A 54,675-nucleotide genomic window follows, 5' to 3' on the forward strand; every position below is an offset into this window, starting at 1 on the left:
GTCGCCGCCGTTCAGCCCGTGCACGAGGCCCTGGTTGCCGAGGTAGCTGTAAGGCGCGATGGCCTGCGGCCCGTGGCTATCGATGATCGCCTTCCAGCGGGTGACGATGGTGTCGAGCGCTTCGTCCCAGGTGATGCGCTCGAACTCCTTTGAGTCCTTCGGCCCGACCCGCTTCATCGGGTAGAGTAGCCGGTCGGGATGGTAGTGGCGCTTCTCGTAATCCTTGAGCTTCACGCAGAGGCCACCGCGGGTCATCGGGTGGTCCGGGTTGCCGCGCACGCCCTGGAGCTGGCCGTCCTTGACGTCGAACAGCATCGAGCAGGTGTCGGGACAATCGTGCGGGCAGCCTCCGAAGAAGGTCTCCGTCAGGCTCTCGGCCTGGGCGACGATCAGCGAGTCCGGCTTGACGATCTCGTTCATGTTTCCTCCGCGCCCGAGCGTCGTGCCTTCTTAGGGAGGCATGGCAGCGGCTCGGTACACGCGGAACGTGCACTAAAAGTCGAATTAGTCCAAATCGACTGGCCGATTCAAACGGCTGGGGAAGTCGGGCAGAAAGTCGCGGTCGGTGAGCGCGGCGGCCAGCACGGCGAACAGGCCGAGATGCAGGCCCGCTGCTGCCAGGGCGACATTCTGAAAGACGAACAGGGCGAATGCTCCGCCCGCCATGGCCGGCGGCGCGGCGACATAGACGGCGACCCGCCAAGGGGTCGCGGGCCGGGCGAGGCGCCAGTAGCAGGCCGCGAATGCCGCGAGGGCGAAGACGCCCTTCATCGCCGCCATGAAGCGGAGCAGCCGCGCGAGGTCGGGATCGGCGATCGCGGCGGGAGCCCGCAGCGCCGCCGCGCCCGCGACCAGGAGCACGAGGATCGTCGCCAGGACGAGGATCGTCCGCGCCGGCCGGATCTCGGCGGACGGGATGGCTGCGGATGTGAGGGCGCGCATGGTCGCGTCTCCTGCGGCTGACCAGAGTCTCGCGCGAAACGCCCCGTCGCGCAATCGAGGCGTCAGCTTCCGCGATAGGTGGAATAGCTCCACGGCGTGACGACGAGGGGGACGTGATAGCGCGCCGCCGGGTCGGTGACGCCGAACCGCACGGGCACCACGTCGAGGAACGGCTGCTCCGGCCCCGCCCCCGTCCGGGCGAAATACGCGCCGACATGGAACAGCAGTTCGTAGGTGCCCGCTTGCAGGGACGCGCCTTCGAGGAGCGGCCCGTCCGTGCGGCCGTCCGCGTTGGTGACGGTGGACGCGACAGGCTCGCTCGACCCGTCGGCGCCGAGGCGGCGCAGTTCGATGGCGACCCCGGCGGCGGGACGGCCTGCGGTGGTGTCGAGGACGTGGGTGGACAGGTGGCCCATGGGAAAGGTCTCGCGGAGGATGCGCGAGACGAGCACGCGGCGCGGCGGCGGCGCAACCCGAAAACCGCCCTCCATCTTTCGAAGCGTTTTGAAAGACCTTACCCGCCGGACGGCTCGCCGCCGGCCCGGCTTCGGGGCACACCTCTTGCTGCGATCCCGCGCCGAGCCCGGCCGGCATCACCCGAGCGAGAGGGACCCGTCCCATGTATCCGATCCTGCACGAATGGGGCGGCTTCCTCATTCGCTGGACCCATGTCGTCGCGGCGATCGCCTGGATCGGCGCCTCGTTCTACTTCATGCACCTCGACGCAAGCCTGCGCGCGATCCCCGCGATCCCCGTCGGCAAGGGCGGCGAGGCCTGGGAGGTGCATGGCGGCGGCTTCTATCAGGTGCGCAAGTATCTCGTCGCGCCGGACCGGATGCCGGAGCACCTGATCTGGCACAAATGGCAATCCTACTCGACCTGGCTGTCGGGCTTCTTCCTGCTGTGCTGGGTCTATTACGGGCAGGCCGACCTCTACCTGATCGACCCGGCGGTACGGGTGATCTCGCCCTTGACCGGCGCGCTCATCGGCATCGGCGCCCTGGCGCTCGGCTGGCTGATCTACGACGGGCTGAACCGCTCGCCCCTGGCCAACCGGCCGCCGCTGCTGGCCACGGCGGTGTTCCTCACGGTGGTCGCCCTCGCCTTCGGCTTCCAGCAGGTCTTCTCCGGCCGGGCGGCGATGCTGCACACGGGCGCCGTGATCGCCACCTGGATGACTGGCAACGTGTTCTTCGTCATCATGCCGAACCAGCGCAAGGCCATCGCCGAGCTGGTCGCGGGCCGCGTGCCGAATCCCGCCTGGGGCAAGCAGGCGAAGAACCGCTCCTCGCACAACAACTACCTCACCCTGCCGGTGCTGTTCTTCATGCTGTCGGGCCACTACCCGCTGGCGTGGTCCTCGCCCTATAGCTGGATGATCGTCGGCCTCGTGGTGATCGCGGGGGGCGTGGTCCGCCACTTCTTCAACGTCCGCAACGCCGGGGGCGGCGACCGCTGGTGGACCTGGGGCGTGGCCACCGCCTGCGTCGCCATCGCGGCGGCGATCAGCATCGCCTCCTCCCCCGTCGCCCGCGAGCGGATCGGCTGGACCGCCTCCGCCGAGGCCGCCCCCGTGCAGCCGGTGAGCCTCGCCTCGGCCGCGCACCCGCCGGTGGACGAGAGCGTGATGAACGTCATCGGCACCCGCTGCGCCATGTGCCACGCCGCTGAGCCGCAATGGCCGGACATGGCGAGCCCGCCCAAGGGCGTGCTCCTCGACACCCCCGAGCATGTGGCGCGCTTCGCCTCGGCGATCCGCATGCAGGCGGTGCTGACCCACGCCATGCCGCCGAACAACATCACCGACATGCAGCCCGAGGAGCGGGCGGAACTCGCACGCTGGCTCGCCGCGCGCTAACTTTTCCGCCCCCTTCGCAGGATCCTCTCCCGTGACCGCTCCCCTCCCCGGCGACGACGCCCCCCGCGACTTCATCGGCTACGGCCCGACTCCGCCCAATCCCCGCTGGCCGAACGGCGCCCGCGTCGCGGTGCAGTTCGTGCTGAACTACGAGGAGGGCGGCGAGCGCTCTGTGCTCGACGGCGATCCCCATGCGGAGGTCTTCCTCTCGGAGATCGCGGGCGCCCTGCCCTTCCCCAACCGCCACATGAGCATGGAGAGCCTGTACGAGTACGGCGCCCGCGCGGGGGTGTGGCGGGTGCTGCGCCTGTTCCGGGAGCGGGGCGTGCCGCTCACGATCTTCGGCGTGGCGCAGGCCCTAGCCCGCAACCCGATGGTGGTGGAAGCCTTCCTGCGCGACGAGCACGAGATCGCCGGCCACGGCTGGCGCTGGCTGTCCTATCAGGACGTGCCGGAGGAGATCGAGCGCGAGCATCTGGCCCGCGCGGTGGAGACGATCCAGGGCCTGACCGGCCAGAAGCTGCTCGGCTGGTACACCGGCCGCGACAGCCCGAACACGCGGCGGCTCGTGGTGGACCAGGGCGGCTTCCTCTACGATTCGGACAGCTACGCGGACGATCTGCCCTACTGGGTGCGCGTCGGCGGGAAGCAGCACATCGTGGTGCCCTACACCCTCGACACCAACGACATGCGCTTCTCGGTGCCGGGGGGCTTCCCCACGGGCGAGCAGTTCTTCGCGCATCTGCGCGACGCCTTCGATTGCCTGTACGCGGAGGGGGCCACCGCGCCGAAGATGCTCTCCATCGGGCTGCATTGCCGCCTCGTCGGGCGCCCCGCGCGGCTGCCGTCCCTCGCCCGCTTCCTCGACCACGTGCTGAGCCATCCCGACGTGTGGGTGACCCGGCGGATCGACATCGCCCGCCACTGGGCCGAGCACCACCCCGCCGGGGCCTGAGAAGGACGCCACTCCGTGATCGCCATTGCCGCGCTGAACGACCTGCCGAAGAGCGAGTTCGTCGCCCGCCTCGCCGAGATCTACGAGCACTCGCCCTGGGTCGCGGAAGCCGCGTATGCGCATCGTCCCTTCGCCTCCCGCGCCGCCTTGCACGCGGCGATGGAGGCGGCGGTAGCGGGCGCCGACGAGGCGCGCCGCCTTGCCCTGCTGCGCGCCCACCCGGAACTGGCGAGCCGTGCCGCCCTCCGGGGCGAGCTGACCGCCCATTCGATGAGCGAGCAGGGCGGCAGCGGCCTGCTGGAGGCGCCTGCCCCCTCCGTCGAGCGGATGCAGGCGCTGAACGCGGCCTACTCCGAAAAATTCGGCTTCCCCTTCATCATCGCCGTGAAGGGCCTCGACCGCGACACGATCCTCGCCCGGCTCGAAGCGCGTCTCGGCAACACGCCGGAGGCCGAGCGGCAGGAGGCCCTGCGGCAGGTCGGCCGCATCGGGGCGCTGCGCCTCGAAGCCCTGATCGACGACTAGGCCACCCGCTTGCCGAGCAACGCGAGCCCCTCGCCGACATGGGCGCGCAGGGCCTCGTGGGCCATGTCCACGAAGGTCTTGGTCCGGGCCGACAGCATCTTTCGCGAGGGGTAGAGCAGGCCGAGCGTCGCCGTGGTCGGCGGCGTGTGTTCGAGAACGGGGACGAGGCGCCCCTCGGCGAGATAGGACGCCACCTCGAACAGCGGCTTCAGGACGATCCCCTCCCCAGAGAGCGCCCAGTCGGTGAGGGTGTCGCCATCATCGGAATCGATGTGGCCGGTGACGGGCAGAGTCACCGTTTCCTCGCCATCCACCAGCGTCCAGCGGAACTGCTCGGAACCGGGGAAACGCAGCAGCAGGCAATCGTGCGTCAGCAAGTCAGCCGGCTCGGCGGGCGCCGGATTGCGGTCGAGATAGGACGGCGCGGCGCAGAGCACCCGCTCGATCTCGGCCACCTTGCGCAGGGTGAAGGTGGAATCGCGCATCTGCGACAGGCGGACCGCCACGTCCACCGCCTCCTGCACGAGGTCGAGGAGGTGTTCCGACAGGCGCAGCCGCACGTCCGTTTCGCCGTGGCGGGCGCGGAAGTGCGGAACCAGGGGCGCGATCACCCGCCGCCCGAGTCCGATGGGTGCCGTGACCTTCAAGGCACCGCGCGGCGCCGCGCCCGCCTGCTCGACGCTCTTCTCGGCCTGCTCCACGGCGGCGGTGATGTCGAGGCAGCGATCATAGAACAGGCGCCCGGCTTCCGTCAGGCTCATGCGCCTCGTGGTGCGCGTGAGGAGGAGGCAGCCGAGATGCTCCTCCAGCGTCTGGATGCGATAGCTGATGACCGAGGGCGAGAGGCGCAGCGAGCGCCCCGCCGCCGAGAAGCTGCCGCTCTCCGCCGAGCGCATGAAGATGCGGATGCTCTCGAGCGAGATCATGCGAGGGGATCTTCAGAAGCCGTTTGAAACTGTCAACGAAATTTCCCCCGGGCTCTCCGGGAGCGAGGCGGCTAAGCTGCCACCGAGGGCGCCCCTCGTTCGGGGCGGCCGGAACCAGTGTCGGATCGGGCGATGACGCATTCCCCCTACAACCCACCGAGCGGCGGCCATCCCGGCCAGACCGCGCTGATGACCGGCCGCGCCGTCTTCACCGAAGCCTATGCGGTGATCCCGCACGGGGTGATGCGGGATATCGTGACGAGCGCCCTGCCCTTCTGGGACGGCACCCGCGCCTGGATCATCGCCCGCCCGCTCTCGGGCTTCGCCGAGACCTTCGCGCAATACCTGATGGAGGTCGCCCCCGGAGGCGGCAGCGATCAGCCCGAGCCGGATTCGCAGGCTCAGGGCGTGCTCTTCGTGGTCGAGGGCCAAGCCCGCCTCACCCTCGACGGCGGCACCCACGCCCTGCGGCCGGGCAGCTACGCCTATCTGGCCCCCGGCGCCGCGTGGTCGCTGCGCAACGAGGCGGGCGAGAGCGTGCGCTTCCATTGGGTGCGAAAGGCGTTCGAGCCGGTGGAGGGCCTTGACCGCCCGACCTCGTTCGTCACCCACGAATCCGCCGTCGAGCCCGCGAGCATGCCCGGCACCGACGGCGCCTGGGCGACGACGCGGTTCGTCTCCCCCGACGACCTGCGCCACGACATGCACGTGAACATCGTGACCCTTCGGCCGGGCGCCTCGATCCCGTTCGAGGAGACCCATGTGATGGAGCACGGCCTGTTCGTGCTCGAAGGCAAGGCGGTCTACCGGCTCAACCGCGACTGGGTCGAGGTCGAGGCTGGGGACTTCATGTGGCTTCGCGCCTTCTGCCCTCAGGCCTGCTACGCGGGCGGCCCGGGGCCGTTCCGCTATCTGCTCTACAAGGACGTGAACCGTCATCCGTCCCTCCGTGTCCTGGGAGGCCGCCGATGAGCGACCGCACCCTCGTCGCCCGGCCCCTGACGGCCGAGGCCTTCGCGCCGTTCGGGCAGGTCATCGACAAGTCGGTGACGCAGCCGCGCCCGATGAATGCCGGCAAGGCCCGGCGCTTCCACGACCTCGCGGATATCCTCGTCTCCGGCGAGGAATCCCGCGTGGTGGTCGGGCTCGTGGAGGCGCAGGCCTATCCGCTGCCGCTGGGGTTCCGCTTGGTGGAGCGTCACCCGTTCGGCGCCCAGGCCTTCATCCCGCTCACCAACGCGCCGTTCCTCGTCATCGTCTGTCCCGACGAGAACGGGACGCCGGGCCGCCCGCAGGCCTTCGTCACGGCCCCGTGGCAGGGCGTCTGCTACGCCCGGAACACGTGGCACGGCGTGCTCACCCCCTTCGGGCAGGCGCAGGACTTCGTGGTCGTGGACCGGGCCGGCGCCGGGGTGAACCTCGAAGAGTTCACCTTCGCGGAGCCGTGGACGGTCGCCCCGCCGGAGGCGACCGCCTGAGGCGTCTCACGCCTCGCCGTTCACCAGCGTGGCGGCGAGCGCGTTGTGGCGGGCGGCGAGAGCCCGCGTGTCGAGGGTCGTGAGCCGGCCCTCGCGCACCACGATCCGGCCGTTGATGATGCTCCACGCCACCTTCTGCGGCGCGCAGAAAGCAAGAGCCGCCACCGGATCGTGCAGGGCGCCGGCCATGTCGAGGCCGCGCAGGTCGAAGGCCACGATGTCGGCAGCCATACCGGGGGCGAGCGCGCCGATGTCGTCCCGGTTCAGCACCTTGGCGCCGCCCAGCGTGCCGATCTCCAGGGCCTCCCGGGCCGTCATCGCCGCTGGCCCGAAGCCGACGCGGGCGAGGAGCATGGCCTGACGCGCCTCGCCCAGCATGTGCGAGCCGTCGTTCGAGGCCGAGCCGTCGACGCCGAGCCCCACCGGCACGCCCTCGCAGCGCATCTGGCGGATCGGCGCGATGCCGGAGGCGAGGCGCATGTTCGAGCACGGGCAATGGGCGACGCCCGTGCCGGTGCGGCCGAACAGGGCGATGCCCGCCGCATCGAGCTTCACGCAGTGGGCGTGCCAGACGTCGGGGCCGGTCCAGCCGAGGTCGGCGGCGTATTCGGCCGGCGTCATCCCGAACTTTTCGAGGCTGTAGCTGACGTCGTTGTCGTTCTCGGCCAAGTGCGTGTGGAGCGAGACGCCGTAGCGCCGGGCGAGGTCGGCCGACTCACGCATCAGCCCCCGGCTCACCGAGAAGGGCGAGCACGGCGCCACCACGATCCGCCGCATGGCGAAGCGGGACGGGTCGTGCCAGCGCTCGATCAGGCGTTGCGTGTCCTTCAGGATCGCGGCCTCGTGCTCCACCACCGAGTCGGGCGGCAGGCCGCCGTCGCTCTCTCCGACGCTCATGGCGCCCCGGGCGGCGTGGAAGCGCATCCCGATCTCCTCGGCGCCCTCGATGGAATCGTCGAGGCGGCAGCCGTTCGGGTAGATGTAGAGGTGATCGCTCGACGTGGTGCAGCCGGACAGTATCAGTTCGGCCATGGCGGTCTGCGTCGAGACGCGGACCATCTCCGGCGTCAGCCGCGCCCAGATCGGGTAGAGCGCCTTCAGCCAGCCGAACAGCTCGGCATCCTGCGCGGCAGGCACCGCGCGGGTGAGCGACTGGTACATGTGGTGGTGGGTGTTCACGAGGCCGGGCATGACCACGTGGCCCGCCATGTCGAGCACCGTGTCGGCCTGGGCCGGTACCTCGGCTGCGGGACCCACCGCGACGATGCGGTTGTCCTCGACATAGACCGCGCCGCCGCGAATCTCGCGCCGGGCCTCGTCCATCGTCACGAGGATGTCGGCGTTCCTCAGGAGCAGGGACGTCATCGCTTCACTCTCCGGGCGCGCCGCATGGGGGAAGCGCCGTCGATGCAACGCGCGTTCCCCGCACGGCCAGATGCCGCCCCATGGCGACAGGAACACCGTGCCGGGCGCACCCTCTCGGGGCCGTCAGCGAGGCCGAGCATACGGGAGCATGCCCCAGCGGACCTTGGCGATTTTTCGCAAAGTGCTTCCGAAAATCGCGCGTAGCATTCCTTAGCCGTCATGCAACTTTTAGGGGCCAGCCATTTCGGCGGCGCATGCTCGGCCTCGCCCCTCCCCGGCGGGCCGCGATCCCGCACCGGACGACACGGACCCGCCAGAGGTCCGGCCCGGCGCGGCCCCCGGAGGTTACGCCCATGACCGACACCTTGAGGACGCCGCGCGAGGTCGACGCGGTCGATGCCATTCCGCCCCTCCCGAAGCTCCTCGCCTACGGGATGCAGCATGTTCTCGTGATGAGCGCGGGCGCCGTGGCGCCGCCGCTGATCCTCGGTGCGGCGATGAACCTGCCGGCCGAGACGGTCGCCTACCTCATCAATTGCGATCTGCTGGTGACGGGCCTCGCGATCCTCATCCAGTCGCTCGGCATCGGCATGTTCGGCGTGCGCCTGCCGGTCATCATGGGCGTCAGTTTCGCGGCGGTGGGCCCGATGGTGGCGATGGCGCAGGACCCGACCATCGGCCTGCCGGGCATCTTCGGCGCCACGATCGGCGCCGGGATCTTCGGGCTGCTGCTGCGGCCGTTCTTCGCGCGGCTTGCGAACTTCTTCCCGCCGCTGGTGACGGGCACGGTCATCCTCATCATCGGGGTGACGCTGCTGCCGGTCGGCATCAACTGGGCCGGCGGCGGCTTCGGCGCCCCCGATTTTGGCGCGCCGGTCCATCTCGGCGTCGCTGCCTTCGTGCTGGCGGTGATCCTCGTGGTCAGCCGTTTCGCCACCGGGTTCGTGGCCAACATCGCGGTGCTGATCGGCCTGATCGCCGGGCTGTGCCTCGCGTGGCCGCTGGGACTGTTCCGCCTCGACGGCCTCGGCGACCGCCCGCTCATCGCCCTCGTCACGCCGTTCCACTTCGGCTGGCCGACCTTCCACGTCACGGCGGTGGCCGCGATGTGCATCGTGATGATGGTCACGCTGGTCGAGTCGACCGGCATGTTCCTCGCGGTCGGGGACATCGTCGGCAAGCCGGTGGACAAGCGCACCCTGACGCGCGGCCTGATGGCGGATTCACTCTCGACCCTGATCGCGGGCTGCCTCAACACCTTCCCGCACACCTCGTTCTCGCAGAACGTCGGCCTCGTGAACATGACGCGGGTCCGCAGCCGCTACGTCACCGTCGCGGCCGGGTGCATCATCCTCGCCGTCAGCCTGCTGCCGAAGGTGGCCTTCGTGGTCGCCTCGATCCCGCCCGCCGTCCTCGGTGGCGCCGGCATCGTGATCTTCGGCATGGTGGCGGCGGCGGGCCTGAAGATCGTCGGCGGGGCCGACCTCGGCGACCGGCGCAACCAGATCGTCGTGGCCGTGAGCATCGGGCTGAGCCTCATTCCCATGGCCGCGCCCAAGCTCTTCGCCGCCACCGCGCCGGCCTGGGCCGGGCCGATCCTGCACAGCGGGATCACGCTGGGGGCCATCGGCGCCATCGTCCTCAACCTGCTGCTCAACTCGGATCGCCTCGGCGAGGGGGTCGAGCCCCATCCGGCCGACCGGGAACCCGCCTTCCCGCACGCCGCCCTCGACCGCGCCTGAGAGGGACATCCATGCCCGCTTCGCACTACGCCCCGCTCTCGCGGCGCAACTTCCTCAAGGCGGGGGCCGCGGCGGGCATCGCCGTGAAGGTCTCCTTCCTGGCGCCCCCCGCCAAGGCCCAGCTCCTGGAGGCCGGACCCTCGGACGGCCCGGCCTGGGCCGCCCCCGGCCGCCCTCGCTACCGGCTCGACGCCATCGCCAAGGTGACGGGCTCCAAGACCTTCTCGCGGGATTACCGGTCCCGTGATCTGGCGGGCTGGCCCGAGACCCAGGCCCACGCCTTCCTGATCGCCGCGACCCGCGCCGACCGCGCCTTCACCGGGCTCGACCTCTCCCGCCTGCCGCCGTCGCTGCAGCCCGACCGGATCGTCCGGCACGAGGATTTGGTGGCGGACAAGGTGGCGGTGCCCCATGCCGATTTCTTCGGCGACTGGTTCCTCGTGCCGGAGGGCGAAACCCCGCGCCTGCTCGGCCAGCCGGTGGCGATCCTGATCTATCACGACTTCCCGCGCTTCAGCGCCGCCAAGCGCCGCCTGCGCTTCGCCGACGATGTGGTGCAGTACGGCGCTGAGACCGGCACCAAGCCGCCCGCCCATTACGGCGCGTCGCGCTGGGTGCGGATCGAGGGCGACACGGCGGACGGTCCCGACCGCTTCTCGGCCTACGAGCATTCGCCGATCTTCGCGGGCTTTTCCGGCGATGAGCCCGCCTGGCCCAAACCCGGCCAGGACGGTGCCTTCGCTCAAGGCATGGCGGCGGCACAGACCATCGCCGCCGAGATCGACGCGGCGGGTGAGGACGCCCTCGTGCTGCGGCGGACCTATCTGTCGCAATCGACCGACGCCTCGGCCATGGAGGCCGACAACGGCAACGTCTGGTACGACCCGGCCTCCGGCGTCCTTCACCTGATGATGGCGACGCAATCGCCCTACGACGTGGCCGAAGCCGCCGCCTCCCTGGTCGCGACGTCCCGCTTTCCCCTGAAGGAGGTCGATCTCAAGGTCGGCTACACGGTCGGCTACGGGACGAAGGACCACCACATCTTCCCGTTCCTCTGCGTGGTGGCCGCGCTCTACGGCGATGGGCGCCCGGTGCGGCTGGCCAACGACCGGTTCGAGCAGTTCCAGAACGGGCTGAAGCGCCATGCCTTCCGCATCGACAACGCCCTGCTGGTGGATCGGGCGACGGGCCGCTTCCGCGCCATGACCGGGCGCTACGCCTGCGATGGCGGCGGGCGGCCGAACTACTCGGTGGCGGTGTCCTTCGTCGGCGCCACCGCCGCGCAATCGATCTACTACCTGCCGAAGAGCGACTTCCAAGCCATCGCCCACGCCTCGCGCGCCGTCGAGGCCGGCTCGACGCGGGGCTTCGGCACCCTGCAAACGATGTCCGCCACCGAGATGATGGTGGACGAGGCGGCCGCGCTCCTCGGGCTGGACGCCATCGATCTGCGCCTGCGCAACGTCCTCCGCACCGGCCAGCGCAACAGCCAGGGCGCCGTGCCGGCCGGCGCATTGCGCAACGAGGAGATCCTGCACAAGGCCGCCGCGCATCCCCTGTGGCGGGAGCGTCAGGCGCGCAAGGCTTCCTACGAGGCCGCCCATCCCGGCCAACGCTACGGCGTCGGCTTCGCCCAGGTCCATAAGGATTACGGCACGGGTGCGGAGGCGGCCGTGTGCTCCCTCGAACTCGATTCGCAGGGCGCCTTGTCCCTGCGCCACGTCGCGCACGAGATGGGGCCGGGCGTCACCACCTCGCAGGCGGCGATGGTGGGCGACATCCTCGGCCGCGTCCCCACGCGGACGGAGTTCGGCGTGGTCCGCTGGCCGGAGATGCCGCTCCACACCACCGATCAGCCCTACACCACGCCCCAGGCCGAGGAAGACAAGCGGGCGCAGGACCCTCGCTGGGTGCCCCGTTTCACCTCGCCGATGAGCGCGACGAACTCGGCCTATTATCTCGGCCATGCCACCCGCACGGCGGCGCGCTTCCTGGCCGATCACGCGATCTGGCCCGCCGCGCGCTCCCTCTGGGCGCGGGGCGGCAAGGGCGGAGCGCTCGCTTCGTACAACGAGCTGACCCGCGACTCGCTGCGCCTCTCCGACGGCAAGGTGCTCGGCGGCGGCCTGCCGGCGCTGTCGCTGGCCGAGGTGGCGGCCGAGGCGCACCGGCTCGGCCTGCCGGTCGGCGTGACGCTGCACACGTTCAACCGCTGGCAATGGGCCGAGGCCGAGTTCGACCTGCCGGGTACGACGGGCCGCACGCGGTTGCCCATCGACGCCCTCTCGCTCCGCTACGGCGCAGGCGCGCCGCCCGAGCGCAAGGCTCTGATGAGCACCGCCGGCTGGCACTTTCTGCCCCGCGCGGCGGTCTTCTACCCGCCGACCCAGCGCAACAACGTCGGCACCACCTATTACTCGCCCATGGCGACGCTGGCGGAGGTCGCAGTCGATACCGGCAGCGGCGAGGTCTCGATCCTCTCGCACCATTCGATCCTCGAATGCGGCCGGCAGATCGTGCCCGAACTGGTCTCGGGGCAGGTGCAGGGCGGGCTCGCCATGGGCATCGGCCACGCCCTGAAGGAGGTCCTGCCCCTCTACGAGGACGGCCCCGGCGACGGCACCTGGAACTGGAACCGCTACGAGCTGCCCCGCGCCCACGACGTGGCCCTGTGGAACCAGACGGTGGAGATCCTGCCCCCGCTCTCGGAGACGGACCCGCCGAAGGGCATCGCCGAGGTGGTGATGATCGCCGTCGTCCCGGCGCTGGCCAACGCCGTGGCCCACGCCATCGGCCACCGCTTCCACGAACTCCCCATCCGGCCCGAGCGCATCCGCGAGGCACTGGCATGAGCGCCGCAATCGAGACCCGCGACCTGACGCTCCGCGTGAACGGCGAGACGGTCGGCCCCCTCCCCGTCCCCGTGGGGACGAGCCTCCTCGACTTCCTGCACGAATGGCTCGGCCTCACCGGCAGCCGCATGGGCTGCGGCCAGGGCATCTGCCACGCCTGCACGGTGATGGTGGAGGAAGAGGCCGGCCCGCGCGAGATGCGCTCCTGCATCACCGGGGCGCATTGGTTCGAGGGCCGCAGCGTCCGCACCGTCGAGGGCCATGCTCACACGGCGCCGGACGGGTCCCTCGTGCTGTCGCCGGTCCAGACGGCGTTCATCGAGAACTTCGCCTTCCAGTGCGGCTACTGCACGCCGGGCTTCGTCACCGGGGCGAGCGTGCTGGTCGAGCGGCTGAAGCGGACACCCGTCCGCCGGGATGAGGTCGAGCGCGTCGTCACCGAAGCCCTGGACCCGCACATCTGCCGCTGCACCGGCTACGTCCGCTACCACCAGGCCGTGCGCGACCTCGTGCTGGCGACCCCCGGCCTCACGACGGCCTGAGCATCGCCATGCCGACGCTCCCTCGCTCCCTCCCCGCCAAGCGCCTCGGCGGCGCCCTCGTGGCGAGCGCCCTCGTTGGGGCCGCCCTCGTCGCTTCGGGCGTGCTCGAACGCAGCGCCGTCTCGCGCGAGGTCGAGGCGCCGCTCACCCAGGAGGCGATGCGCGCCCTCGCCCCGCGCGGGGCGAAGGTCGCCGCCGCCGCCGATTGCTTCGCCTGCCACACGGCGCGCGGCGGCGCCCCCTATGCCGGGGGCCTGCCGCTGGAGACGCCGTTCGGGACGATCTACGCCACCAACATCACCCCGAGCGCGGAGGGCATCGGCGGCTACAGCCGGGCCGACTTCCACCGGGCGCTGCGCGACGGCATCGCGCCGGGCGGGCGCCACCTCTACCCAGCCATGCCCTACACCTCGTACCGGGGCCTCTCGCCCGACGATGTGGACGCCCTCTACGCTTACATGATGAGCCGCCCGCCGGTCGCGGTGGCGAACAGGGCGAACACCCTTACTTTCCCCTTCGACCAGCGCTGGACGCTGGCCGGCTGGAACATCCTGAACCTGCCCGCGCAGGTCGTGACGCCGGACCCGAAGCAGTCGGACCTCTGGAATCGGGGGCAATACGTCGCCGACGCCCTCGGCCATTGCGGCGAGTGCCACACGCCGCGCAACGCGCTCCAGGCGATGCGCTCCGATGCGGCCCTCCAAGGGGCGGTGATCGAGGGGGTCGAGGCGCCGGACATCACCCCCGCCGGCCTGCGCCGGATGGGCTTCGACCCGCACAGCCTGACGCGGTTCATGGCCAAGGGGCTATCGGCCCAGGGCGGCGCCACGCACCAGATGTTCGACGTCGTGCACTACTCGACGCAGCACATGGACGAGGCGGACCTCACCGCCCTCTCGGCCTATCTCTTCGACCGCGACGCCCTCCCCGCCGAGCCGGAGCGCCCCGCCGCCCCCGCCCCCGTGGCTGTGCCTCAGGCGGTCGCGATGCGGGCGAGCGCCAGCTACGATGGGCTCTGCGCCGGGTGTCACGGCCATGCCGGCGAGGGCATTCCCCACGTCTCGGTGCCCCTGCGCAGCAACGCGCTGATGCGGGTCTCGGGCGCCAGCGGCCTGATCCGGGCGACGCTGCACGGGCTGCCGGCGCAGCGCTTCCCCGACAACGAGCGGATGGAGGCGATGCCGGGCTTCGCGACGCTCCTCGACGATGCGGCGCTCGCCGACCTCGCCACGTGGATGCGGGCGCAATGGGGCGGGCAGGACAAGGCCGTCACGCCGGACGAGGTGGCGCGGCTGCGCGCGGGACACAGGGCCGACGCTTCGAACTGAAGGCGGCCGGATCGGGATTGGGGGCGGACATGAAGACACTCGGTCGGGTCGCGGTTGCTCTGCTGCCGTTCGGGATGGCGTGCGGGGCGCAGGCCGCCGACATCGCCACGGTGAAGACGGAGGCGGCGCCGGTGGAGGCACCGTTCTTCCTCTTTGCCGACACGCAGGTCGGCTACCGCTACCAGTTCCCGACGGTCTCCCCCGGCGTGCAGATCCAGCGCGCCGACGGCAGCTTCGTCTCCCGCGAGGCCCCGAAGCAGATCCTCAACATCTCCCACGCCGACGCCTGGGCCTACGGCACCAACTTCTTCTCCCTCGACATCCTGAAGTCGGGCTCGCAGCTCCCCGCCGGCACCACCAACCCGCCCGGTTCCATCGGCAGCCCGTTCTTCGCCGATTACGGAAACACCGAAGCCTACGGCCTCTACCGCGGCACGCTCAGCCTTAACGCCCTTACCAACACGAAGGCTTTCACCATCCCCGGCCTCGTCAAGGACGTGTCGCTGGCCTTCGGCTTCGACGCCAACTCGCAGAACGACGCCTTCGGCTCGAAGAAGCGCGACGTGGTCGGCGGTCTGAACTTCGCCTTCGACGTGCCGGCCGGGTTCCTCAACCTGTCGGTCCACGCCTACAAGGAGTGGAACCGCAACGGCTTCAACGTGCAGCCGGATCGCGACCAGAGCTTCGACGTCGTCCCCGAGTTCGAGCTCGTCTACAACTTCCCGCTGACGTTCACCGGGTTGCCGCTGAGCGTGACGGGGTTCAACAACATCGTCCTGCCCAAGGGCCGGGGGGTGCAGAACGTGGCGGACTTCGCCTTCAACCCGAAGCGGGGGCTGGAATTCCTGTCGCGTACGAACCTCGTTCTCGACCTCGGCAAGCTGGTCTATGACCAGCCGAACAAGGTCGATGTGTTCATCGGCTTCCAGTACTGGCTGAACAAGTTCGGCAATGTCGAGACGGCGACGTTCAAGGGTACGGAAGAGAAGAGCTTCCTGGCGGGCTTCGCCTTCCACGTGTTCTAAAAGAGCATCCCCTCTCCCCGCGAGCGGAAAGAGAGGAAAGGGCGTCCTGTCTTAGAACTCCACCTCGATCGCCAAGCCCTTCGCCACGGCGAGGTCCACAGCCGCCGAGGCGACGGCGAGGTCCTGAAGGCCGACGCCTGTGCCGTCGAACAGGGTGATCTCCGCGTCCGAGGTGCGGCCGGGATGGTCGCCGTTGATCACCGCGCCGATCTCCACGATGGAGTCCGGCGCGATCAATCCCTTCGCCACCGCGTGCTGCGCCTCGCCGATGCCGGTCGATTGCGCGACCTCGTCGGTGAACACCGTCGCGGCGGCGAGGAGTTCGGCCTCGACCTCCTGCTTGCCCTTCGTGTCGGTGCCCATGCACGCCACATGGGTGCCCGGCTTCACCTGCGACGCCTTCAAGATCGGTGCGAAGGAGGAGGTGATCGTCACGATCACGTCCGCCTCGGCGCCGAGTCGGTCGAGCTCCACCGCCTCGAACGGCACGCCGTGCTCCTTCGCCACCGCCTCCATCCGCCCGAACATGCCGGGGTGGAGGTTCCAGGCCAGCACTCGTTCGAACGGGCGCTGAGCCAGGGCGGCGCGGAGCTGGAACGCCGATTGGTGGCCGGCGCCGATCATGCCGAGCACCCGCGCGTCCTTGCGCGCCAGATGGCGGATCGAGATCGCGGAGGCCGCCGCCGTGCGGAGCGCGGTGAGGAGGTTGCCCCCCACCACCGCCCGGCAGCGGCCGGTATCCGCGTCGAACAGGAACACCGTCGATTGGTGGTTCGTGAGCCCCTTCGCGGCGTTGCCCGGCCAGAAGCCGCCGGCCTTGAGGCCGAGCGCCAAGCTCTCCCGGTCGAAGCCGGACTTGAAGCCGTAGAGCGCATCGGCATGGCCGATGGCCTCGCGCACCACCGGGAAGTTGGAGGCCGTACGCCGGGCCATCGACGCAAAGACTTTCTCCACCGCGTCGAAGCACTCCACTTCGGTGAGAAGGCCGTCGATCCGGTTCTCGGGGACGATGATCATCGCTGCCTCACCCGCCTCAATAGGCCTTGCCGCGCGCCGAGACCGGCCACAGCGTCTCGACCTTGCCATTGCGCACGCCGACATACCAATCGTGGACGTTGCAGGTCGGGTCGCAATGGCCCGGCACGAGGCGCAGCTTGTCGTTGACCTTCAGCTTGCCCTGCGCATCCTCGATCACCCCGTGCTCGTCGGAGCACTTGATGTATTTCACGTCGTCGCGCCCGTAGATGAAGGGCAGGCCGGAATCGACCGATTGCGCCTTCAGGCCGGCATCACAGATCGCCTTGTCGGCCTTGGCGTGGCTCATCACGCTGGTGAGAATGAACAGGGCGTTCTTCCACTCGCCGGCATCGATGCGCTTGCCGTCCTCATCGAGGATGCGGCCATAATCCGCGTCCATGAAGGCGTAGCTGCCGCATTGCAGCTCGTTGTAGACGCCCGATCCGCTTTCGAACTGGTAGCTGCCGGTGCCGCCGCCGCTCACGAGTTCGGGCTCCAGCCCCTCGCGCTTCAGCCCCTCGACGGCGTCCTTCACCTGGGCGATGGCGGCATCGAGCTTGGCGCGGCGGTCCGCGAACCCGTCGATGTGCTGCATGGCGCCCTGATAGGCCTGGATGCCGGCGAAGCGCAGGTTCGGCGCGGCGGCGACCGCCTTGGCGATGGCCACCACCTCCGTCGTCGTCTTCACCCCGCAGCGGCCCGCGCCGCAATCGATCTCAACGAAGCAGTCGAGCTGCGTGCCGTGCTTCTGCGCGGCGGCCGAGAGGTCGGCGACGTTGGCGACATCATCGAGGCAGACGATGATCCGCGCGCCGAAGCGCGGCAGGCGGGCGAGCCGGTCGATCTTGGCCGGATCGCGCACCTGGTTCGAGACCAAGATGTCCTTGATGCCGGCGCGGGCGAAGACTTCGGCCTCCGAGACCTTCTGGCAGCAGACGCCGCAGGCGCCGCCTAGGTCCTGCTGAAGCTTCAGCACATCCACCGACTTGTGCATCTTGCCGTGGGCGCGGTGGCGCATGCCGTGCGCCTTGGCGTAATCGCCCATCTTGCGGATGTTGGATTCGAGGGCGTCGAGATCGAGGATCAGGCACGGGGTCTGGATCTCGTCCTCGCGCATGCCGGGCAGCGCGGGCACGTCGTAGCCGACTTCGAGCTCATCGATACGGGTGTGGGCGTTCATGGCGTCTTCCCCCTTATTGCCAAGGCAGCTTGTCGAGATCGACGTTGCCGCCGGTAATGATCACGCCGACGCGCTTGCCGGCGAAGACAGGTCGGTTCTTGAGCACAGCCGCCAGCGCCACCGCGCTCGACGGCTCCATGACGATTTTCAGCCGCTTCCAGATCAGCTGCATGGCCGCGACGATCTCGGCCTCCGACACGGTGAGGATATCCTCGACGTGGTTGCGCACGAAGTGCCACGTCAGGTCCTTGAGCGGCACCTTCAGCCCGTCCGCCACCGTCACGGGGGCGTCGTCGGCGATGATATGGCCCGCCTTCAGGCTGCGATGGGCGTCGTCGGCCTGCTCCGGCTCGGCGGCGTAGACCGCGATGTGCGGCGCGAGGCCCGCCAGCGTCAGGCAGGTGCCCGACACCATCCCGCCGCCGCCGATGGGGGCGATGACCGCATCGAGATCCTCGACCTGCTCGATCAGCTCCCGCGCGCAGGTCGCCTGCCCCGCGATGACGCGCGGGTCGTTGTAGGGATGGACGAACTCGGCGCCGGTCTGCGCGACGACCTCGGCGAACACCGCCTCGCGGGAGGAGGTGGAGGGCTCACATTCGACCACGCGCCCGCCATAGCCACGCACGGCGTCCTTCTTCGCCTGCGGGGCGGTGCGGGGCATCACCACGGTACAGGGGATGCCGCGTCGGCTCGCGGCGTAGGACAGGCAGGTGCCGTGGTTGCCGGAGGAATGGGTCGCCACGCCCTTCGCCGCCTGCGCCTCGGTGAGGCTGAACACGGCGTTGGAGGCACCCCGCGCCTTGAAGGCCCCGGCCTTCTGCAAGTTCTCGCACTTGAAGAACAGCGAAGCGCCGGCCGCCTCGTCGATGATCCGCGAAGTCAGGACCGGGGTGAGGTGAATGTACGGCCGGATTCGCTCATGCGCGGCGAGCACATCGTCGAGGGAGGGAGTGACCATCCTGCCCGCCTCCCTCACGCCGCCGCCCGCAGGGAGGCCGAAGCCTCGCCGCGATAGACCGCCTGCGCCGCCGCCACGCCGGAGCCGAGTTCGATGCGAAGGCCGCAATCGGCCATCGCCATCTCGGCGGCGGCGATGCCCGACAGCGCCATCACGTCCGTGAGGCTGCCGAGATGGCCGATGCGGAACACCTTGCCCGCCACCTCCCCGAGGCCGACGCCGAAGGCGACGTCGTACTTCTTGGCGGCGTGCGTGACGATCTGCGTGGCGTCGAAGCCCTCCGGCGTGCGGATGGCGCTCACCGTGTCGGAATAGAGATCCGGGTGGGCGGCGCAGAGGGGCATCCCCCAGGCTGCGACGGCCGCGCGGATGCCGTCCGCGATGCGGCGGTGGCGGGCGAAGACGTTCTCAAGACCCTCGGCGAGCAGCAACTCGGTGGAGAGCTTCAGCCCGTTCAGCAGGCCGACGGCCGGGGTGTAGGGATAGGCGTTGTTCGCGTAGCCCTTCGCCATGTCGCGGATGTCGAAATAGGTCCGGGGCAGGTCGGCGCGGGTCACGGCGTCCATCGCCTTCGGCGAGAAGCCGACGATGGCGAGGCCTGCGGGGAGCATGAAGCCCTTCTGCGACCCGGTGACGGCGACGTCGACGCCCCACTCGTCCATGCGGAAATCCATGGAGGCGATGGAGCTGACACCGTCCACGAGCAGCAGCGCCGGATGGCCGGTGGCGTCGAGGGCCCGGCGCACGGCGGCGACATCCGACTTCACCCCCGTCGCGGTCTCGTTGTGGGTGACGAGCACCGCCTTGATCGCATGCTCCTTGTCGGCGGCGAGGGCTTCCGCGAAGCGGTCGGCCGGCAGGCCCTCGCCCCACGGCGCCTCGATCACGCGGACATCGAGCCTGTGGCGGCGGGCCATGTCGATCCAGCGATGGCTGAACATGCCGTAGCGGGCGGCGAGCACCGCGTCGCCTTCGCTGAGGGTGTTCGCCAGCGCCGTCTCCCAGCCGCCGGTCGCCGTGGAGGGAAACACGAAGACCTGCGCGTCGGCGGTCTTCAGCACTGCCTTCACCCCGGCGAGCGCCGGTTGAAGGATCTCCCCGAACAGGGACGAGCGGTGATCGAGCGTCGGCATGTCCGCCGCCCGGCGGAGCACTTCCGGCATGTTGGTGGGGCCGGGGATGAAGACAGGGTTCTGCGCAAACATGGTCGGGCGATCTCCTCCGTTGCCGAAGAAGCTAGCACCGCAGCTCCCCATTTGATATTTTTTTGAAAAAGTTTTTCATTTAGGCTGCCGGGGACGAAAGCCGCGTGTCACCAGCAACTTATCATTTTCCGTTGATTGAAAAATTTTTCCACCCTAAGCCTTCGCGCGGCGAAGGGGTGGGAGGCGCGCATGGAGGCGGGGAATCGTCGGCGCGGACGGCCGAAAGGGTTCGGCGGGGCGAAGCCGGCGGGCACGATCCAAGCCCTCGACCGCGCCCTCGACGTGCTCGAAGTGCTCGCGGACGGGGACGGGCTCACGCTCTCGGAACTGTCGGGCAAGCTCGGGCAGTCGGTGGCGACGATGCACCGGGTGTTGGCGACCCTGGAACGCCGCGCCTTCGTGGAGATCAGCGCCGACAAGCAGGAATGGCACGTCGGCGCGGAGGCCTATCGCCTGGGCGCGGCCTTCCTGCGTCGCGGCAACGTGGTGGAGCGCAGCCGCTCGGCCATGTGGACGCTGATGCAGGAGACCGGCGAAACGTCCAATCTCGGCGTCGAGAAGGACGGGAGCGTGCTGTTCGTCAGCCAGGTCGAGACGCACGAGACGATCCGCGCGTTCTTCCCGCCGGGCTCGCTCTCGCCGCTGCATGCGTCGGGGATCGGGAAGGCCCTGCTCAGCACCTTCGATCCAAAACGGATCGAGCGCCTGTTCCGGGGCCGGGAGTTCGAGCGCTTCACGACCAAGACGATCGGATCGCTGGCTGCCCTCAGCGAAAACATCGAGGCCACCCGCGCGCGGGGCTACGCCATCGATGACGAGGAGCGCACGATGGGGATGCGCTGCGTGGCCGCGCCGATCCTCAACGTCCACGGTGAGGCGGTGGCGGGCATTTCGGTCTCCGGTCCCACGCACCGGCTGTCCGACGACAGGGTGCGCGAGATCGGTGAACACGTCCGCCGGGGAGCCGCAACGGTCTCGCGGCTCCTCGGTGCGACGAAGGCTTAGCGCAGACGGTAAGCGCCGTAGGGCGCCGCGTGGTGATGGATCGAGCCGGTGGTCGCCACGTCGTCCTCGTCGCCGAACAGCACGCCGGCCCGGCCGACATTGCGCCCGTCATAGAGGTTCGGGCCGGCGGCGCGGCCTTCGAGACCGCCGGGGGCGGTGACGGCCGGGGTGCCGGCGGGGGCGGTGTAGCTCTGCGCGAAAGCGGTGGACGAGACGAGGACGCCGAGGGCGGCCCCAACGAGAAGACGGACGGACATGGCGGGCATCCCGAGGTAGGTTCCGGCGCCGCCGCATGGCGGACGCTCATTGTGATCCTCAAGTGGGCAGCGCTGCCTCTTTCGCCAACAGCGAGCGCCTATTTCCCGTGCGGATTCGCACGCTTACGCCGTCCCAAGGACTGTGCCGACCGCGCTTCCGTTTTGCCCGGCGGGCGCCTAACGAGAGGCTAGACAAGGGAGGACAGAATGAGTCCGACGACGCCCCAGGGTTCGAAAGTCGCCACGGTCCTGCGCGTGACCAGCGGCAACTTTCTCGAAATGTTCGATTTCTTTCTGTTCGGTTTCTACGCGACCTACATTTCGAAGACGTTCTTCCCGGTCGGCAACGAGTTCGCCTCGCTGATGCTGACCTTCATGACCTTCGGCGCCGGCTTCCTCATGCGGCCCCTCGGCGCCGTGCTGCTCGGCGCCTATGTCGACAGCATCGGCCGGCGGAAGGGCCTCATCGTCACCCTCGGCATCATGGCGACGGGCACGATCCTGATCGCCTTCGTGCCGGGCTACGCGTCCATCGGCCTGCTCGCCCCCTTCCTCGTCCTCGTCGGGCGGCTGCTGCAGGGGTTCTCGGCGGGCGTCGAACTCGGCGGCGTGTCGGTCTACCTCGCGGAGATGGCGACGCCCGGCAACAAGGGCTTCTACGTCTCGTGGCAATCGGGCAGCCAGCAGGTCGCGATCATGGTCGCGGCGCTGATCGGCTTCGCCCTCAACAGCGTGCTGACCCCGGCCGACATGAACGCGTGGGGCTGGCGCATCCCGTTCTTCATCGGCTGCGCCATCGTCCCGTTCCTGTTCTACATCCGGCGCTCGCTGGAGGAGACGGAAGAGTTCCTGAAGCGCAAGCACCGGCCGAACATGAAAGAGGTCTTTGGCTCGCTGACGCAGAACTGGTCCATCGTCCTGCTCGGCATGCTGCTCGTCGGCATGACGACGATCTCGTTCTACACGATCACCGTCTACACCCCGACCTTCGGCAAGAGCGTCCTGAAGCTCTCCGACCGGGACAGCCTGCTCGTCACGTTCTGCACGGCCCTGTCGAACCTGTTCTGGCTGCCGGTGATGGGCGCCCTGTCCGACCGGGTCGGACGCCGGCCGATCCTGCTCATCTTCTCCGCTTTGACGGTGCTGACCGCCTATCCGGCGCTGGCGTGGCTCGTGGTGAATGCGAGCTTCGGCAACATGCTCGCCGTGCTGCTGTGGCTGTCGTTCCTCTACGGCAGCTACAACGGCGCGATGGTGGTCGCGCTGACGGAGATCGTGCCCGCGAACGTGCGCACGTCGGGCTTCTCCCTGGCCTATTCGCTGGCGACCGCGCTGCTCGGCGGCTTCACGCCCCTGGTCTCGACCTGGCTGATCGAGACCACCGGCAACAAGGCGGCGCCGGGCATGTGGATGGCCTTCGGCGGACTCTGCGGCCTCGGCGCGACGCTGGCGATCTACCGGCGCGGCCGGCAGACGCCCCTGCCCGCCGGGCGCACTCAGACCTGAATGACCCGGATGTTGTTGGTATTGCCCGTGGTGTGAAACGGGATGCCGGCGGCGGTGACGATGATGTCGTGGGGCTTGGCGAAGCCCTCGTCCCGCGCGTGCCGGCAGGCGGCGGTGGTCATCTCCTCGTAGGAATCGACATCGTCCGTCCGCACGCTGTGGGCGCCCCAAAGCAGGCTCAGGCGGCGCGACGTGTTGAGATCGGGCGTCAGCGCCAGGATCGGCACGGCGGGCCGCTTGCGCGCCACGCGGGCGGCGGTGGTGCCGCTCGACGTGAAGGCGACGATGGCGGCGGCGTGGACGGCCTCGGCGAGGGTCGCGGTGGCGGTGGCCACGGCGTGGGGCGGGGTCTCCTCCTCCCCCGGCTCCGAGGCGGCGATGATTGAGTGGTAGAGCTTGTGCCGCTCCACGGAGCGGATGATGCGGTCCATCATCCCCACGGCCTCGACAGGATAGCGCCCCGTCGCGGATTCCGCCGAGAGCATCACCGCGTCGGCGCCGTCATAGATCGCAGTGGCGACGTCGGAGGCCTCCGCGCGGGTCGGTGCCGGGGCGTTGACCATCGAATCGAGCATCTGCGTCGCCACGACGACCGGCTTCACCTGAAGCCGGCAGGCGCGGATCAACTCCTTCTGGCGGCCGGGCACGTCCTCGTGCGGGATCTCGACGCCGAGATCGCCGCGCGCCACCATCACGGCATCCGACAGGCGGATGATGTCGTCGATCCGCTCCAGGGCCTGGGGCTTCTCGACCTTGGTCATCAGCCCGGCGCGCTCGCCGATGAGGCCACGCGCCTCGATTACGTCCGAGGGCTTCTGCACGAAGGACAGCGCCACCCAATCGACGCCGAGTTCCAGGCCGAAGGCGAGGTCGGCGCGGTCCTTGGCCGTGAGCGGCGAGACATCGAGCAGCGTGCCCGGCAGGTTCACGCCCTTGCGGTTGGAGATCACCCCCGCCGTGATCACCTCGGCCTCGATGCTGTCGGACTCGAGCCCGACCACGCGCACCCGCACGCGGCCGTCATCGATGAGAAGGTCCTGCCCCGGCACCACGGCGGCGAAGATCTCCGGATGGTGCAGGGGAATCGCGTCCTTGCCACCCTCGGCCCCGTCGAGGACGAAGCGCACGCGCTCCCCGGCCGCGAGGTCGAGGCGCCCGTCCCGCACGGTGCCGACGCGGATCTTCGGCCCCTGCAAATCCTGCAGGATGCCGATGGGCCGCCCGACCTCCTCCTCCAGCGCGCGAATCGCGGCGTGGACCTTGGCGTGGTCGTCCTGCGTGCCGTGGCTGAAGTTCAGCCGGAACGTGTCGACACCCGCCAGGAACAGGGCCTTCAGCATCTCCGGCGAATGGCTCGCCGGCCCGACGGTGGCGACGATCTTGGCGTAGCGGTGTCGGCGCATGGCAACCTCGACAGGAGGGATCGGATCGCGCGGAGAATCGCTCGTCTGTGCGGATGTTCCGCCGGGCGATGATGCCACCGCCCGGCGCCGCAGGGAAACCGTCGAGGCCGCCCCTACTCGTTGTCGCCCTGGATCGCGGCGATCACCGCATCCGTCACCTGACGGGTCGTCGCCTTGCCGCCGAGGTCCGGCGTGTGCAGGCTCGGATCGGCGGTGACGCGCTCCACCGCGCGCATCAGCCGGTCGGCGGCGGGTGTCTCGCCGAGGTGTTCCAGCATCTGGCAGGCGGTCCAGAAGGTGGCCACCGGGTTGGCGATGCCCTTGCCGGCGATGTCGAAGGCCGAGCCGTGGATCGGCTCGAACATCGAGGGATAGGTCCGCTCCGGGTTGATGTTGGCGGTCGGCGCGATGCCCAGCGAGCCGGCGAGCGCCGCCGCGAGGTCCGACAGGATGTCCGCGTGCAGGTTCGTGGCGACGATGGTGTCGAGCGTCTGCGGCTTCATCGTCATGCGCATGGTCATCGCATCGACCAGCATCTTGTCCCAGGTCACGTCGGGGAAGCCGGCGGCGACCTCGGCGGCGATCTCGTCCCACATCACCATGGCGTGGCGCTGGGCGTTCGACTTGGTGACGACGGTGAGGAGCTTGCGGGGGCGCGAGCGCGCCAACTCGAACGCGTAGCGGATGATCCGCTCGACGCCGGAGCGGGTCATCATCGAGACGTCGGTGGCGACCTCGTTCGGGTGGCCCTGGTGCACCCGCCCGCCGACGCCGGCATACTCGCCCTCGGAATTCTCGCGCACGATCACCCAATCGAGTTCAGGCCCCGAAACGTGGCGCAGCGGGCTGGTGATACCGGGCAGGATCCGCGTCGGCCGGACGTTCGCGTATTGGTCGAAGGGCTGGCAGATCGCGAGGCGCAGGCCCCACAGGCTGATGTGGTCCGGCACGTCCGGCGCGCCGACGGCGCCGAAGAAGATCGCATCGTGGTGGCGGATCTGGTCTCGCCCGTCGGCGGGCATCATCACGCCGTGCTTCTTGTAGTAGTCCGAGCCCCAATCGAAGTGATCGAACTGGAAACCGAAGCTGCCGGTCTTCTCCGCGAGGCTGTTCAGCACCTCGATCCCGGCGGCGATGACTTCGATGCCGATGCCGTCGGCGGGGATGGCGGCGATCCTATAGGTCTTCATGGTGTCTCTCCGAATGGATTGAGAAGAATCAGCGGGCGCCGGCGCCGGCCGGTTCGGGGCGCCGCCCGACCCGGGCGACGACGAGGCTCAGCACCGCCGACAGGACGAGGAGCGCGGCGACGAAGACGAGCCCGCCGGCGAAGCTGCCGGTGCTGTCCTTGATCCAGCCGATCACCCAGGGCCCGACGAAGCCGCCGAGATTGCCGATGGCGTTGATGGTGGCGATGCCGACGGCGGCGGCCGAGCCCGACAGGAACATCGTCGGCATGGCCCAGAGCGGGGGCTTGGCCGCGCTGATCCCGATGTTGACGAGACTGAGCGCGGCGATCACCGCGACGACGGAGGAGGCCGCCCCGGCGAGCATCAGCCCCGCCGCCGCGACGAGGCAGGCGATGACCACGTGCCATGTGCGCTCGCCCGTCCGGTCGGAATGGCGGGCCCACAGGATCATCGCCACCACCGCGATGGTCGGCGGGATGGCATTGAGGAATCCGACTTCCATGGGCGAGAGGCCGAAGCCACGGATGATCTGCGGCGCCCAGATGCCGAGGGTGTAGAGCCCCGCCGAGGTCCCGAAATACACCAGCGCCAGGGCCAGCACGCGCGGGTCCGCCATGCCGGCGAGGATGCCGTGCTTGGCGACGCTCCCCCGCGCGGCACGCTCGGCCTCCATCTCAGCGACGAGCCAGTCGCGCTGGTCGGGGGCGAGCCACGCCGCCTTCTCCGGCCGGTCGGTCAGGTAGAACAGCACGACGATGCCGAGCAGCACGGCGGGCACCGCCTCCACGAGGAACATCCATTGCCAGCCGTGCAGGCCCATCACGCCCTCCATCCCGAGGAGCGCGCCGGAGAGCGGCGAACCCAGCACCACCGAGATGGGCGCCGCCGCCATGAACAGCGAGACGACCCCCGCCCGGTACCGCGCCGGAAACCAGAAGCTGAGATAGAGGATGATGCCGGGGAAGAACCCCGCCTCGGCGGCGCCGAGCAGGAAGCGCAAGGCGTAGAAGCTGTACTCGCCCTTGATGAAGGCGAAGGCCGCCGAGATCAGCCCCCAGGTGATCATCACCCGCGCGATCCAGATCCGCGCGCCGACCTTGTCGAGGATGATGTTCGACGGCACTTCGAATAGGAAGTAGCCGAAGAAGAAGACGCCTGCTCCGAAGCCGAACACGGCCGAGGAGAAGCCGAGATCCTTGTTCATCGTCAACGCCGCGAAGCCGATGTTCACGCGGTCGATGAAGGCGATGAAGTACAGAAGGCATATGAAAGGGATCAGGCGCCACGCGACCCTGCGCATGGTCGCCCGCTCGAGCGGGTGATCCATCGTTTCCTCCGAGAGCCCGATGCGCCGGTCTTTGTGCGCCAGCTTGCATGCAAGATGGCGTTTTCTCGCCCGCCACGGGACACTCTGTCAATCCTGCATTGCACCTTGCATGGAAGTTGGTACGACATCTCGTTCCGTCGGGGGATGAGATGGCGACGAAGCGCAGAACCGCGAAAGCGGTGCCGGTGCAAGAGGTTGATCGCCGTCCTTCGATGGTAGACGACGCCTATGCGGCGATGAAGCGGGCGATCCAGGATTCGAGCTTCGCGCCTGGCTACCAGGCGTCCGAGCAGGAGATCGCCGACCGCCTCGGCATGAGCCGCACCCCCGTCCACGAGGCGGTGATTCGCTTGCAGGAGGAGGGTCTGGTCCGGGTGCTATCCCGGAAGGGCGTGCTGATCTGCGCCCTCGCGCCGGCTGACATGCGTGAGATCTACGACGTGATCGTCGCCATCGAGGGCCGTGCCGCCGAGCTGCTGGCCACCCTCCCCGCTGCCGAGCGCGATGCCGTGGCGGGCGACCTCGCCGCGCACACGGACACGATGGATGCGGCGTGGCACGCGGGGAACCTCCCCGCCTGGGGGCAGGCCGACGCGCTGTTCCACCGGACGCTGGTGGAGCGCGCAGGCAATGGCCGGATGACCCGGATCATCCAGACCATCAACGACCAATCGCACCGGGCGCGGATGCTAACGCTGAAGTTGCGTCGCGAACTCGGGGCCTCGGTCGCCGAGCACCACGCCCTCACCGACGCGATCCACCGGGGCGACCCGGCGGCGGCCCATGACCGCCTGCACGATCACCGGCTCAGGGCGCGGGACGAGTTGCTGCCGTTGCTGGAGAGCTTCGGCCTGAAGCATCTGTAGCGACGCTCAGATGCACCGCTCAAGAGCAGTGAAGCTCTTGCGGTCATCGGCGGAAGGTTGGAAAGAAGTATGTTGGCGCGCCAGTCTGAACAAAAATGCGAACACTTATGTTATTGAGGTCGCTCGATAATTTACGAGGCCCGTCTGCTACCCGGCATGCTGCTATCAGCGGTGGGCCTCTCCGAGCCGCAGCGCATCCTCACAAATCGGACGTTCGGCTTGGCGCCCAAGGCGGTCGTTTATACGGCCTACAGCCGCTTTCGAAAGCGGACATCGACCGGACGATTTACGACTGCCGGTCGCAACTGAGTAGCGTCGTTCAAGGACGGCCGATTTCTAGCAATCCTTCCAGTTTTTTATGGATACGAGGAGATCGGGTCGCGGTCAGCGCGGCCTGATCGGGCGTGAGAAAGCTGGGTTTTAAGGAAATTCGTCGATTTTTAAAGGTGATATCGGCAGTTTAATTCGAGCTTCAGGCGACTGTTTCACATTCTAACTTTAACTTTCATCTTGTGTTCGCCATCCGACACTCTCCTCGATCATCTTGATTATGTCGGAGGTTTCCTGAAATCGAAAAAGGATCAGAAGCGGCCCACTGGCGGCCTCGGATTTGGCCGGACCTACGCGCGCCAACTTTTATCGGCGCAAATATAATTGATTTGCGACATTTTGTTTTTCGGCTCACTAATTTTTCCGCTTCGAGCCGACATCAATAGTTCCTGCCACGGGATCGTAAGATGAAGCTTCTAATTATAGCTGCCGGCTTTTCAATTTGCGCGTTTGCTGCGCAATCTTCTAATATTCCGGAGGCTTTGGTTCAGAAATCAATCGTTCTGAAGTGGAGCGAGAGCCAAGAGATTAAACGCCAGGATGAGCAGGGGTGGCAAGAACATCAGGTAGAGCGCGGGACCGAAATCTATTTCAGTTCTGCCGGACGGATCTTCAAGCGTGAGCGGGCGCTCTCTTATCGGACCCGAAGGGGCCACAACGGGCGGGCCAACACGGGTGAGTCGGACGCGATCCTCAACGACGCGAATTTTCTGGGCACGACCCTGATGGTGCATATGCCGCTGGGGCAAGGCGCGGGGATGCGCCAGCTCTCGGTTTCATTCTCCCCCTCGTTCGACAATTGCGAAGCGGTGGTCGTGACCGGCAAGGCGGACGGGGCGGAAAGCTTCGCCCATAAGGGCATGCTCGCCCAGAGGATGGTCGAGTTCCGCAAGGTCAAGGCTGGTCCAGTCAACTGCGCAGTGGAAGGCCGAAACGTCTTCGAGCGGTGAGATTTTTCTAGCCCCACGCCGCCCGTGATAGAGGCTCTCCGACCTTGCGCATCCTGATCTTAATCGCCGCGTGTAACTGCCTAAGCTCTGGGGTGGGGGCGGCCGAAGCCATCCTGCCTCTCGACGGGGCGAGCGCATTTCACGAGTCGTTCGCCGAGACAGGTCCCGCCCCAGCCAGAGCCGCGACAGTGGGCGCCACCCTCGTCGGAGCTCGGATCGAGGGGGTGCCGCAGCAGTTCCTCGCAACCCGACCCGAGGTCGCGCTCGGCGGCACCGATCGACGAGATATTCTCTGCGTCCGCGTCCTGTCGCGGGATGGCCGCTACGCGGCACAGGCCCGTTACCGGATCGTGGCGGCCACCGATCCAAAGGCTGCGATCGACTATAGAACGGACTACCGCACGGAGCTTTCGGCCTACGCGTCGAGCGACATGGCGGTGATTGCCCGGGTGGGCCGATCCTGCGAGAGCGCCAAGGACCTGAGCATCGTACCGGTTTCCTTCGGAGGCTCTGGTGGCAAGGAGGTAGTCCTGCAGGTCAGCGCGGGCGATGCGCGGGTTCGCGCCCAGTTTGGCTTGAACAATCAGCCCCTGGGGGAGGCGGTCCTATGCGCGCCGCCCGCACGCGGCCCGGCGATCGGCTTCACCGCCGAGTGCCGCCTGCCGATTCCCAGCGCATCCCACGACGACCGTTACCAACTCAGCATCGGCGAGACGGGGTCGGGTGGGGGGATCGCGGTGCGGACCTACGCGATCATCCTTCCCGCGGCCGCGAAGCCTTGAGCATGAGCGCATGGCGAGTCGGGCTCCTCTTGCGCTTCGTCGCTGTGGTGGCGGCCCTGATCGTGGCCCTGATTGCCATCACACTCCTCCCCTCGGCACCCTCATTCTCGATCGTGCAGGCGACGTCGGAGGCGGTTTTTTTCGACGTCGCCGTTCCCGAGATGGCGCAGATCCGCCTCGATGGCTTCGCGACCTACGCCGAGACGGCAACAGGCAGTCTCGGCTTCGGGACCTCAGATGGCACCGCGCGCAAGCCTCTCTGTCTCACAGGCGTGCTCGTGCCCGCGTCTGGCACTCGCGTCACCTACAAACGCTTCCACGACGGCCCGGTGAGCGTCGTCTTGGAGCGGCGCGACGGCATGCCTGCGGGGAACCTCGATCTCGGCGAAGCGGCCACGCCGGAGGCCGTCAAGCGGGCATCATGGCTCCGGCTCGAAGCTGTAACCACAAAGGGCGACGATGCGCCCAAATCACTCTGCCCCGGCGATCCGTTCCTCCGGCTGCCGGTTTACGGCGTGGCGGAGATCGGCTCCGAGTTGCGGCCCCTGGGGCGCGGGCGTGAGCCGAGCGCGGGTGTCCTGCTCGACGGCACCGTGACCATCTTCGTTCGCACCCTGGAGTTCGGCGGCCTAGTCCCGAAGACGCGGATCTATCCTTCGAGCATCTCGGACATCACCCTGCCCCCCGGGTCCAAGGTGCTCGAGGATTCCGCCGACGGTGAGGTACGCCGACCCTGGACGGGCTTCGTGCAGGCCGATGCCGACGACGCCCTCGGCGTCAAGCTGATCACAGAAGCCAAGCGCTTGGCGATCCTGCGGCCGGGCATCGGGCTGACCCCGGAGATCCTGTCCTTCAGTTTCTTCAGCCAGTTGATGAATGACCCGACCCTTCAATCGGTCCAGATCATCGGCGCCTTCCTGTTCTCGGTTCTCTACTCCCTCGGCACGGCCCTCTCGTGGTACGACGGTCGCCACCCGCTTCCCGCTACTCGCAATAAGTCCGAGCATTGAAGAAGAAGCATCCCGGCTTATCCGGGACGTAATGCTGGTAGACGGCGGCGTGGATCCGCGTCCTGTCAGAGCGCTGCGCCGCTCGGTGCCGCCGGGAGGACGAGCGCGATGCCGATACCGCGCACGATCCGTCCGGGTAGATATGCATCGTTAGGGCTTGGCTGCCTTCGGGCGCGACGAGGGCGAGTGGGATCAGACAGAGGGCGACCTCCGCATCCGACGCCGCGGCGGGCGGCGGCAGGACGGATAGTAGCCAGACGGCGAGGAGCCCAGCGGCCAGTCCAGGAGGAGTGATCACTCGCAGAACGAGCGGCCGTTGAAGGAGAAACACTTTCCGTGTCCCGTGGCGTGCCTGGGTTCCGGTTCTGAGACGCGGTGCGACGCCGAAGCCGAGGCGATGACTGGGGCGGCCTCGCGTCTCGGGGGCCGGGAGGGGGCGGGGGCGTGAACCACGGCGAGCCGATGCTTGGGCTGCTGCGGCAGCGACCGATTGCGCACAGTGTGAGCAGTGCAATCACCTGCCATGTCGAGAATTTCGCCCGGCCCGCAGGATCTCCTCACGCAGTGCCCGCCCTGCTCCGTCTCCAGCGGCGAACATACGAGAGGACAGATGCGGTCGGGCCGAGCCCTAAGAGCTTCGAGATAGGCGGCAGTCGGCCCGGCCGGGACGGAGAGGGACGCATACCGTGCGAGTGTGGCGAGGCCCTTCTTCGTGGCAGTCGAGTCCCAGATCTCGTCGAGGGCGCCCTGATAGCAGCCGAGGCGCTGCAACTCGACCTTGATGCCCCGCGCCAAGATGCCGGCGATTAGGCCGTTCCCGGCCCCTGCGGCGGCCAGGTTGGACGTTTCCAGGCTTGCAAGATGCTGCGCTCCGGTACCGTCTCGGCCCGGGACCGTAACGGTCGTCGGGATCGCAACTGCAGGCTCGGCGCGAACTTTCGCGCTACCTTCCTCGGAAGGCATAGAGGCCGCTGCCTTCGAGGGAAGTTCGGCTGCGCCGGCCGGTTCATTCCGCAGCCCGGTGATCGGACCGAGGGACGTGGGCTCTTCCAAAGATGACGTCGGCGCCATCAGAGCCGCCACATCGGGGCCTGCATGTTCGAGCAGCTTCAAGCGTAACCGCGCGTCGGGGGCGTAGAAGCTTGTCGGGAATCTCTCGACGAAGCTCCGCACGTCCGCGACATTGGTCGAGGCGCGCACCCGCGCCCAGGCGGTCTGGTCCGTCTCCGAGGTGTTAAGAGCATAATCCGAGAGGAGGGAGATCGAGAGTTCCGGGACTTGGCGTCCCTTGGTGGCGGTGTAGACCTTGCTGGCGACCCGGCGGAACAGGACGCCGATCTCCAGGCCAGGCACCTTTAATTCGTCGAGGAGCGCGGTGGTGAACGGGCTGTTTCGGCCTCCCCCATCCTGGGCGGTGTCGTTGGCCTGCGTCGCGTAGGCGACGACCATGCCGCGCATCTGCTCGGGTCGGGTAAAGCCGCGGACGGCAGCGACGTCCCGCGACCCGACGCTGATCGACCGGATGAGCCGCTCGGCCAGCGGGTTGTTGCGGCAGGCATCGAGGATCAGGATCTTGACGCCACTCGCCCGCTCGATGGCCGCCCGCACGTCGTCGATCGCGATCATCTGGTAGCGGAGGCTGACCTCGTCCTCCAACTGCGCATCGACGGGCATGATATAGTTGCGCCCCTCGAATTGCATCCCGTGGCCAGCATAGAAGAACAGCGCTGCCTCGGCGTCCTTGGACAGGCGGGCGAACTGCTCGATCGATTGGTCCATCGACGCCTTGGTCGCGTCGGCGCCGTAGATGACCTCGAAGCCCAGGCTCCGCAGTTCCGCGGCGATGTCGGCCGAATCGTTGGCCGGGTTGGTCAGCCGGGCCGTGTTGATATAGTTCGAGTTCCCGATGACGAGGGCGACCCGGCGCGCCGCCTCGGCCCCCGTGGCGACCATGGCCACGGTGATCGCGAGCAGCACCAGACAGGATATGCGCGACCTCGACATATCAATGACGATACTTTGAAGGCTGTGCGAATCAAACCGGAATTTGAACGTTCGTTGCGGTCTCCCTCCTGTCTCCTGAAAGCTTCGGATACTGGACAGCGATCCGTCCTTTGGGCACAAGCGCTGCAGGCAAGCCATTGAGGATCGCGCTTCCGTGGCGGACAAAATCGAAGAAGACCGGCAACTGCTCGCGATTTTGGTCGCGGACATAGTCGGATATAGTAAACTCATGCGGCTCGACGAGCGAAAGACGTTCGCAAATCTTCGCGTGCTGCGTGAAGCCGTCATCGAACCGGTGATCCATACTTCCGGCGGCTCCATTGAGAAATGGACCGGTGACGGCTTCATCGGAAGCTTCCCTAGTACAAGCGACGCGGTGAGGGCAGCCGCCCGCATCCAAGCCGGTGTGATCGCCCGGCTCGCCCCCACCATTGTTCTGCGGATCGGCATCAACAGCGGCGACGTGATCCTCACTCGGGACGATGTATTCGGCGATACGGTGAACGTCGCCGCCCGGTTGCAAAGCTGCGCCGAGCCTGGCGGCATTCTGGTCTCGCGGGGGGTGCGCGATGCCGTGCGTGATGGGCCGGACCTAACCTTCGAGGCCGCCGGCACACCTATGTTCAAAAATATCGTTGATCCCATTGAGACTTATCGGGTGCGGTTCGACCCGGCGGCATTCCGCGAGGTGGTTGTACCAAGCGGTTCGCGGGGCTGGCGTGACGGTCCCCCATTCGTTTGGGCAGCGGGGGCCGGTCTCGCCGCGATCGCCCTCGTGGGCGTGGGCTACGAAGGCTGGACGCGCAACGGCGCGGCCGGCGGCGGTAGCGACCTCGAGGTTGCGACCGCGAAAGGCGGGGGTACGGGTTCGCCCCGTGCCGTCGCTCTCACCACCGCCATGGGCCAACCCGTCCGCGTGGCTCGCGCGTGGTCCGTCGATCCCCGGGATTGCGCCGCACGCCGGATCGGGTTCCAAGTGATGCAGGAACCTCGACACGGGCATTTCGAGACTGGGGTCAACATGGTGCCGATCGATAAGGGCAAATGCCGGACGGCGGCAGCCCTCGACGTGACGTACATCCCCGACAGCGGGTTCAATGGCTCTGATACGAGCACATTCCGACTCCGCGACGCGGGCCAGATCAATGACCAGACTGTGGCGATCGTCGTACGGCCATAAATTTTCACGGTCAGCCGCATCGGTCGAAACCGAGCGGCATCTCTTTGTATGCCTCGTCGATACCGTACGCCGAACCCTTCGATGCTCAGGTTCGGGCCCAAATAACAGTGTCGGCTTAATTTTCGACCCTTCTAGAGCAGTTATTACATGTTAGATATTTTGTCCCATTCTCCACTACCCGCAGAATCTCCTAGTCTCCGGCGACCTCGTCCTTGTTGAGAGCAGTATACTCCCCCGCACATAGCATCAACGGAGCGCCCCCCCTGGAACCCTTCGGGGTAAGCGGCAGCACTCAATCGACTGACGGTCTTTGGACCGTTTAGATCAATGGGATCGGCCTGAATCAGACGCATCCTCCGCAAGCGAAGTCCGCTTCGCGTTGCCTCAAGCTCCATAACGGACGGCCAGCTTTCAGCCAGCTTCAGCCAAATTGCCGGCCGCGTCGGAACGGCTGGGTTGGGTGGTTTTCGGCCTGTCTGGTTACGGTCACCACCGCGCCAAAGCGGACGACGACCAGTGCTCTATTTCTACGAGCGATAGAGATTTCGCGCTCTTCAGCCTTTCGCGAGGCAAACGATAATCGCCGCCCCCTTGGCGTAGGATTGCGCGGAGATATCGGTCTGCATCGCAAGCGTCTTTCAAATTGAAAATAGACCGATCTAATCGCTAAACCGACTCCGAAAACATCACGATGAGACCGTAGCTCACCGAGGTCTTATCGTTGTGATGGATCGCTTATCTAGCTCCTTGCCATTCCACCCAGACCTATACACGAGTGATCGAAAGCCGCGTCAGCTTGACGGCTTGGTTGCCGCGCGTGAACTGACTGCGGGCATTCAGCTCGTTCGGCGGCAGGTCACCATGATCGGCAATCTCGAAATCATCGCTCGCCTGATGCTCGCTGCTGTTCTCAGTGGCTTGATAGGGGTCGAGCGTGAACGCCTGCTCTGGGCTGCGGGCCTGCGGACCCACATGCTTGTCGGGGTCGGCGCCTGCCTCATCGTGATCGTTTCAGCCTTCGGCTTCAGCGATGTCCTCGGGACGCACAACGTCGTCCTCGACCCTTCGCGGATCGCGGCACAGGTTGTCTCGGGTGTTGGATTTCTCGGGGCCGGGACAATCCTGCTTCGCGGCGAAGTCGTCAAAGGGCTTACTACAGCAGCGAGCCTGTGGGCGGTGGCGGCCATCGGGCTGGCGATCGGCAGCGGCCTCTACGTCGCCGGCATCGCGACGACCGCCATCCTCCTGGCGATCCTCGCCGGCCTGAAGCCGCTTCAGGAGCGTTATCACGATCGGCTGCGTGTCCAGCCGCTCCGCGTCATCGCCGAACCGGGAACCGTCACGTTCAACACCGTGCAGGAGATCGCTGGGCTGCGGGCCTCACGCATCCGCCAGTTCGTCGTGCAACGCGCCGCCGACCCGGCGCAGGACGAGATCCTGATTTCGTTCGCGCGGCTGTCGCGTCAGTCGGTAGCAGAAATTGCCCAAGGCCTGCGGGCACGCCCCGGCGTTGCCAGTGTCGAGAACGTCGAAGGCCATCTGTAGCCATCCCAATGACTTGGCCGCGCAACCGCCGTCCACGGGGGTCGTTGTTCCACACGGCAGATGGAGAGGCGGCTAATGAAATCTGTGATACGTGCACCGCTCGCCCTGGCTTTTGCCCTGGGCTTGATCGGCCCTGCCTCGGCGAAGAAAGACAAGCCGGGGACGGATTGGATCCCGGCCGAGCAGGTGAAGCAAACGCTGATGAAGGCGGGCTACTCCAGCATCACCGAGTTGGAGGCCAATGACGGTAATTGTGAAGGCGAAGGCCTGAAGAATGGCGTGAGAATGGAGTTCCACGTCGATCCTAAGACGGGCACCATCACCAAAGAGAAGCCCGACAAGGACTTATGAGCAAGGCCGCGAAGCTCGCCTCCACCAAGGCCAAACTTGGGCAAAAGGGAAAGCGCACGGCGTATTTGATCGCCGTGCATCAGGAGCGACAGCCCGTACGCGTCTATGCGGTCATGGACGTGTCAGCGGACCTCGCTATCACGCAGGTCGCCGCGCTGGCGACGGATGCCACGAAGGTCGAGATCGTCGGCAGCCTATCGCGCAACCTCGCGCGGCAACTCGGCCTCGTGCCCGGTCAGATCCGCTTGGTCTGAGCGCCCCGGAGCGCCCTACGAGAGGACGAACCCGGAGAGAGCGTAGACTAACGCCCCCACCAGGGCCGCGGCGGGCATCGTGATCACCCAGGCCACGACGATGCCCTGCGCCACGTTCCACCGCACCGCGGAGACCCTACGCGCTGCCCCAACACCGATGATCGCCCCCGTGATGGTATGGGTGGTCGAGACCGGGATCCCAAATGCCGTCGCAGCGAAAAGGGTGAGCGCTCCGCCGGTCTCAGCGCAGAAGCCCTGCACGGGCGATAGTCGCGTAATCTTCGAACCCATCGTGTGCACGATGCGCCAGCCGCCGAGCAGTGTGCCGAGCGCCATGGCGGACTGACAAGACAGGACAACCCAAAGCGGTACGTGGAATGGGCCACTCGCTTGCCCGTGGGCGTAGAGGAGCACGGCGATGATGCCCATCGTCTTCTGCGCATCGTTACCGCCATGCCCGAGGGAGTAGAGCGAGGCGGAGACGAATTGAAGCTTTCGGAACGTCCCATCGACCGCAGCCGGCGTGGACCGGACGAACAGCCAGGACACGATCAGCACGAGGAGCAGTGCCAACGCGAAGCCCAGGGCTGGCGAGAGTACGATGGCCGCACTGGTCATGAGGACTCCGGGCCAGACCACCGCCCCGAGACCCGCCTTGGCGATGCCGGCACCGAGCAACCCGCCGATGAGCGCGTGCGAGCTGGAGGATGGGATGCCGAGGTACCACGTCAGCAGGTTCCAGCTGATGGCGCCGCCGAGCGCTCCGAGGATGACCCGGTCGTCTACCACCGCGACATCCACGATGCCGGAGCCGACCGTCCCGGCCACGTGCAGCCCAAAGACCAGAAAGGCGATGAAGTTGAAGAAGGCCGCCCAGAAGACGGCGTAGCGGGGGGCCAGCACACGCGTCGAGACGATGGTCGCGATCGAGTTCGCTGCGTCGTGCAGACCGTTCAAGAAGTCGAAGAACAGTGCGACAGCGATGAGGCAGATCAGAAGCGTCACGGCGGCGGCTCAGACGTGCTCGACCACGATACTGCTGATCTCGTTCGCGACGTCCTCGAACCGGTCCATGACCTTTTCTAAGTGATCGTAAAGTTCGGACCCTACGACGAACGCCATGGGATCCTGGCGAGAGGCCCGGAACAGAGCCTTCAAGCCAGCCTCGTGGAGATCGTCCGCGCGGCCCTCCAACTGGATGACTCGTTCGGTCAGGGCATTCAGGGCGGTCGCGTTTTCGTTGAGAGAGCGCAGCTTCGGCAGAGCCTCGGAGATCACCGAGGCGGCCTCCTGGATGACGACGCCCATCTCACGCATCTCGGGCTCGAAGCGTGTGACCTCGAAGAGGCGGACCGCCTTGGCCATCTTGAGCATCTGGTCGATGGCATCGTCGAGGGAGCCGACGAGCTCCTGGATGTCGCTGCGGTCGAACGGCGTAATGAAGGTTCGCCGAACCGTTTGGAGGGCCTCGTGTGTGATAGCGTCGGCTAAGTCCTCGTGCATGGCGATGGCCTCGCAGGCCTGTGCGAGTTCCTGTGTGCCGTCGAGAAGGCTTCGGAGGGCCGCCGCACCATCGACCAGTGTCGCAGCATGTCGTTCGAAGAGATCGAAGAACCGATCCTCCTTCGGCATCAGCGCGCGGAACCACCCCAGCATGCTGCGCTCTCTTCCACCGAGGGAAACTGAAACGTTAGCCGAGATAATAATCGTGTCCCAGGACAGTTCCGCGATAGGTGCGCCGCCGACGGGTCACTCGGCCGAGTCGTACCACAACGTGCCGGCCCGGCGCGTCGGCTGACCGGTGTCACCCGTATGGTTGACACCGTCCATCACGGGCACCTCGGGGAAGTCGAACGGGCTTACACCGTCCAGGCAGGCGACGTTGACGGCAAAGAGTGCCTGATCCGAACGCCGTTGGTGATGCGTGTAGATCCCGCAGCGGGAACAGAAGAAGTGCTGTGCGGACAGGGTGTGGAAGCGATAGCTCGTCAGCGCCTCCTCGCCCTCACGGATCGAGATCCCACCCGCCTCCGCCATGACGACGACGGCCCCGCGCATCCGGCAGAAGGAGCAGGTGCAGCGGCGGATCGAGCGGAATCCGTCGCTGAGGGTCACATCGAAGCGGACTGCGCCACAATGGCAGCGCCCGGCGATCGTCGTCATGTCAGGGGCCTCTCTGGGGTGGGGTTCTGGAACCCGAGCCGGGGCGCCAGGGCGAGCATCAGCGGGACGACCCCCAGCGCCGTGGCGGCGGCCGCCATCGACGCCCAGTGCGGCCCAACGGCGTCACCGAGGGGACCGTAGAGCAACGGCGTCGCCAGTGCGCTGCCCCCGAGCGTGCACGTGTAGAAGACGGCGAAGGCCCGCTCGACTTGTCCGCCGGGTGCGAGGTCCGGCACCGTCCCGTACAGGACAGACGATGTTCCGTTGAGCATGAGGCCGAGCAGCGGCAACACGACGAGGGCGGGGGTCAGCGGCGAGGCGACGACGGCCAGGATCGCGCCGCCTGTTCCGATCTCCGTCGCGATCACGCAGCGCGTCACGCCGATCCGCTCGCCGAGCCGGCCGAAGGCGGCCTTGCCGAGCGCGCCTCCAACGGCGACCAGGGCGAAGGCGACGCCCACGAGCGAAAGCCCCGCCCCCTTCGCTTGAAGCAGGAACGGCAGGTAGATGAGGAAGGCCGGCCGTGCGGCGTTGTCGAGCATGCCGATGGCCACGAGGAGGCCGAAGCCCGTTCTCCCTCCGTGATGATCCCCGCCCGCCGCAGCGACCGCCCTGACCGGGCGGTCCGCTTGTGCGTTGGATTCGCGCGGGAGCAGGAGGACGACGAAGAGTGCGACGGCGAAGCCGCCGCCGGCCATCAGCCAAAGGACCGGCCGCCAATCGGCGTGGACGAGGAGGAAGCCGACGAGGGGCGGCAGAGCCGCCTTCCCGAGATCGCCCGTGAAGTTGTAGGTGCCGAGGGGGCCGCGGGCAGCGGTCCCGTAGGCGCGGGCGATGATGGCGGAGGCCAGTGGGTGCTGCGTGCTGCTGCCGGCCCCCGACAGGACCAGGGCGATGCATAGACCGACGAGGCCGCCCGAGGCGCCGGCAAGGCCGTAGCCCCCCGCGCCGAGCACGGTCCCGAGGGTGAGCACGGCGCGCACGCCGAACCGGCGGGCGAGCGCAGTCGCCGGCATTTGCAGCCCGGCCAGTGCCCCGACATAGAGCGAGCGCAGTACCGCGAGGGCGATGTAGCCGAGCCCGAACTCCGCCTGCCAGACCGGCAGCAACACGTAGATCATGTCGGTGTAGCCATCGTGGAGGGCGTGGTTGAAGCCGACGACGATCAGCGAGCGTTTGGCTGCTCGGCCGGAGCTGAGTTCCGAGCCGAAGGCCGCGACCGCGGAGGTCTGGGGAGGGGTGAGCATGCCCGGGAGGATGATCCCCTCCCGGCATCGCGACAAACGCCTTATGCTGACGCTCATGTGAGGAAAGCTGACACATGCACCGCCGTCTGCCGCCGCTCAATGCGTTGAAGGCCTTCGAGGCCGCCGGCCGACATGCCAGCTTCACCCTCGCGGCGGAGGAGTTGCGCGTCACGCACGGGGCGGTCAGCCGACACGTGCAGGCGCTGGAGGCGTGGCTAGGAACTCCGCTGTTCGAACGGCACAACCGGCGCGTGATCCTGACCGAGGCGGGACGGAGCTACCTACCCGAGATCGGCGCGGCCCTCGACCGCATGGCGCTGGCCACCGCCAAGCAGATTGAGCGCGGACGAACGCAAATTTTGCACGTGAACGCCTTGGCGACGTTCACGCTGCGCTGGCTGATCCCCCGCCTCTCCCTGTTCCAGCGCGCCAATCCCACCATCGAGATCCGGCTGACGACCTCCAACGTGCCGCTCGCCCGGATCGTCGAGCCCTTCGACATCGCGATCCGGGGCGGGCCGGACGCCCGGCCGGGCTTCGTTGGGCGCCAGTTCCTGACCGAGCGGCGCATTCCCGTCTGCAGCCCGACCTTGCGGCAGCACGGGCCACTGGCGGAGCCGGGTGACCTCATCGGGCACACGCTCTTGCACGCGGCGACAATGCCTGAGGTCTGGCCGCACTGGCTGCAGGCAGCGGGCGTCCCACACTTGACCCCTCAGGCCTCTGTGACGCTGGAGCACTTTTATCTGACGCTACAGGCGGCGCTCGACGGGCTCGGCGTGGCGATGGGACCGGAGCGATTGATCGCTGACGACGTCGCGGCGGGCCGGCTGATCCTGCCGTTCTATGGCCCAACTTTGCCGGCTCGTAGCTACCATACCTACGTCCCAGAAGCCCTTGCCGATCAGGCCGCAGTCCGCGCCTTCTGCGACTGGCTCTCAACTCCGTCCTGAGCGGCATCGCCAGAAGCATCCGTCAGGGCTAATGGGGGATGTTTGCTATCGAGCGCGACAGATCAGGGTCCTAATGACTGGCTTGGGTCGCTATCGGACTGGCGGCTTGGGGTGGGAAACAGTCGGTCTGCTTCCGAGACGGAATTTGGGTAAGCAGACCTGCTGCGTGCCCGCTCGCGACCCTTGGCGGCTGTGCACACACCCCAAGGGACTCTCCGAGAGCAATCCTGTTGTTGCGGCCGTTCAGAGTGCCCCCAGATCCAAGCTCTCTTACGCCTCGCGTTCGACCGTATCGGCCTGGTCGTTCCGGCCGGGGCCATCCTGGTGTCAAGGCTGGGAGGGCGGGAACGGTTGGTTTCCGCCCCTCGGACGGCCTAGGCGTACGCCCGCGAGCAACCCACGGCGGGTCATTCCATCGGTTCAAGCCCGGTCGTGGACGACCATGCCAAGCGTCAATGACGAATATTTTTGTCGAGTTGACGAATTCCGTCATAGCGCTACACTCGATGAATGACGAATGGTCCTTCAGCTCCTGCCGAACCGAAGTCTCGCCTGCGGCGGGCCTATGTCGGACTCGTGGTCGAGGTGTTCCGGCTCAACGGCGACCAGCTCGCCATCGGGAACGCCCTGGGCGCCGACCTCGGATTGACCAGTGCGCGTTGGCAGGTGCTGGGCACGATCTCCCTCTCCCCCGTCCCGCTGCCGGTGGCCCACATCGCCCGCAACATGGGGCTGGCCCGACAGGCCGTGCAGTATTCCGTGGACGAGATGCGGGCGGACGGCCTCGTCCGCCTGGAACCCAACCCGCACCACAAGCGCGCGATGCTCGTCGCGATGACCGAGAAGGGCGAGGCGGCCTATCGCGACGCGAGCGAGAGACACGGACGCTGGGCCGAGACCTTGATGGCCGATCTGCCGCCGGAGCGGATCGAGGCCGCAAGCGAGTTGCTGCGCGAAGTCCAGCGCCGCATCGCGAGTTCCACCGCCACTCCGGCCGCCACTAGGATCAAGGAGACCTGAGATGCCGAAGTTCGTCGAGATGGGCCAAGCCGTCACGCTGGGCGATCAACTGAAGTCTGAGGAAGGGCCGGTGATCCTGATCAACACGTTCGTCGTGTCCCCGGACGATGCCGAAAAACTGCTTGCAGTCTGGACGGGTGATGCTGGCCTCATGAAGGCGCAGCCGGGCTTCATCTCCACGCAGCTGCATCGTGGCATCGCGGGGAGCGGTGTCTTCCTGAACTACGCCGTGTGGCAGTCGGTGGCCCACTTCCGGTCCGCCTTCTCGAACCCCGAATTCCAGGCCAAGCTCGCCGACTACCCCGAGGGCGTGACGATCAGCCCACACCTGTTCACGAAGGTCGAGATCCCCGGCATCTGCACCGCCTGACCGGGAGCGACGACAGCGACGGCGCCATGTTCGTCGGCGCTGGGCAGACGACAGCCGGCCGCTTCCGGGATCCCTCGGTGGCGGCAAAGCGCTCGGGATCGAGGGAGGGAACTGATGGATCAATCCAGCCTGCAGAAATTCGTCGACGAGGCGATGATCCGAAACGTGATCGCCCGCTACGCCGACGTCGCCACCAGGGCCGATTACGAGAGCTTTCACAGCCTTTGGACGGACGAAGGCGAGTTCATCATCGGCGAGGCGCCGAAGGGGCACCATGCGACCGGACCGGCGGACACCGTCGCCCTGTTCCGCAAGCTGCGCGCCGACAAGACGTTCTTCGTGCAGTTCGCGCTGCCCGGCGTGATCGACATCGACGGGGACGAGGCCACCACACGCACGTTCAAGACCGCCGCCAATGTGAAGACTGGCCTGCGTGGGCGCGCCATCGTCGAGGGCGGAGCCGGCACAGCCGCTCGGACCGCCGGCCTACTCGGCGGCATCCTCAGCTACGCCGTGAGCGAAGGCATCATTGCCACGAATCCGGCCACAGGGGTTCGGCGGCCCGCCGATGCCAAGCGGACGCGGCGTCTCACGGCAGCCGAGTACGGAGCGCTCGGACGTGCCCTGGACAAGTTCGAGGCGCAGGCCGGACGTTGGCAGGGCGCGTCCGCACTGCGTCTTCTCGCGCTCACTGGCTGCCGCCGGCAGGAAGTGACCGGGCTACGATGGCCCGAAGTCGACATGGACGGCTGCGCCCTGCGCCTCACCGACACGAAGGAAGGCGGATCAGTGCGCCCGCTCGGTATCGCCGCACGGCGCGTCCTCACCGGGCTCCCTCGCCTGCCGCGCGAGCCGTGGGTGTTTCCGGCGGTGCGAGGCTCAGGGCCGTTCGGAGGCCTGCCGGGTGTGGTCGAACGAATCATGGAAGCCGCCGGTCTCGACGGCGTGACAGCCCATACCCTCCGGCATTCCTTCGCCAGCATGGCCGGCGACCTCGGTTTAAGTGATGCTACGATCGGCGCCATGCTCGGTCACGCAGGCGGCACGATGACGAGCCGGTACGTGCATCACCTCGACGCCGTGTTGGTCTCGGCGGCCGACAAGGTATCCGAAGCTATTGCTAAGGCGATGGCAGATCCCATCTCGATGAGTAGGCTCCCCTCCCCTAGCGGACAAGAGTAGACACGGCCATTAGTGAGGAGTCCGGGTGATCAGCCCCCCGACTCCCACCGCTGCGAACCGAACGGCAGCCGCACTTAGATGCAGCATCAGACTTTGGCGCAGGGATTATTCCAGTGACCCGCAGGGTTTATGCCGCTTCGTTTCGAGCGTGATCGGCTCTGAATAGGGCATCGATTTCTGAGGCGGGCCGAGGAGGGCTGAATAAGAAACCCTGCATCTCGTTGGCGCCTTCGGCCAGGACCGCGCTGCGTTGCAAGTCGGTCTCAATGCCCTCCACCAGAGTCGTCATGTTGAGGCTCTGGCCCAGCCCAATGATCGCGCGGATAATCGCCACAGCTTCCGGCTTTTCGCCAATTTCACGGACGAAGGATCGATCGATCTTGATTTTGTCGAACGGGAAACGGCGCAGATAGCTGATGCTCGAATAGCCGGTCCCGAAATCGTCCATCGCGATCCGGACGCCACCGCCTCGCAGAGCGTGCAACGTTTCCAGGTTTGCGTCGCTATCATCAAGAAGAACGCTTTCGGTGATCTCCAATTCGAGGCGTTTTGGATCGAGGCCGCTCTCCGACAGCGCCGAAAGCACCATCGTCGTGAAATTGCGCTGGCGCAACTGGTGAGCTGAGACGTTGACGGCGACCCGGACGTGGCGGGGCCACCGAACGGCGTCCTGGCACGCCTTCCGCAACACCCACTCGCCAAGCTGCACGATCAGGCCGATCTCTTCCGCGATAGGGATGAACACGGCTGGGCTAACGAGCCCATGCTCAGCATGTCGCCAACGCACCAGGGCCTCCAGGCCCATCACATGGTTGCTGCTGAGATCGACGAGAGGCTGATAATGCACCTCGAAGCAGCCGTTCGTCAGCGCGTCGCGCAGTTCCCGCTCTAAGTTGAGGCGGGCCCGCGCGCTCTCATCCATCTGAGGCTCGAAGACCCGATAGGTTCCGCGCCCGTCCGACTTCGCCTGGTAGAGCGCGAGATCGGCGTTCTGCAGCAGCTGAGTGACGTCGCCATCGTCCTTACCGGACAGCACGATGCCAGCGCTCATGCCAATCTCGATGCGTAACCCATCGAAATCAAAGGGCGCACTGGCCGCCGCGATCAGGCGCCGCGCGAGCGCTTCGGCGTCCGCCAGCGCCTTTACGCGGTGCATAACGACAAACTCGTCGCCGCCCATTCGCGCGACGATAGCGCCATCGCGCACCTGCCGCTGCAAGCGCTGCGCGACACACCGCAGGAGCCGGTCGCCGGTGGCGTGACCGAACCCGTCATTGACGGGCTTGAACCGGTCGAGATCAAGGCACAGTACGGCCAGCGACCGGCCTGCCATTCGCTGACCGAGCATCGCATTGCCGATCTCATGCAGTGCCACTCGGTTCGGCAGGTCGGTCAGGGCATCGTGCCGCGCCATGTAGGTGATGCGGTCCTCGTTGCGGCGGCGCTCTGTTACGTCCTCGAAGGTTGCGACCCAACCGCCGCCACTCATTGCCCGATGGGTAGCCGACACCGTGCGCCCGTCGGCAAGTTCCCGCAGGATGGATGTCGCTTGCCCCTCGATAAGCGAAGTCCGAGTGCCTTCAGAGAGGGCATCGACGGTTGTGCCGCTCTTATAGCGTTCAAGGTCAACGAGGATCTCGATGATTTGTCGCTGGCTCATGCCAACGTGCAGATGGTGGGTCTCAAGGCCGAAAATTTCTAAATAGCGCTTGTTCCAGACGAGCAGCCGCCGGTCCGCGTCGAACATGCACAACCCCTGGCTCGTGTTCTCCAAGGCAGCATCGAACCTGCGGTTCTGTTCGATCAAAAGCTTGTGTGGCGCCGATAGTAGTCCAGAATCGAAAGCGAAGGACGCGGTAGCAGCAGCATCCCACTGCCATGTGTTGCTGAGCGCTGTTAGCGTCTTAGAAGCGGATATAGGCATGGGCTTAGATGAAGCGACGGAATTACAACATAGGATAAACTAAAAATCTTAATTAATTTGTTGCCTAACTTACAGGCATGTGCCCTACAGATGGTCGAAATGCTGATGCAATCACATGCATCGGCTTGAGCGCAGTCAAAGGTACAGCTTATGGCTCTTCGCTCAATGCTCGATGACATATGCAGCCGCCCATTCCTCGGCGGCTATCTCCGGAATGGCTAGGCACAGCACGCCATAGCTGATAGTGGTTCGCCCCTGCGCCGCTTACCCCTCGCCCCGGCACTCCCTGACTGACCGCAGCCCGGCGATATGCGTCCCGGCTTGCTCGCACTCCTTCCCGAACAAGTCCGCCCATCCGTCCGCCGCTTCGTCACCCTCCGGCCCCGGCTCGGCGCGCAGTACGTCTGCGAGCTTGGCGAGGCAGACGCGGGCGCGGTTAACGTGGTGGAGCGCGGCCAGCCTCTCGGCCTCGGCCCGGTCAATGAGGCCGGCGTCGGCGTAGGGCTGCCGCTCGATCTCGGGCTCCGGCGGGTCGAAGGTCTCGACGGCGACGAGATTGATCATTGCAGCGGCCCGACCGGGAGCACATCGCCCGGCTTCACGAACCGGATGACGACGGCGGACTGACAGCCAATCGCTGCGGCATCGGCCTCGCACTCGCGGCCGAAGGCGATGGGATCTGCGCACGGGCGCGGCTCGAAATAGATCCGCACGAAGGGTGCCGTGCCGGGGGCAGTCTGTTCCAGGCGCTCCACGCGGCGGCGAAGGTCTCCGGCCATAGTCATGCACTCCGGTTAGGCTGAGCGGCTTCCAGGGCCGCGACACGGGTCACGAGGTCCGACATGTCGAGGGCGCGGCGGTGCAGTTCGAGGACGCCAGCCACATCCTGCGCCTCGGCTGGGCTGATCTCTCCGGCCGCCACTGCCCGCACGATGGCGGCGGTCGCCTTCGTCAGGTCAGCCGCCGTCTCGATGGGCGGCAGATCAAAGGTGACAGGGCGATCCTTCCGGGGCGGGCAGAGCCGTTCGAGGCACAACCGCATCGCTGGCCCGTCGCCTTCCAAGGCCATCTCTATGGCGCGGCGCGTCAGCGCCTCGGCCTCGCCATCCAGCAGGGCCTCCACCGCCAACGAGGCACGGTTGCGGGTGCCCGCCCGCTTGCCCGCCGGGTTGCCGCTTTGGCCTGCCTGGAACTGTCCCGAATTAGCCATGGTCTATCTTAACACGCATCGGTGATAGTCGGTGCCTTACCTGCATTTGCAGGCGGGATGCAGGCGGGCGACGCGAGGAACGCCGTTTTCAGGCCCTCGGCTAGCCCTTGAAGGGCGGCCACCGCAGCGCGCTGGCGAACCTCGCCCGCGTCGTCGCGGACCTCAATGGTCACTGCGGCGGTGAGGGCCATTTGGCGGGCCGTCTCAATACCGGCGGCGAAGGCGGCTTTCTCGCGCGGGGTCATGCCAAAATCTCCGTCCCGCTTAATCCCCGCTGCCGCGTGCGCGGAGGCACGTCATGCCGGCAAAACAAGCACCATCTTAGGTTCACGCAAGACAAAATAGGCCGATCAACTCGGGCTACATTGCGCAAAGGAGCATAATTCAGACCATGAAGACCCGTATCGCCGCCGTCGTCACCGCGCTTGTTCTTGGCGTCGCTCCGATCTCGTCCGCCATGGCCTATGATCGGTCCACCTGGACGGGTCTCACGCCCTACAGCGTTGAGACCACCGGTTCCCTGGGCGCCTTTCCTGGAAGCCTTCGCGACACCAACCCGGCGACCTGCCCGATGAGTTCGGCCGCTGAAGGCAACGCCAATCAGCAGAACTTCCCAGTGAAGCAGTACGGCCAGACCTCTGGCGGCAACCGCTGCTAAGCCCACAAGGACAGATTGATGCTGAAGGTGTTTTCTTACGCGATGGCTGCTGTCTTTGCCGGCGGCCTCGCCATGACGGCCATCGGATCGGCCAACGTGCTGATGGGGCTGTGACCCAGGGACTCTCACGGATCGACGGCGGGGCGAGAGCCCCGCCTTTTTTGTTTGCGGGCGAGGTCGAGCGCGAAGGTCGGCGCGCGCTGACGGACCTAAACTCACGAGGAGAGGTTGGTTTTGATCCAGGAGGACGCTGATGCCTGACGAACCAATCCCGCCCGCACCAGTCCGCACTGAGGATTTGGCCGTCACCGAGTATGACGCGGGACACCGCGTCAGGGGAGATGAACGGGGGGGCCCAGCTGCTGAGTCTGCTCTGCCGACGAACGACGAGGCACCGGAGGTCGGCTTATCGCAGAAGGGCGACGGCGAGGACGCGGTCGTGAAACGCGAAACCGAAATCTGAGGACGCATAGTATGGCCGATCAGCCGACCGATACACAGGCTCAGCGGATGCCGCAGGGTAAACCGAAGAGTGATGGACTGGCCAACAGCCCCCAAGACACGGCGACCGGCACAGTGAAGCCGCAGGATGGTCCGATGGAGCGGCCAGGTACGGAAGCCGAAGAGGAAGCACGGCGCGAGAAGGAGTGACCACCAGCTGGCAAGGAGGCGAGCGGTCTGCCGCACGGCGCAGAGACGGGCGCGGCGCTCGGCGTCGTCCAAATCGGGGCGGAACGGCCCCCAGGCGTCGGCGGGGGCAATCATGGCCACCTGGCCGGGGTCGCATGGGGGTTTCGGGGAAACGGGGGGTCTGTTTCAGCCGCTACACACAAACTGTCATGTGTGCGTGCCTGTGCGCTCGCTTGCGCTCGGATACGAGGTTCACTGACAGTTTGCCGCGTTGGGATAGAAAAAACCCCCAATCCCCCGGAAACCCCCATATTAAGCGCGCGGGGCATCAGAACTCCGGTGCAGATGAGGGATGGAGCCCGGTCGCAGCGCGCTCTCCGGGGAAATGATCGCCCCCGCTGACGCGGCAGAGCGAGAACCGATTGCCGTGGCTCCCGTCCTCCTTCATCTCGATCCGGTGCCCATCCACGACGCGGCCCTTGATCCGCGACAGCCACTTGCCAAGCCGGCGGCTGTTCACGGCGCCGCCGTCGCCGGCCTGCCGCAAGAGGAGGTCGCGGAACTCGGCCAGTTTGAAGTCGCCAGGGCCGGCGAAGGAATTGGCTGCTTCACGGTCGCAAGCGGTGCGGATGATGGTGTTGGTGGTGTAGCCGCTCGAAAGGTGCAGGTGCGCCCGCCAGTGCTCGAACAGTTCGCGGATGGCAGACAGTTCGGGGTCTTCCTCGCGGGCCGTCTCCATGCTCTCGACCGGATCGGCGTGGCCGAGCCAGACGAGGGGCGAGCGCACCATGTCCGACCAATCCTCATAGGATCCGATGGCGCCACAGACGGACGGCGAGCCGGCCACGCGGTAGGCGCGGATCACGGTGAGCGCCGCCGCGACGTAGGCGCCGCGATCCGCCAACACGGTGCCGATGGGATCGAAGTCGAAATTCCGAAGTTCGGGCCGATCCACTTCGGCATCGAGCGAGCAGACCAAGGCGCGCCGGGTCATGTCCCCGGTGAGGATGAGGTTGTTGCCGGTGGCGAAGGTGGTGGAGCGGCATTCCAGTTCGGGCGCCTCGGACTTGCCGAGGATGCGCACCCGCACGAGGGGGCGCTCGGTCAACTGGCAGAGCATGTCCCCGCCGAGCTCCCCATTCACGTTGTCGATGGACACAACCGGTACGGCGTCGCGAAGGAGGGCGCCGAGCCGCTTTTCGGTCTCTTCCTCGGTCTTTCCCGCCGCAATCACTGGGCAGCGCCGGCCGGTGGCGATGACGGCGGCGAGGTCCACGAGGAAGCTCTTGCCGGAGCCGGGCGTATGGGCGCGGATCGCGTGCAGCGGTGCGGTCGGCAGAACGCCGCGCACCAGAGCGGTGAGGATACCGGAGAGCGCCACCGCGCGGTCGGTCGGGCCGACGAACGGGAAGCCGGAGAGTAGCCCTTCAATGAAGCCTAGCGCCTCGGTCGCCTCGCGCTTGTCGGGGCGATCCATCAGGGCCGGCATGGTGAAGCCGGGATCCAGGGCGAGATAGAGCCGGGTCGTCGGATCGTAGCCCGCCGCTGTGAGCAGCGACCCGTCAGGCCGGAGCGTCGGCGTGGTGATGATGCCGGCGACGGGCGGGACGCGCCATTGCCCCTCGCGGGCGAGAAGCGTCGCGGTCATTTCCACGGGTGGATTAATGTCGAGCCAGTCTTCCGCGCGAAGGTCGTATCGCTGAAACCGCATGGTGCGGGCGGCCATGTCTGCAAGGCTGACGGTGATGAGCGGGCACATCCGTGCGACCGTGGTCATCCGACCTTTTGCCGCCGGTACGGCGTCGATGACCGGGCGCACGAGGGCGCCGGCTCGCGAGTAGATTTCGACCGGGGAGGCCAGCAAGATCGCCTCCATACGGTCCACAGCCTCCGGCACCTTGCCGGCCACAAAGCGCACGATGGGGCGGCCATCGTCTTCGGGGCCGGGTTCGGCTTCTGGGTCAGCGTTGGCGCGGCGTTCGGCTCGATCCCGCTTCGGTGCCCCGGAGCGTCCGGCGCCCTTGCGCTTCCATCCGTTCTCGGCGGCGTGCCAGAACAGCGTCGCGATCTTGACCGTTCGCCCCTGCGCGAAGGTCGGCCACTTCCGTGCAGTCAGGTCGGGGTCGTTCCTAGCCGACGATGCCGACCAATCCCCCCAAAGATCGCGCCCGGCCTCGCCGAGGCCGTCGTAGAGAGCGAAGCCAATGCGGATCCACTCGTCATAGTCGAAGTCGTTCGGAAGGTGCGCGAGCGCGTCCGCGACGGTCTCGCGGTCGGGCTTCTCGTTCAAGCCGAAGCCGCCCGCCTTCCGTCCCTTCGTCTCGCGTGCCCGCTCGGCTTGCTGGCGCTCGCGCCGGGTGCGTGCCCCGGCATCCCGTAGGATTTCCTCGGCCTCGGCCACGAACTGCCGCAGGGCGTCTTCCGTGGTCTCGGGGAGGTCGGAAAATCGGACGGTAAGCGGCGACTCGTCAGGCCAGCGGTAGGGCGCGGCGGTATCAGGGTGAATGCCGAAGCTAACGAAGTGCTGACCGCGTAGCAGCACCTCGACCTTGGTCGGCTTCTCCTTCGGGTCGTCGGTCCACATCAGGCCGGCGGTCTGGATCTTATCGGCCGGGATCGCGAGCCGGTAGCCGAGCAGAACCTTGGGCTCGCGGCCGATGCGTTCGAGGGGCGTCGGCCCAAGGATCCGGCGAGCGCGATCCGTGATCGCGGCAGTGAGGTCCGGTCGCAGTACGTCGATGTCTACACCCGCCAGCAGGCCGCAGAGCAGGCCGGTGTTCGTGCTGTCGGGGTAGAGCGTGCCCCACCGCCGGATTTCATCGGGCGAAGGATCGAGGCACTTTCGCTCCCATGCCGGCATCACCGGGCGCTTGCCGGCCGAGTTCACGTTCATTCCGGGGCCAGAGACAGGCACCGGGCAATAGCCATTCTCGCGGAGGGCGAGGCGCAGTTCTGTCGGGTTCGGCAGTGCGTGCGCCGTCATGCTGCGCCTCCGAGAGTAGGGGGATAGTCGAAGGTCGCGCCCGTCCGCTGTGCGGCGTCGCGGGCGATGTTCACGGCGGTCTCGAAGCTGAAGGCCGTGCCGACGACGCGGGCGCTGTCGCCGGAGGCGCTGACGTGATCGACACGCCAGGACCCGCCGTCCTCGGGATCCGGCCAGATGGAAATCCAGCCCCGCCCGGGGGCAATCGGTTCGTCCGGCATGAGGGCAAGCGGTTCGCGCAACACCGTCACGGGGACGGCGTGCCGCCGGGCGTAAGCACGAGCGTCGGCCAGGGCGTGCCACTCGTCCGACGTGCGTTCGAGGGCGATGAACTGGCCGGCGGGGAGGCGCAGCCACGCGACCCACATATCTGCGACTGGCGCGACGATGACCTCGGCGGCCGGCGGGGTGCGCTCGTCCACCATGGGGGAGGGAAAGTGAGTGACGTTCGTCATGCCGTCCCCCGCTCTACCTTGGTCTCGGGCCGCGCGAAGGCGCCGCAGAAGTCGGTGGCGACGACATCGGGCCAGACAGCCTGCCCGCTCTTGCGGTCGGGCTTCGGAGGCCGTGCGCGGCACTCGCCGTGCAACTGCTCAATGGTGGCGAAGCGGCTTCCGCTCGTGGGGCCGGTCACGAACGCCGTTCCGGTCAGGGCGAAGTGGACGCAGTTCCCGCAGGCGCGGGCTTTGCGTGAGGGGCTGATAAGGCGACCCATTAGGCGCGCCTCCGCTCGTTCGACGGGCGAAGGCTCTGGGCGGCCTCAAGGGCAGCCATAATCGTGCGGGCCGCGCAGCCTAGGCTATGAACCATAGCCGCCGTGTCACGGCACTCGGCGAGCGAACCCGCCGCGCTGGCGTAGCTCGCTGCTAGGGCGCAGCGTTCGCGCACCGCATCAAGGGTGAGGTCGGCGGCGAGAGAGTGAGGCGCCGTCATCGGGCACCTCGCCAGCTATCAACCTGCGGATAGGCGAGCGCCGCGACGACACCAGCAAGGGCCGGGCTGAAATCAAACCGCCTGCGTAGGCGAGCAATCTGGATTTCGGATGCCTCGGGTGCTATTTGCATCGTGTCGGTCTGCCGAGCGACATTTAGAGAGGGACGTGAGCGCCTGGCCGCGCTCCGTCCCTCGACTTGTTTCAAGGCCATGTTCTTGGCCTCCCTGCTGCTGGATGCGCCTGCCGACACGGCGCGAGCTACGCGGCTGGCGAGGCGAGCCCCGCCGATGAAGGCGGGTTAGGCGGCCTGCTGCGGCTCCATTCCAAGAAGCTTCCGCGCAGCGGCGTTCGGGATGACGAGGCGGCGCATACCGATGCGACGCGCTTCAATCTCACCCCTTTGGATCATGTCGTAGATGAGCGAGGGGCTGACCCCGAGTTCTCTCGCGAGCGGGCGCGCCTTCGTGGGCAACCCGGCCTCGACGTTCTGTCGGACACTCATGTGCTAACCTCCGAAAGAGCAGCTAACAACCTACCTTTCGCAAGCTACTCGACGTTCACGCCGGACGCAAGTAAGGTAAGCCATCTACTTCCCTTTCCGGACACAAGCGATGAAAAAGCCAGAACGGTCCCGCCGCGCTCGTGGGTCAGAACCCGCCCGAGCCCCGGTCACTACAAAGATTACGCCGCGACTCCGTAGCCGCCTTGAGGCTTCAGCGGAAAAAGGATCTCGTACACTGGGTAGCGAAATTGAACATCGGCTTGAGCTATCATTCAAGCTCGACTTGACTGGAAAAGAAGGTATTGGTTCAGTATTTGAAAACCAGCCAGCTACGGATTTTTTATCTTCTGTGGGATCGGTTTTTGGCGATCTAATAAAGCTGTGCGCAGATCGAGGTTTTTCCGAAATAGAAGCGCGTAAGACGCTCCGGGCCGCTCTTTCGGTTGTAGTCTCCCACCACCTTTGGATGGGCGAAGTATTCCCCGAGGCAAAGGCTAGGTCGCGCCCTGACAGCGAAAAACTGCGGGAGCTTCCCCCGGCTCTACTCGGGCTTTCCTACGCGACAGAACACATGCTTTGGGATGCTGCTTGGAGCGATAGGGCAGCTGTCGATGATGCAATGGATGGCCGAGTGGCGAACCGTTGGACCGGCGACGGGTCAGTGATTGAGCTAGGCGAAGCGCCGAAGCCAAAGCGAGCGAGCAGCAAGTTGCGCGATCGGTCGCTGGAAGAAATCGAAGCTGACCCGCGTTTCGAAAAGCCTGAAAATCTGCATCTTTATAAGCGCGCAGAGTGATCGACATTCGATCATATAAATTATGACAAGGAGTACAGGGCTGACATAAACAACAAAGTCAGATGTAGCACAAATGTGCACTTGGCTGTTTACTTCCTGAGACTTCTACTCGGGAGCAAGCCGTGCGCATCGCCCACGACGAAACCCTGCGCCTTCGCCTCCCGGCCAGCCTGCGCCGTGATCTCGACGCCGCCGCCCGCGCTGGCGGTGTCCGCCTCAGTGTCGCGACCCGCACCGCGCTAAGCGTGGGCCTCGCCGCGATCCGCTCGACCGATAGCGACCGCGACCCGCCGACCTCGCCCGGCGCCTCTGCGATGCAGAGGGCCGCGTGATGGGCCGCGTCTTGGCTATTGCGGGTGCGCTGGGATTAGTTGGGCTTCTCGCCGCCCTGCGTAGGCGTCGCCAACATCTCCATGCCGTTGATGGCCTCTCGAAGCGAGTGAAAGGCCGCGCCGTTCCCGCGAAGGTGGACGACCACCTTTCGCCGCTGCTTCACCCCGCCCTGTCCGTCTTCGTCCTGGAGGACAGCAGACAGAGTTATCCGTCCGACGGCACCCATGATCCCGTAAAGCGGAGCTTCATCGAACATGAGGATAGGGGCGGTAACGGATCCCTCCAATTCGATGTACGGGTGCTCGGGAGTGTCGGCCATCAATACGTCTCCATTGGTTCTGTCGCGGCGACCCTTGTAGCGCGCGACGCTACCGCCGCCCCAGTCGGCAACCGTAGTGTTGTCATTCAGAGGGCCGCGTGATGGCGGACGACGAACAGACCCTCGGTGAAATTCTCGGCGTGGCCGAGGCGGCGCCCTCGACGTGGCAGGAATGGGTGGGCGGGATCCTCCTCGACGCGGCGTCGCAGAAGCCGGAGGCCGCGTTCGCCCCGGTGCAGATTACCGTCTCCGACCCGCTGGCTTGGGTTGATGAGCAGATCCGGGGCGCGACCGGCCGACAGGTCGGCAACATGCCAGTCTGGGTGAGGTTCTTCCGCCCGGCGCAGGACATCGGTGCCCTTTTCGTCCTCTCTGCGCCTCACCCTCTCGACGGGGCCGACCTCGTGATGGTCGCCAACCGGGGGATGATGACGCGCGGGTTGATCCGGGACCTGTGCCGCTGGGCCTTCTACGCGGTCAACCTGTCCCGCGTCGTGATCCGCATCCCCGTCGAGCGTGCCGATCTTCAGGACTACGCCCGCCGCGCCGGCTTCACGTTCGAGGGCATCGCCCGCGACCTCTACGGCGTGGGCGCCGATGGTCAGGTCTGGGCGATGTCGGCGGCCCGCTGCCGCTGGCTCCCGAAGCCGCCACCCGCGATCCCGCCCGACACCTCCCCGCCCGCCAGCCTCAAGGTCCACTGACGATGAGCCTCTTCGACTTTTTCACCGGGGGCGCCGGTCAGACGGCGGCCAAGAACAACGCCGCCGCGATCAACACCGGCCTACAGCAGGGCGGGAATGCGCTGCTCACCTCCTATGGGCAGGGGCAGAACTACCTCCTTGGCTCGGACCAGGGGCTGGGGGCGTTTCAGTACGCGACCGCTGGGTATGATCGGGCGCGCGGCGATGTCGCGAACCAGTACGGCCAGACGCAGGATTACCTGGGGCAGGCAACCTCGGCCTATCAGCCTCTCGTCTCGGCCGGGCAAAACTCGCTTGGCACCTATTACGACGCCATCGGTGCGAACGGTGCGGATGGCTCGGCAAGAGCTGCGTCGGCGTTCCAGGCCGCGCCGGGCTACAATTACGCCATGGACCAAGCATTGGGAGCGGTCCAGCGGTCGGCGGCGGCACGCGGCGGCCTTGCCGGCAGGAATGCTACTGCGGACATCTTGAAGACGGCCACAGGTTTAGCGGACCAAGGTTTTCAACAGTACATCGACAACCTGAAAGGCGGGGTCGGCACCTACGCCACGGGCGTGCAGGGGGTAGCAAACGGCCTGACCACGCAGGGTGGTGCCAGCCAGAGCTACGGTAACGCCCTGTCGGCCCTCGGCACAGGGCTCGGCAACGCGCAGGCCACGATCCTCGGCCAAGGCGCGGGCCTACAACAGAACCTCGGCAACCAGTTCAACGCCCTCATCAACAATTCAACGGGCGCCCTCGTGAGCAACAACAACGCTCTCGCGGCCAGCCAGACGAAGGCCAGCGAGAACGCCCTCGGCGCCATCGTCGGGCTCGGCAAGTCCGCGCTCGACTTCAACCCGTTCAAGGGTCTCTGAGGGAGGGCGCGCGATGTCGTTCGGGG

Annotated in this window: 59 protein-coding genes (1 of these 59 only partly in view); 31 read left to right on the top strand and 28 right to left on the bottom strand. The window is 67.0% G+C overall.

The genetic code is table 11. The features are described 5' to 3' along the window. From MKK52_RS12935 to uraH, 3 genes are all read right to left on the bottom strand, one after another. Positions 1-420, bottom strand: a 420-nt coding sequence (locus MKK52_RS12935; protein WP_243954329.1) for a molybdopterin-dependent oxidoreductase, incomplete at its 3' end; no start/stop codon positions are given. A gap of 84 nt (positions 421-504) precedes the next feature. Next, positions 505-942, bottom strand: coding sequence for a hypothetical protein (locus MKK52_RS12940; RefSeq protein ID WP_243954331.1), 438 nt, complete (start codon positions 940-942; stop codon positions 505-507). A 62-nt stretch (positions 943-1,004) separates the two neighbouring features. Continuing rightward, entirely contained in the window at positions 1,005-1,358 is a 354-nt protein-coding gene (gene uraH, locus MKK52_RS12945) for a hydroxyisourate hydrolase (RefSeq protein WP_243954333.1), read from the bottom strand. Positions 1,359-1,561: 203 nt separating this feature from the next. Here uraH and MKK52_RS12950 point away from each other — a divergent pair, with 203 nt between their 5' ends. The 3 genes from MKK52_RS12950 to uraD are packed head-to-tail and all read left to right on the top strand — an operon-like array spanning position 1,562 to position 4,280. Continuing rightward, positions 1,562-2,800, top strand: coding sequence for a urate hydroxylase PuuD (locus MKK52_RS12950; protein WP_243954335.1), 1,239 nt, complete (start codon positions 1,562-1,564; stop codon positions 2,798-2,800). A gap of 31 nt (positions 2,801-2,831) precedes the next feature. Beyond that, positions 2,832-3,755, top strand: coding sequence for an allantoinase PuuE (gene puuE, locus MKK52_RS12955; protein ID WP_243954337.1), 924 nt, complete (start codon positions 2,832-2,834; stop codon positions 3,753-3,755). A gap of 15 nt (positions 3,756-3,770) precedes the next feature. Beyond that, a complete protein-coding gene (gene uraD, locus MKK52_RS12960) occupies positions 3,771-4,280 on the top strand; it encodes a 2-oxo-4-hydroxy-4-carboxy-5-ureidoimidazoline decarboxylase (RefSeq protein WP_243954339.1) in 510 nt (169 codons plus the stop codon). On the opposite strand, the gene MKK52_RS12965 is transcribed toward uraD, so the two are convergent. Next, positions 4,277-5,206, bottom strand: coding sequence for a LysR family transcriptional regulator (locus tag MKK52_RS12965; RefSeq protein ID WP_243954341.1), 930 nt, complete (start codon positions 5,204-5,206; stop codon positions 4,277-4,279). The two genes, uraD and MKK52_RS12965, sit on opposite strands and share 4 nt — an antisense overlap. 132 nt (positions 5,207-5,338) lie before the next feature. On the opposite strand from MKK52_RS12965, the gene MKK52_RS12970 reads away from it, so the two are divergent. Then, on the top strand, positions 5,339-6,178 hold the full coding sequence (locus MKK52_RS12970) for a bifunctional allantoicase/(S)-ureidoglycine aminohydrolase (protein WP_243954343.1): 840 nt from the start codon (positions 5,339-5,341) through the stop codon (positions 6,176-6,178). After that, complete coding sequence (locus tag MKK52_RS12975) at positions 6,175-6,684, top strand: ureidoglycolate lyase (protein WP_243954345.1); 510 nt, start codon at positions 6,175-6,177, stop codon at positions 6,682-6,684. Before MKK52_RS12970 ends, MKK52_RS12975 begins: the two co-directional genes overlap by 4 nt. 6 nt (positions 6,685-6,690) lie before the next feature. On the opposite strand, the gene MKK52_RS12980 is transcribed toward MKK52_RS12975, so the two are convergent. Further along, on the bottom strand, positions 6,691-8,049 hold the full coding sequence (locus MKK52_RS12980) for an 8-oxoguanine deaminase (RefSeq protein ID WP_243954347.1): 1,359 nt from the start codon (positions 8,047-8,049) through the stop codon (positions 6,691-6,693). Between the two features lie 353 nt (positions 8,050-8,402). Between MKK52_RS12980 and MKK52_RS12985 the strand changes: the two genes are divergently transcribed. The 5 genes from MKK52_RS12985 to MKK52_RS13005 are packed head-to-tail and all read left to right on the top strand — an operon-like array spanning position 8,403 to position 15,538. Then, a complete protein-coding gene (locus tag MKK52_RS12985; RefSeq protein WP_243954349.1) occupies positions 8,403-9,791 on the top strand; it encodes a nucleobase:cation symporter-2 family protein in 1,389 nt (462 codons plus the stop codon). A gap of 11 nt (positions 9,792-9,802) precedes the next feature. Continuing rightward, the gene (locus tag MKK52_RS12990; RefSeq protein WP_243954351.1) at positions 9,803-12,643 is read left to right on the top strand and encodes a xanthine dehydrogenase family protein molybdopterin-binding subunit; all 2,841 of its coding nucleotides are present in this window, start codon (positions 9,803-9,805) and stop codon (positions 12,641-12,643) included. After that, positions 12,640-13,185: a (2Fe-2S)-binding protein gene (locus MKK52_RS12995; RefSeq protein WP_243954354.1), complete on the top strand. Its 546-nt coding sequence runs from the start codon at positions 12,640-12,642 to the stop codon at positions 13,183-13,185. Before MKK52_RS12990 ends, MKK52_RS12995 begins: the two co-directional genes overlap by 4 nt. 8 nt (positions 13,186-13,193) lie before the next feature. Continuing rightward, entirely contained in the window at positions 13,194-14,513 is a 1,320-nt protein-coding gene (locus tag MKK52_RS13000; protein WP_243954356.1) for a cytochrome c, read from the top strand. A 29-nt stretch (positions 14,514-14,542) separates the two neighbouring features. Next, positions 14,543-15,538 carry a hypothetical protein gene (locus tag MKK52_RS13005; protein ID WP_243954357.1) on the top strand — a complete coding sequence of 332 codons (996 nt, stop codon included), beginning with the start codon at positions 14,543-14,545 and terminating at the stop codon, positions 15,536-15,538. Between the two features lie 51 nt (positions 15,539-15,589). Here the strand turns inward: MKK52_RS13005 and bhcD are convergent, their stop codons facing one another. Genes bhcD through bhcA form a run of 4 tightly spaced genes read right to left on the bottom strand, consistent with a single transcriptional unit; the run spans position 15,590 to position 19,901 of the window. Then, on the bottom strand, positions 15,590-16,555 hold the full coding sequence (gene bhcD, locus MKK52_RS13010; protein ID WP_243954360.1) for an iminosuccinate reductase BhcD: 966 nt from the start codon (positions 16,553-16,555) through the stop codon (positions 15,590-15,592). A 16-nt stretch (positions 16,556-16,571) separates the two neighbouring features. Beyond that, positions 16,572-17,735, bottom strand: coding sequence for a 3-hydroxy-D-aspartate aldolase BhcC (gene bhcC / locus MKK52_RS13015; RefSeq protein ID WP_243954362.1), 1,164 nt, complete (start codon positions 17,733-17,735; stop codon positions 16,572-16,574). Positions 17,736-17,748: 13 nt separating this feature from the next. After that, positions 17,749-18,696 carry a beta-hydroxyaspartate dehydratase BhcB gene (gene bhcB / locus MKK52_RS13020; protein WP_243954364.1) on the bottom strand — a complete coding sequence of 316 codons (948 nt, stop codon included), beginning with the start codon at positions 18,694-18,696 and terminating at the stop codon, positions 17,749-17,751. A gap of 14 nt (positions 18,697-18,710) precedes the next feature. After that, positions 18,711-19,901 carry an L-aspartate--glyoxylate aminotransferase BhcA gene (gene bhcA / locus MKK52_RS13025; RefSeq protein WP_243954366.1) on the bottom strand — a complete coding sequence of 397 codons (1,191 nt, stop codon included), beginning with the start codon at positions 19,899-19,901 and terminating at the stop codon, positions 18,711-18,713. 189 nt (positions 19,902-20,090) lie between these two features. On the opposite strand from bhcA, the gene bhcR reads away from it, so the two are divergent. Then, complete coding sequence (gene bhcR, locus MKK52_RS13030) at positions 20,091-20,906, top strand: HTH-type transcriptional regulator BhcR (protein ID WP_243954368.1); 816 nt, start codon at positions 20,091-20,093, stop codon at positions 20,904-20,906. Here the strand turns inward: bhcR and MKK52_RS13035 are convergent. After that, a complete protein-coding gene (locus tag MKK52_RS13035; protein ID WP_243954370.1) occupies positions 20,903-21,163 on the bottom strand; it encodes a hypothetical protein in 261 nt (86 codons plus the stop codon). The genes bhcR and MKK52_RS13035 overlap by 4 nt on opposite strands. Positions 21,164-21,370: 207 nt before the next feature. On the opposite strand from MKK52_RS13035, the gene MKK52_RS13040 reads away from it, so the two are divergent. Continuing rightward, positions 21,371-22,669 (top strand): MFS transporter, encoded by a 1,299-nt coding sequence (locus tag MKK52_RS13040; RefSeq protein ID WP_243954372.1) that lies wholly within the window; start codon positions 21,371-21,373, stop codon positions 22,667-22,669. Here MKK52_RS13040 and pyk read toward each other — a convergent pair. The 3 genes from pyk to MKK52_RS13055 all read right to left on the bottom strand — a co-directional run bounded on the left by pyk (position 22,660) and on the right by MKK52_RS13055 (position 26,589). After that, positions 22,660-24,072 carry a pyruvate kinase gene (pyk, locus tag MKK52_RS13045; protein WP_243954374.1) on the bottom strand — a complete coding sequence of 471 codons (1,413 nt, stop codon included), beginning with the start codon at positions 24,070-24,072 and terminating at the stop codon, positions 22,660-22,662. The two genes, MKK52_RS13040 and pyk, sit on opposite strands and share 10 nt — an antisense overlap. A gap of 113 nt (positions 24,073-24,185) precedes the next feature. Then, positions 24,186-25,262 carry a tartrate dehydrogenase gene (locus MKK52_RS13050; protein ID WP_243954375.1) on the bottom strand — a complete coding sequence of 359 codons (1,077 nt, stop codon included), beginning with the start codon at positions 25,260-25,262 and terminating at the stop codon, positions 24,186-24,188. A 28-nt stretch (positions 25,263-25,290) separates the two neighbouring features. Then, positions 25,291-26,589, bottom strand: a complete 1,299-nt coding sequence (locus MKK52_RS13055; protein ID WP_243954377.1) for an MFS transporter — start codon at positions 26,587-26,589, stop codon at positions 25,291-25,293. A 212-nt stretch (positions 26,590-26,801) separates the two neighbouring features. Here MKK52_RS13055 and MKK52_RS13060 point away from each other — a divergent pair, with 212 nt between their 5' ends. The 4 genes from MKK52_RS13060 to MKK52_RS13075 all read left to right on the top strand — a co-directional run bounded on the left by MKK52_RS13060 (position 26,802) and on the right by MKK52_RS13075 (position 30,527). Beyond that, entirely contained in the window at positions 26,802-27,455 is a 654-nt protein-coding gene (locus tag MKK52_RS13060; protein ID WP_243954379.1) for a GntR family transcriptional regulator, read from the top strand. 737 nt (positions 27,456-28,192) lie between these two features. Further along, positions 28,193-28,735 (top strand): hypothetical protein, encoded by a 543-nt coding sequence (locus MKK52_RS13065; protein WP_243954381.1) that lies wholly within the window; start codon positions 28,193-28,195, stop codon positions 28,733-28,735. A gap of 188 nt (positions 28,736-28,923) precedes the next feature. Then, the gene (locus MKK52_RS13070) at positions 28,924-29,517 is read left to right on the top strand and encodes a hypothetical protein (protein ID WP_243954383.1); all 594 of its coding nucleotides are present in this window, start codon (positions 28,924-28,926) and stop codon (positions 29,515-29,517) included. A gap of 47 nt (positions 29,518-29,564) precedes the next feature. Beyond that, positions 29,565-30,527 carry a hypothetical protein gene (locus MKK52_RS13075; protein ID WP_243954385.1) on the top strand — a complete coding sequence of 321 codons (963 nt, stop codon included), beginning with the start codon at positions 29,565-29,567 and terminating at the stop codon, positions 30,525-30,527. 294 nt (positions 30,528-30,821) lie between these two features. On the opposite strand, the gene MKK52_RS13080 is transcribed toward MKK52_RS13075, so the two are convergent. Next, entirely contained in the window at positions 30,822-32,669 is a 1,848-nt protein-coding gene (locus MKK52_RS13080) for a caspase domain-containing protein (protein ID WP_243954387.1), read from the bottom strand. Positions 32,670-32,685: 16 nt separating this feature from the next. Here MKK52_RS13080 and MKK52_RS13085 point away from each other — a divergent pair, with 16 nt between their 5' ends. The 4 genes from MKK52_RS13085 to MKK52_RS13100 all read left to right on the top strand — a co-directional run bounded on the left by MKK52_RS13085 (position 32,686) and on the right by MKK52_RS13100 (position 35,861). Then, complete coding sequence (locus MKK52_RS13085; RefSeq protein ID WP_243954390.1) at positions 32,686-33,711, top strand: adenylate/guanylate cyclase domain-containing protein; 1,026 nt, start codon at positions 32,686-32,688, stop codon at positions 33,709-33,711. Between the two features lie 861 nt (positions 33,712-34,572). After that, on the top strand, positions 34,573-35,256 hold the full coding sequence (locus MKK52_RS13090) for an MgtC/SapB family protein (protein WP_243954392.1): 684 nt from the start codon (positions 34,573-34,575) through the stop codon (positions 35,254-35,256). A gap of 75 nt (positions 35,257-35,331) precedes the next feature. Next, the gene (locus MKK52_RS13095; protein WP_243954394.1) at positions 35,332-35,607 is read left to right on the top strand and encodes a PepSY domain-containing protein; all 276 of its coding nucleotides are present in this window, start codon (positions 35,332-35,334) and stop codon (positions 35,605-35,607) included. Then, the gene (locus MKK52_RS13100; protein ID WP_243954396.1) at positions 35,604-35,861 is read left to right on the top strand and encodes a hypothetical protein; all 258 of its coding nucleotides are present in this window, start codon (positions 35,604-35,606) and stop codon (positions 35,859-35,861) included. Before MKK52_RS13095 ends, MKK52_RS13100 begins: the two co-directional genes overlap by 4 nt. Before the next feature lie 15 nt (positions 35,862-35,876). Here MKK52_RS13100 and MKK52_RS13105 read toward each other — a convergent pair whose 3' ends face one another. The 4 genes from MKK52_RS13105 to MKK52_RS13120 all read right to left on the bottom strand — a co-directional run bounded on the left by MKK52_RS13105 (position 35,877) and on the right by MKK52_RS13120 (position 39,271). Next, positions 35,877-36,866: an inorganic phosphate transporter gene (locus MKK52_RS13105; RefSeq protein WP_243954398.1), complete on the bottom strand. Its 990-nt coding sequence runs from the start codon at positions 36,864-36,866 to the stop codon at positions 35,877-35,879. 9 nt (positions 36,867-36,875) lie between these two features. Beyond that, positions 36,876-37,517, bottom strand: coding sequence for a DUF47 domain-containing protein (locus tag MKK52_RS13110; protein WP_243954400.1), 642 nt, complete (start codon positions 37,515-37,517; stop codon positions 36,876-36,878). 93 nt (positions 37,518-37,610) lie between these two features. Continuing rightward, a complete protein-coding gene (locus tag MKK52_RS13115; RefSeq protein WP_243954402.1) occupies positions 37,611-38,024 on the bottom strand; it encodes a GFA family protein in 414 nt (137 codons plus the stop codon). Further along, complete coding sequence (locus tag MKK52_RS13120) at positions 38,021-39,271, bottom strand: MFS transporter (protein ID WP_243954403.1); 1,251 nt, start codon at positions 39,269-39,271, stop codon at positions 38,021-38,023. The genes MKK52_RS13115 and MKK52_RS13120 overlap by 4 nt, the downstream gene beginning before the upstream one ends. Before the next feature lie 74 nt (positions 39,272-39,345). Here MKK52_RS13120 and gcvA point away from each other — a divergent pair, with 74 nt between their 5' ends. The 4 genes from gcvA to MKK52_RS13140 all read left to right on the top strand — a co-directional run bounded on the left by gcvA (position 39,346) and on the right by MKK52_RS13140 (position 42,796). Next, positions 39,346-40,224: a transcriptional regulator GcvA gene (gene gcvA, locus MKK52_RS13125; RefSeq protein WP_243954405.1), complete on the top strand. Its 879-nt coding sequence runs from the start codon at positions 39,346-39,348 to the stop codon at positions 40,222-40,224. A gap of 510 nt (positions 40,225-40,734) precedes the next feature. After that, positions 40,735-41,244 carry a MarR family winged helix-turn-helix transcriptional regulator gene (locus MKK52_RS13130; RefSeq protein WP_243954407.1) on the top strand — a complete coding sequence of 170 codons (510 nt, stop codon included), beginning with the start codon at positions 40,735-40,737 and terminating at the stop codon, positions 41,242-41,244. Position 41,245: 1 nt separating this feature from the next. Beyond that, on the top strand, positions 41,246-41,614 hold the full coding sequence (locus tag MKK52_RS13135) for an antibiotic biosynthesis monooxygenase family protein (RefSeq protein WP_243954409.1): 369 nt from the start codon (positions 41,246-41,248) through the stop codon (positions 41,612-41,614). A gap of 114 nt (positions 41,615-41,728) precedes the next feature. Further along, on the top strand, positions 41,729-42,796 hold the full coding sequence (locus MKK52_RS13140) for a tyrosine-type recombinase/integrase (protein ID WP_243954411.1): 1,068 nt from the start codon (positions 41,729-41,731) through the stop codon (positions 42,794-42,796). Positions 42,797-42,923: 127 nt separating this feature from the next. Here MKK52_RS13140 and MKK52_RS13145 read toward each other — a convergent pair whose 3' ends face one another. The 5 genes from MKK52_RS13145 to MKK52_RS13165 all read right to left on the bottom strand — a co-directional run bounded on the left by MKK52_RS13145 (position 42,924) and on the right by MKK52_RS13165 (position 46,175). After that, on the bottom strand, positions 42,924-44,720 hold the full coding sequence (locus tag MKK52_RS13145) for a bifunctional diguanylate cyclase/phosphodiesterase (RefSeq protein ID WP_279597812.1): 1,797 nt from the start codon (positions 44,718-44,720) through the stop codon (positions 42,924-42,926). 264 nt (positions 44,721-44,984) lie between these two features. After that, positions 44,985-45,284 (bottom strand): hypothetical protein, encoded by a 300-nt coding sequence (locus tag MKK52_RS13150; protein WP_243954415.1) that lies wholly within the window; start codon positions 45,282-45,284, stop codon positions 44,985-44,987. Next, positions 45,281-45,505 (bottom strand): hypothetical protein, encoded by a 225-nt coding sequence (locus tag MKK52_RS13155; protein ID WP_243954417.1) that lies wholly within the window; start codon positions 45,503-45,505, stop codon positions 45,281-45,283. The genes MKK52_RS13150 and MKK52_RS13155 overlap by 4 nt, the downstream gene beginning before the upstream one ends. Beyond that, complete coding sequence (locus MKK52_RS13160) at positions 45,502-45,930, bottom strand: DUF5681 domain-containing protein (RefSeq protein WP_243954419.1); 429 nt, start codon at positions 45,928-45,930, stop codon at positions 45,502-45,504. The genes MKK52_RS13155 and MKK52_RS13160 overlap by 4 nt, the downstream gene beginning before the upstream one ends. An 8-nt stretch (positions 45,931-45,938) precedes the next feature. Continuing rightward, positions 45,939-46,175, bottom strand: a complete 237-nt coding sequence (locus MKK52_RS13165) for a hypothetical protein (RefSeq protein ID WP_243954421.1) — start codon at positions 46,173-46,175, stop codon at positions 45,939-45,941. Between the two features lie 146 nt (positions 46,176-46,321). On the opposite strand from MKK52_RS13165, the gene MKK52_RS13170 reads away from it, so the two are divergent. Further along, positions 46,322-46,588 (top strand): hypothetical protein, encoded by a 267-nt coding sequence (locus MKK52_RS13170; protein ID WP_243954423.1) that lies wholly within the window; start codon positions 46,322-46,324, stop codon positions 46,586-46,588. Positions 46,589-47,062: 474 nt separating this feature from the next. Further along, on the top strand, positions 47,063-47,239 hold the full coding sequence (locus MKK52_RS13175; RefSeq protein ID WP_243954425.1) for a hypothetical protein: 177 nt from the start codon (positions 47,063-47,065) through the stop codon (positions 47,237-47,239). A gap of 307 nt (positions 47,240-47,546) precedes the next feature. On the opposite strand, the gene MKK52_RS13180 is transcribed toward MKK52_RS13175, so the two are convergent. The 4 genes from MKK52_RS13180 to MKK52_RS13195 all read right to left on the bottom strand — a co-directional run bounded on the left by MKK52_RS13180 (position 47,547) and on the right by MKK52_RS13195 (position 51,637). After that, positions 47,547-50,201 carry a PriCT-2 domain-containing protein gene (locus MKK52_RS13180; RefSeq protein WP_243954428.1) on the bottom strand — a complete coding sequence of 885 codons (2,655 nt, stop codon included), beginning with the start codon at positions 50,199-50,201 and terminating at the stop codon, positions 47,547-47,549. Then, a complete protein-coding gene (locus MKK52_RS13185; protein ID WP_243954430.1) occupies positions 50,198-50,656 on the bottom strand; it encodes a hypothetical protein in 459 nt (152 codons plus the stop codon). The genes MKK52_RS13180 and MKK52_RS13185 overlap by 4 nt, the downstream gene beginning before the upstream one ends. Continuing rightward, positions 50,653-50,916, bottom strand: a complete 264-nt coding sequence (locus MKK52_RS13190; RefSeq protein WP_243954431.1) for a hypothetical protein — start codon at positions 50,914-50,916, stop codon at positions 50,653-50,655. The genes MKK52_RS13185 and MKK52_RS13190 overlap by 4 nt, the downstream gene beginning before the upstream one ends. Before the next feature lie 517 nt (positions 50,917-51,433). After that, complete coding sequence (locus tag MKK52_RS13195; RefSeq protein WP_243954433.1) at positions 51,434-51,637, bottom strand: helix-turn-helix domain-containing protein; 204 nt, start codon at positions 51,635-51,637, stop codon at positions 51,434-51,436. A 109-nt stretch (positions 51,638-51,746) separates the two neighbouring features. Here MKK52_RS13195 and MKK52_RS13200 point away from each other — a divergent pair, with 109 nt between their 5' ends. After that, positions 51,747-52,433: a hypothetical protein gene (locus MKK52_RS13200; RefSeq protein ID WP_243954435.1), complete on the top strand. Its 687-nt coding sequence runs from the start codon at positions 51,747-51,749 to the stop codon at positions 52,431-52,433. A gap of 122 nt (positions 52,434-52,555) precedes the next feature. Continuing rightward, the gene (locus tag MKK52_RS13205; RefSeq protein ID WP_243954437.1) at positions 52,556-52,765 is read left to right on the top strand and encodes a hypothetical protein; all 210 of its coding nucleotides are present in this window, start codon (positions 52,556-52,558) and stop codon (positions 52,763-52,765) included. Positions 52,766-52,800: 35 nt separating this feature from the next. Here MKK52_RS13205 and MKK52_RS13210 read toward each other — a convergent pair whose 3' ends face one another. Continuing rightward, entirely contained in the window at positions 52,801-53,085 is a 285-nt protein-coding gene (locus MKK52_RS13210; RefSeq protein ID WP_243954439.1) for a hypothetical protein, read from the bottom strand. Between the two features lie 101 nt (positions 53,086-53,186). On the opposite strand from MKK52_RS13210, the gene MKK52_RS13215 reads away from it, so the two are divergent. The 3 genes in view from MKK52_RS13215 to MKK52_RS13225 are tightly spaced (at most 13 nt apart) and all read left to right on the top strand, a layout consistent with a single transcriptional unit that may run on beyond the window. Next, the gene (locus MKK52_RS13215; RefSeq protein WP_243954441.1) at positions 53,187-53,789 is read left to right on the top strand and encodes a hypothetical protein; all 603 of its coding nucleotides are present in this window, start codon (positions 53,187-53,189) and stop codon (positions 53,787-53,789) included. A 2-nt stretch (positions 53,790-53,791) separates the two neighbouring features. Beyond that, on the top strand, positions 53,792-54,649 hold the full coding sequence (locus MKK52_RS13220) for a hypothetical protein (RefSeq protein ID WP_243954443.1): 858 nt from the start codon (positions 53,792-53,794) through the stop codon (positions 54,647-54,649). A 13-nt stretch (positions 54,650-54,662) separates the two neighbouring features. Continuing rightward, positions 54,663-54,675 carry the 5' end (the start) of a hypothetical protein gene (locus MKK52_RS13225; RefSeq protein ID WP_243954445.1) on the top strand. 2,297 nt of this gene lie beyond the right edge of the window, so 13 of the gene's 2,310 nt are visible here — the first part of the coding sequence; it begins with the start codon at positions 54,663-54,665; its stop codon lies off the right edge, out of view.

Origin of the sequence: Methylobacterium sp. J-067 (assembly GCF_022829465.1) — a bacterium.
GTDB classification, from domain to species: Bacteria; Pseudomonadota; Alphaproteobacteria; order Rhizobiales; family Beijerinckiaceae; genus Methylobacterium; species Methylobacterium litchii.

Coding starts and splice junctions, on each gene's coding strand:
- MKK52_RS12940 (WP_243954331.1), bottom strand. CDS start 942: ATGCGCGCCCTCACATCCGCAGCCATCCCGTCCGCCGAGATCCGGCCG.
- uraH (WP_243954333.1), bottom strand. CDS start 1,358: ATGGGCCACCTGTCCACCCACGTCCTCGACACCACCGCAGGCCGTCCC.
- MKK52_RS12950 (WP_243954335.1), top strand. CDS start 1,562: ATGTATCCGATCCTGCACGAATGGGGCGGCTTCCTCATTCGCTGGACC.
- MKK52_RS12965 (WP_243954341.1), bottom strand. CDS start 5,206: ATGATCTCGCTCGAGAGCATCCGCATCTTCATGCGCTCGGCGGAGAGC.
- MKK52_RS12970 (WP_243954343.1), top strand. CDS start 5,339: ATGACGCATTCCCCCTACAACCCACCGAGCGGCGGCCATCCCGGCCAG.
- MKK52_RS12975 (WP_243954345.1), top strand. CDS start 6,175: ATGAGCGACCGCACCCTCGTCGCCCGGCCCCTGACGGCCGAGGCCTTC.
- MKK52_RS12980 (WP_243954347.1), bottom strand. CDS start 8,049: ATGACGTCCCTGCTCCTGAGGAACGCCGACATCCTCGTGACGATGGAC.
- MKK52_RS12985 (WP_243954349.1), top strand. CDS start 8,403: ATGACCGACACCTTGAGGACGCCGCGCGAGGTCGACGCGGTCGATGCC.
- MKK52_RS12990 (WP_243954351.1), top strand. CDS start 9,803: ATGCCCGCTTCGCACTACGCCCCGCTCTCGCGGCGCAACTTCCTCAAG.
- MKK52_RS12995 (WP_243954354.1), top strand. CDS start 12,640: ATGAGCGCCGCAATCGAGACCCGCGACCTGACGCTCCGCGTGAACGGC.
- MKK52_RS13000 (WP_243954356.1), top strand. CDS start 13,194: ATGCCGACGCTCCCTCGCTCCCTCCCCGCCAAGCGCCTCGGCGGCGCC.
- MKK52_RS13005 (WP_243954357.1), top strand. CDS start 14,543: ATGAAGACACTCGGTCGGGTCGCGGTTGCTCTGCTGCCGTTCGGGATG.
- bhcD (WP_243954360.1), bottom strand. CDS start 16,555: ATGATCATCGTCCCCGAGAACCGGATCGACGGCCTTCTCACCGAAGTG.
- bhcC (WP_243954362.1), bottom strand. CDS start 17,735: ATGAACGCCCACACCCGTATCGATGAGCTCGAAGTCGGCTACGACGTG.
- bhcB (WP_243954364.1), bottom strand. CDS start 18,696: ATGGTCACTCCCTCCCTCGACGATGTGCTCGCCGCGCATGAGCGAATC.
- bhcA (WP_243954366.1), bottom strand. CDS start 19,901: ATGTTTGCGCAGAACCCTGTCTTCATCCCCGGCCCCACCAACATGCCG.
- bhcR (WP_243954368.1), top strand. CDS start 20,091: ATGGAGGCGGGGAATCGTCGGCGCGGACGGCCGAAAGGGTTCGGCGGG.
- MKK52_RS13035 (WP_243954370.1), bottom strand. CDS start 21,163: ATGTCCGTCCGTCTTCTCGTTGGGGCCGCCCTCGGCGTCCTCGTCTCG.
- MKK52_RS13040 (WP_243954372.1), top strand. CDS start 21,371: ATGAGTCCGACGACGCCCCAGGGTTCGAAAGTCGCCACGGTCCTGCGC.
- pyk (WP_243954374.1), bottom strand. CDS start 24,072: ATGCGCCGACACCGCTACGCCAAGATCGTCGCCACCGTCGGGCCGGCG.
- MKK52_RS13050 (WP_243954375.1), bottom strand. CDS start 25,262: ATGAAGACCTATAGGATCGCCGCCATCCCCGCCGACGGCATCGGCATC.
- MKK52_RS13055 (WP_243954377.1), bottom strand. CDS start 26,589: ATGGATCACCCGCTCGAGCGGGCGACCATGCGCAGGGTCGCGTGGCGC.
- MKK52_RS13060 (WP_243954379.1), top strand. CDS start 26,802: ATGGTAGACGACGCCTATGCGGCGATGAAGCGGGCGATCCAGGATTCG.
- MKK52_RS13065 (WP_243954381.1), top strand. CDS start 28,193: ATGAAGCTTCTAATTATAGCTGCCGGCTTTTCAATTTGCGCGTTTGCT.
- MKK52_RS13080 (WP_243954387.1), bottom strand. CDS start 32,669: ATGGCTTGCCTGCAGCGCTTGTGCCCAAAGGACGGATCGCTGTCCAGT.
- MKK52_RS13090 (WP_243954392.1), top strand. CDS start 34,573: ATGATCGGCAATCTCGAAATCATCGCTCGCCTGATGCTCGCTGCTGTT.
- MKK52_RS13095 (WP_243954394.1), top strand. CDS start 35,332: ATGAAATCTGTGATACGTGCACCGCTCGCCCTGGCTTTTGCCCTGGGC.
- MKK52_RS13100 (WP_243954396.1), top strand. CDS start 35,604: ATGAGCAAGGCCGCGAAGCTCGCCTCCACCAAGGCCAAACTTGGGCAA.
- MKK52_RS13110 (WP_243954400.1), bottom strand. CDS start 37,517: ATGCTGGGGTGGTTCCGCGCGCTGATGCCGAAGGAGGATCGGTTCTTC.
- MKK52_RS13115 (WP_243954402.1), bottom strand. CDS start 38,024: ATGACGACGATCGCCGGGCGCTGCCATTGTGGCGCAGTCCGCTTCGAT.
- MKK52_RS13120 (WP_243954403.1), bottom strand. CDS start 39,271: ATGCTCACCCCTCCCCAGACCTCCGCGGTCGCGGCCTTCGGCTCGGAA.
- gcvA (WP_243954405.1), top strand. CDS start 39,346: ATGCACCGCCGTCTGCCGCCGCTCAATGCGTTGAAGGCCTTCGAGGCC.
- MKK52_RS13130 (WP_243954407.1), top strand. CDS start 40,735: ATGACGAATGGTCCTTCAGCTCCTGCCGAACCGAAGTCTCGCCTGCGG.
- MKK52_RS13135 (WP_243954409.1), top strand. CDS start 41,246: ATGCCGAAGTTCGTCGAGATGGGCCAAGCCGTCACGCTGGGCGATCAA.
- MKK52_RS13140 (WP_243954411.1), top strand. CDS start 41,729: ATGGATCAATCCAGCCTGCAGAAATTCGTCGACGAGGCGATGATCCGA.
- MKK52_RS13145 (WP_279597812.1), bottom strand. CDS start 44,720: ATGCCTATATCCGCTTCTAAGACGCTAACAGCGCTCAGCAACACATGG.
- MKK52_RS13150 (WP_243954415.1), bottom strand. CDS start 45,284: ATGATCAATCTCGTCGCCGTCGAGACCTTCGACCCGCCGGAGCCCGAG.
- MKK52_RS13155 (WP_243954417.1), bottom strand. CDS start 45,505: ATGACTATGGCCGGAGACCTTCGCCGCCGCGTGGAGCGCCTGGAACAG.
- MKK52_RS13160 (WP_243954419.1), bottom strand. CDS start 45,930: ATGGCTAATTCGGGACAGTTCCAGGCAGGCCAAAGCGGCAACCCGGCG.
- MKK52_RS13165 (WP_243954421.1), bottom strand. CDS start 46,175: ATGACCCCGCGCGAGAAAGCCGCCTTCGCCGCCGGTATTGAGACGGCC.
- MKK52_RS13170 (WP_243954423.1), top strand. CDS start 46,322: ATGAAGACCCGTATCGCCGCCGTCGTCACCGCGCTTGTTCTTGGCGTC.
- MKK52_RS13175 (WP_243954425.1), top strand. CDS start 47,063: ATGGCCGATCAGCCGACCGATACACAGGCTCAGCGGATGCCGCAGGGT.
- MKK52_RS13180 (WP_243954428.1), bottom strand. CDS start 50,201: ATGACGGCGCACGCACTGCCGAACCCGACAGAACTGCGCCTCGCCCTC.
- MKK52_RS13185 (WP_243954430.1), bottom strand. CDS start 50,656: ATGACGAACGTCACTCACTTTCCCTCCCCCATGGTGGACGAGCGCACC.
- MKK52_RS13190 (WP_243954431.1), bottom strand. CDS start 50,916: ATGGGTCGCCTTATCAGCCCCTCACGCAAAGCCCGCGCCTGCGGGAAC.
- MKK52_RS13195 (WP_243954433.1), bottom strand. CDS start 51,637: ATGAGTGTCCGACAGAACGTCGAGGCCGGGTTGCCCACGAAGGCGCGC.
- MKK52_RS13200 (WP_243954435.1), top strand. CDS start 51,747: ATGAAAAAGCCAGAACGGTCCCGCCGCGCTCGTGGGTCAGAACCCGCC.
- MKK52_RS13210 (WP_243954439.1), bottom strand. CDS start 53,085: ATGGCCGACACTCCCGAGCACCCGTACATCGAATTGGAGGGATCCGTT.
- MKK52_RS13215 (WP_243954441.1), top strand. CDS start 53,187: ATGGCGGACGACGAACAGACCCTCGGTGAAATTCTCGGCGTGGCCGAG.
- MKK52_RS13220 (WP_243954443.1), top strand. CDS start 53,792: ATGAGCCTCTTCGACTTTTTCACCGGGGGCGCCGGTCAGACGGCGGCC.